Origin of the sequence: Micromonospora sp. NPDC049175 (assembly GCF_043197345.1) — a bacterium.
Taxonomy (GTDB): Bacteria; Actinomycetota; Actinomycetes; order Mycobacteriales; family Micromonosporaceae; genus Micromonospora.
This window is the reverse complement of sequence record NZ_JBICSY010000001.1, coordinates 916,985-973,597: the sequence shown is the minus strand read 5'-3', so window position 1 is coordinate 973,597 and position 56,613 is coordinate 916,985. Positions and strand designations below refer to the sequence as shown.

Sequence of the window (56,613 nt, the reverse complement as noted above, 5' to 3'; positions counted from 1 at the left end):
CCAGCAGGCCAGCACGATCTGAACCTGGGCCGGGCCGTCGACGTGCGCGACCCACAACCCGCCCCCCGTGCAGATCTACCTGATCCGGGCACCCGCGCCTGTGGTCGTGTGCGGTGTGCGTCTGTGGTCGTGTGCGGTGCGCGTCTGTGGTCGTGTGCGGTGTGCGTCTGTGGTCGTGCGCGGTGCGCGCCTGTGGTCGTGCGGTGCGCGTCTGTGGTCGTGCGCGGTCCGCGCCTGTGGTCGTGTGCGCTGCGCGTCTGTGGTCGTGCGTGGTCGTGCGTGGTCCACGCCCATGATCGTGCTCGATCCTGGTTGTAGTGGCCTCGTCGGCGCACGGAGGGGCCTATTTCCTGGATCGAGCACGATCATGGAAGGGGGTGCCTGTCCACGTGGCGTTTCGGCCCCCGGCACCCGGGTCGGGCCGGCGCGGGTGCCGAAACGGTGCACGCTGGCATGATCTACTCGGGTTCCATGATGTCGGGGTATCCCTGGCCCCCGGACAGCGCGTCTTCACGGAACCCGAGTGGATCACGCCCCCGCGGCCGCCGTGTCCGGTCGGCGGGGCTGGGTCGATTGTCGGGTTTGGGCCGGATTGTCGGGTGATCGGGGCCACCCCGGTGGCGGAATCGGCGGCCGGCCCGGGTCGTTATACCTGGCAGAGCACCGCAACAGTCCGGGTCATGGTGTGCCGGCCCCGGCGGGAACCACCGCCAGGTCCGCCCGCCAGAGTCAGCCGCCGGGAACACCCGGCCGGCCGCCCCGGTTACATCCCCCGCACGGCCGAGCACCACAACGGCCGAGCACCACAACGGGCCGGCACGGCAGCCGCCCGGTCCTCCCACCGGAGCCGGCCGCCGGGAACTCGCCGCCGGAGACAGCCGCCGGGAACACCCGCCGGCCCGCCCCGGTTACACCCCCCGCACGGCCGAGCACCACCACCGGCCGGCCCCTCGGGCAGGCGGAATGCGCCGACCCCGGGCAGGCGGAATGACCCGCCACCACGAACCGTTGCACCCTGTCCCGACGCCGACCCCCTCCCGGGTCACCGGGCAGAACCCCCTCGAACTACCCCCGCGCCACCACCCACCCCCCGGAGGCGGCGCGGGCACCCCCGATGCAGAGGAGCACGCCATCATGCGTACCGATCTGATCCGTAAGACCGCTCTGACCGCCGCCGGCCTCGCGTTCACCGGTGGTGCCATCGCCGGACCCGTCACCGCTGCCTACGCCGCGTCGGAGGCCACGCCGGCCACGCAGACCCAGACCGACCGCAAGACCCACGGTGAGCGGGAACTGGGTGTGCGCTACGAGGCGCAGCCGAACTTCTACTACTGCGGGCCCGCCGCGACCCGTAACGCCCTGAGCGTGCAGGGCAAGAACATCAACGTCGACGACATGGCCAAGGAAATGGGCACCACCGAGGCCGGCACCAACTCCATCAACGACATCACCCCGGTGCTGAACAAGGAGACCGGTAAGAACGACGCCTACCGGTCCGTGGAGATCAGCAGCCCCGACGCCGACGCTGGGCAGACCGACACCCTGCGCGCCGATGTCGTCAAGACCGTCGACGACGGCCGGGCCGTGGTCGCCAACATCGCCGGCACCAGCACCGACACCGACGGCGCCGTCCACTCCTACGAGGGCGGGCACTACATCAGCGTCGTCGGCTACCGCGACAACGGCAACACCGTCACCATCGCCGACTCCGCCGACCCCAACCAGGCCGCGTACCAGATCAGCGTCGAGCACCTCGCCGACTGGATCGCCACCCGCGGCTACGCCACCAGCTGACCCACACCACGGCAAGGACGCACCACGGCAAGGCCGCACCACGGCAAGGCCGCACCACCACCGCGGCACCGGACCACGGCAAGCCGCACCGCCGTAGGACCGCACCGCACCACCGCAAGGCCGCACCGCACCACCGCAAGGCCGCACCACCGGTAAGGCCGCGCCGCTGCAAGGGTCGGACCCCACACGGGGTCCGGCCCTTCGGCATTGGTCGACGTCAGTCGGCGGCGAGGACGCCGAGGAGTTGCTCGCCGTACTTGGCGAGTTTGTTCTCGCCGACGCCGCTGATCCGGGACAGGTCGGCCAGCGTGCCCGGCGCGTCGCTCGCGATCTGTCGCAGCGTCGCGTCGTGGAAGATCACGTACGCCGGGACGCCCTGCTCCTTGGCGGTGGCCGCCCGCCAGCTCCGCAGCCGCTCGAAGAGCGACGCGGCGGCGGGTGTCAACTCGGCCACCACGGTGGCCGCGCCGCGCGGTTTCGACGAGCGGCTGGAGGCTGGCTTCTCCGGCTCGCGGCGCATCGTGACAGTGCGACGGCGACCCAGGACGTCGGCGCTCGCCTCGGTCAGGGCCAGCGTGCCGTAGTCGCCCTCCACGGCGAGCAGCCCTTCGGCGAGCAGTTGTCGGACGACGCCCCGCCACTCCGCCTCGCTCAGTTCGGCGCCGATGCCGAAGACGGTGAGCGAGTCGTGACCGTACTGGCTGATCTTGTCGGTCTGTTTGCCGAGCAGGATGTCGATGCAGTGCCCGGCGCCGAACCGTTGGTTGCGTTCGCGGTCGAGACGGTAGACGGCGGAGAGCAACTTCTGGGCGGCGACGGTGCCGTCCCAGGTCTCTGGCGGGTTGAGGCAGGTGTCGCAGTTGCCGCAGGCGGACGGCGTCCGCTCGCCGAAGTATTCGAGCAGTTGGACCCGTCGGCAGCGCACCGTCTCGCAGAGGGCGAGCATCGCGTCCAGGTGCGCGGCGAGGTTGCGGCGGTGGGCGAGGTCGCCGTCGGAGGTCTCGATCATCTTGCGTTGCTGGACCACGTCCTGCAGCCCGTACGCCAGCCAGGCCGTGGAGGGCAGGCCGTCACGCCCGGCGCGGCCGGTCTCCTGGTAGTAGCCCTCGACGGACTTGGGCAGGTCGAGGTGGGCGACGAACCGGACGTCGGGCTTGTCGATGCCCATGCCGAAGGCGATGGTGGCCACCATGACGAGGCCGTCCTCGCGCAGGAAGCGCTGTTGGTTGCGAGCGCGGGTGCCCGCGTCCAGGCCGGCGTGGTACGGCAGGGCGGCGATGCCGTTGGCGACGAGGAACTCGGCGGTCTTGTCGACCGAGGCGCGGGACAGGCAGTAGACGATCCCGGCGTCGCCGGGGTGCTCGTCGCGCAGCAGGGCGAGCAGTTGCTTGCGCGGCTCCCGCTTGGGCACGATCCGGTATTGGATGTTGGGCCGGTCGAAGCTGGCCACGAAGTGCCGCGCGTCGTCGAGCTTGAGCCGGCTGGCGATCTCGGTGCGGGTGGCGCTCGTCGCGGTGGCGGTCAGCGCGATCCGGGGGACCTGGGGCCAGCGTTCGTGCAGCATCGACAGCGCGAGGTAGTCAGGGCGGAAGTCGTGCCCCCACTGGGACACGCAGTGCGCCTCGTCGATCGCGAACAGGGAGATGCGACCTCGGTCCAGCAGGGCGAGGGTGGACCGGACGCCGAGGGCCTCCGGGGCGAGGTAGAGCAGGTCCAGCTCGCCGGCCACGAAGGCGGCCTCGACCCGGCGTCGGGCGTCCAGGGTCTGGGTGGAGTTGAGGAAGCCGGCGCGGACGCCGACCGCGGTGAGGGCGTCCACCTGGTCCTGCATGAGCGCGATGAGCGGCGACACGACGACCGCGACGCCGTCGCGGACCAGGGCCGGGATCTGGTAGCACAGCGACTTGCCGCCACCCGTGGGCATCAACACCAGGGCGTCGCCACCGCCGACCACGTGGTCGATCACCTGCTGCTGGAAACCGCGGAAGGCGTCGTAGCCGAACACCCGGCGCAGCACCGGCAGAGCGTCCTCGGTGCGCAGGTCGGTGGGAGAAGCCATTCGCGGAGTCTACGAGCCAACCCCGACAGCGCCCGCCCGGCGCACCCGAGTCCGCCCGGCGCACCCGAGTGGCGGGCGCGCCGGGGGGACGGGGTCAGTCGGGCTGCTTGGAGCGGTTCGCCAGACCGCGCGGCGGGGCCTTCATCCCGACCACGATGTCCACGATCTCGATGTAGCGGGCCTTGCCACCCATCCGGAAGGCGGTGGCCGCCGCGTTGATCTCCTCGAGGGTGTCCCCCTCGACGATCGTGACCTGGTCGTACTTGCCGTTCACGCCGGTCGTCACGACGTGGGTGAGCTGCTTGGCGAAGCGGCCCAGGTCCCGCGCGTGTTCGGCGGAGACCTCGTGGATGCCCTCCCGGCCGAGCGCGAAGTACTCCGGGCTGATCCGCATGAACAGGAAGCCGATGTATTTGTTCTTGTCCGCAAGGTCGTGCATCGCACCCTCCCAGATGTCGGTCTGACCTGCGACGATCACGAAGAGTCTATTTATGATTACTGATCGTCATCAAGGGTGGAGTCTGTCGGGAGCGCGACCCGCGGCCGTCGTCCGCCGGGCGACCCGCGACGGGCGTCGGCCCTCCGGGGAGATGGCGGGATAGAGTCGCTGATTGACCAATCGCGGCCGAGGGGGCCGCGGCGCCACAGCTTGGGGGTACGGGTGAGCGAGGCGCGCGCAGCCGGTGACCGGATCGACGATCCGGTCGCCGTGGACGGGCAGCAGGCGGCCGAGTCGGAGACCACACTCGTGGTGGTGACCGGCGTCTCCGGGGGTGGCCGCAGCACCGTCGCCCGGGCGTTGGAGAACGTCGGCTACTACGTGGTCGACAACCTGCCGCAGGCACTGATGCTGGACATGGCCGAGTTGGCGTTCAAGGCCGGCGGCGCGGCCCGGCGTACCGCGATGGTGTTGGACGTGCGGTCGCGGGCCTTCTCCACCGACCTGGCCGGGGCGATCCGGGAGCTGAAGGAGCGCGGCTTCTCGCCCCGGGTGGTCTTCGTCGACGCCGACGACGAGGTGTTGATCCGGCGCTTCGAGAGCGTTCGCCGCTCGCACCCGTTGCAGGGCGACGGGCGGCTGGCCGACGGCATCGCCGTGGAGCGTGGCCTGCTGGAGGAGGCGCGCGACCAGGCCGACGTGATCATCGACACCAGCCACCTCAACGTCAACCAGCTCCGTCGGCGCATCGAGGAGCTGTTCGGCGGCGAGGACGCCCGCCGGCTGCGGGTCACCGTGCTGTCGTTCGGCTTCAAGTACGGCCTGCCGCCGGACGCCGATTTCGTGCTCGACGCCCGCTTTCTGCCGAACCCGTACTGGGTGCCGGAGCTGCGCGAGCACACCGGTCGGGAGGAGGCGGTCAGCGCGTACGTGCTGGGCCAGGAGGGCGCGGACGCCTTCGTCGCCTCGTACGCCGACCTGGTCAACGCCACCACCGCCGGCTTCGAGCGGGAGGGCAAGCGGTACCTGACGGTCGCCGTGGGCTGCACCGGCGGCAAGCACCGCAGCGTGGCCATCGCCGAGGAGTTGTCCAGCCGCCTGCGCCACTCCGGGCTGGCGGCGAACGCCCAGCACCGCGATCTGGGGCGCGAGTGACGGCCCGCCGGGTGGTGGCGTTCGGCGGTGGACACGGGCTCTCCGCCTCGCTGCGGGCACTGCGCCACTGCGCGCCCGAACTCGACCTCGACATCACCGCCGTGGTCACCGTCGGAGACGACGGTGGCTCCAGTGGCCGTCTGCGCGCCGAGCGGGGTGGTCTGCCTCCTGGCGATCTGCGGCAGGCGCTCGTGGCGCTTGCCGGCGACCACCCGGCCACCCGACGCAGCGCCGGGCTGTTCCAGCACCGCTTCGCCGCCGTACCGGTGGGCGTACCCCGATCGGGGGCGACCGACCCGGGTCCGGCGGCGGGCGACGACCCGGACCGGGTCGGTGCGGCCCCGAGCGGCACCGACGGGGCGTCGGCCGGCGCCGACGGGCTGGCCGGGCACGCGGTGGGCAACCTGGTGCTCTGCGGTCTCATGGAGTTGCTCGGTGACCCGGTGGCCGCGTTGGAGCACGCCGGCGCGATGCTCGGGACCGTCGGCCGGGTGTTGCCGATGTCCCGGCAGCCGGTCGGTATCGAGGCGCAGGTACGCGGTGTCGACCCGGCCGCCCCCGACGAGCTGCGGACCGTGCGTGGCCAGCACCAGGTGGCGGTCACCACCGGGCGGGTCGAGTCGCTGCGTCTCACGCCCGCCGCGCCGGCGGCCTGCGCCGAGGCCATCGAGGCGATCATGGCGGCGGACTGGTTGATCTTCGGGCCGGGCAGTTGGTACACGAGCGTGCTCCCGCACCTGCTGGTGCCGCAGTTGGCCGACGCGATCGTGTCCACCTCGGCCCGGCGGCTGGTCACGCTCAACCTCGCCGCGGAGAAGGAAACCCTCGGGCTCTCGGCCGCCGACCACCTCGCGGCCCTGCACTGGTACCTGGCCGAACTCAAGGTGGATCTCGTGCTCGCCGATGCCTTGGCGGTGGGTGACCCCGAACCGGTCGAACGTGCGGCAGAATCGCTTGGTGCCCGCCTGGTCCTCGCCCCCGTCGCCGTCACCGACGGCACTCCCCGCCATGATCCGGCTGCCCTGGGCGCCGCGCTGGTGCCTGTCCTGGGTGCCGATCGTTAGACACGTACGTAATCTCCGGCGACACGCCGGAACCGGTCCGTGAGGGGACGCACAATGGCGATGACGGCCGCGGTCAAGGACGAGCTGAGTCGGGTCGACGTGCCCAAGCCCTGCTGTCGGCGGGCGGAGATGGCCGCACTGCTGCGTTTCGCCGGCGGGCTGCACATCGTCTCCGGCCGCGTGGTGGTGGAGGCGGAACTGGACACGGGGGCGGTCGCCCGGCGGTTACGCCGGGAGATCGCCGAGGTCTACGGATATCCGAGCGAGATCCACGTGCTGGCCTCCGGTGGCCTGCGCAAGGGCAGCCACTTCATCGTGCGGGTGGTCAAGGACGGCGAGGCCCTCGCCCGGCAGACCGGCCTGCTCGACGTGCGGGGTCGCCCGGTGCGTGGGCTGCCCCCACACGTGGTGGCGGCGAACGTCTGCTGCGCGGTCTCCGCGTGGCGGGGCGCGTTCATGGCCCACGGCTCGCTCACCGAGCCCGGCCGCTCCAGCGCTCTGGAGATCACCTGCCCGGGCCCGGAGTCGGCGTTGGCGCTCGTCGGCGCGGCGCGGCGCATCGGCATCACCGCCAAGAACCGCGAGGTGCGCGGGGTGGACCGGGTGGTGGTCAAGGACGGCGACGCGATCGCCGCGCTGCTCACCCGCATCGGCGCGCACTCGAGCGTGCTGGCCTGGGAGGAACGCCGGGTACGCCGGGAGGTGCGGGCCACCGCCAACCGGCTGGCCAACTTCGACGACGCCAACCTGCGCCGCTCGGCGCGTGCCGCGGTCGCCGCCGCCGCCCGGGTCACCCGGGCGCTGGAGATCCTCGCCGAGGAGGCGCCCAACCACCTGACCGACGCCGGGCGGCTGCGCCTGGAGCACCGGCAGGCGTCGCTGGAGGAGTTGGGCGCGCTCGCGGACCCGCCGCTGACCAAGGACGCGATCGCCGGGCGGATCCGCCGGCTGCTCGCGCTTGCCGACAAGCGGGCCCGGGACCTCGGCATCCCGGATACGGAAGCGGCAGTCACGCCCGACATGCTCGTGGTCTGATAGGACGGTGGGGCCGCACGGTGTGCCCGGGAGCACGACCCGGCGCAGCGTGGTCTCGCACGCTCGGATAGGGTCGCTGCGTACGGCAAGGGGGCCGACACCGGCACTCCTCGCCGTGCCCACCGCCTCGGGCGGTCAGGTCCGCAGACCGCGCGGCGGGGTGGCCGAGATGAACCGTCACCGGCCGGCTCCAACGGTCGGCGCACACCATTCCCGCCGGCCCGTTGTCTGAAGCCGGCGGACCAGAACGCGAGGAGATGGGACCTGTGACCATCCGGGTTGGCATCAACGGCTTTGGCCGAATCGGCCGTAACTTCTTCCGGGCAGTGTTGGCGTCCGACGCCGACATCGAGGTCGTGGCGGTGAACGACCTGACCGACAACGGCACCCTCGCCCACCTGCTCAAGTACGACAGCATCCTGGGCCGCCTGCCGTACGAGGTCAAGGCCACCGCCGACGAGATCACCGTCGGTGGCAAGACCATCAAGGCGTACGCCGAGAAGGACCCGTCGAAGCTGCCGTGGAGTGAGGTGGGCGCCGACGTCGTCATCGAGTCGACCGGCTTCTTCACCGACGCCACCAAGGCGAAGGCGCACGTCGACGGCGGGGCCAAGAAGGTCATCATCTCCGCCCCGGCGAAGAACGAGGACGTCACCGTCGTCATGGGTGTCAATCACGACACCTACGACCCGGCGAAGCACACGATCATCTCCAACGCCTCGTGCACCACCAACTGCCTCGCCCCGATGGCGAAGGTTCTGCACGACACGTTCGGCATCCAGCACGGTCTGATGACGACGATCCACGCGTACACCCAGGACCAGAACCTCCAGGACGCGCCGCACTCGGATCTGCGTCGGGCCCGGGCCGCCGCGCTGAACATCGTCCCGACCTCGACCGGCGCCGCCAAGGCCATCGGTCTGGTCCTGCCGGACCTCAAGGGCAAGCTCGACGGTTACGCGCTGCGGGTGCCGATCCCGACCGGCTCGGTCACCGACCTCACCGTCAACGTGGGTCGGGAGACCACCGTGGACGAGGTCAACGCCGCGCTGAAGGCCGCCGCGGACGGCCCGCTCAAGGGCATCCTCGTCTACAACGAGGACCCGATCGTCTCCAGCGACATCGTGACCGACCCGGCGTCGTGCATCTTCGACGCGCCGCTGACCAAGGTCGTCGGCAACCAGGTCAAGGTCGTCGGCTGGTACGACAACGAGTGGGGCTACTCCAACCGCCTGGTCGACCTGGTCAAGCTGGTCGGTTCGTCGCTGTGAGCATCCGGACCCTCGACGACCTGCTCGCCGAGGGGGTGTCGGGTCGGCGCGTGCTGGTGCGCGCCGACCTGAACGTCCCGCTCGACAAGCAGTCCGGAGCCATCAGCGATGACGGCCGCATCCGCGCGGTGCTGCCGACCCTCGGCGCGCTGGTCGAAGCCGGCGCGAAGGTTGTCGTCTGCTCGCACCTGGGCCGCCCGAAGGGCGCACCGGACCCGCAGTTCAGCCTCCGCCCGGTCGCCGGGCGGCTCGGTGAGCTGCTCGGCGCGCCCGTGCACTTCGCCACCGACACCGTCGGCGAGTCCGCCCGCTCCACGGTCGCGGACCTGGCCGACGGCCAGGTCGCCCTCCTGGAGAACCTGCGGTTCAACGCGGGCGAGACCAGCAAGGACGAGGCCGAGCGGGGCGCTTTCGCCGACCAGCTCGCCGCGTTCGGCGACGCGTACGTGGACGACGCCTTCGGTGCCGTGCACCGCAAGCACGCGAGCGTCTTCGACGTGCCGGCCCGGTTGCCGCACGTCGCGGGCCGACTGGTGCTGCGGGAGGTCGAGGTGCTCTCCACGCTCACCGCCGACCCGGAGCGTCCGTACGTGGTGGTGCTCGGTGGGTCGAAGGTGTCCGACAAGCTCGCCGTGATCGAGGCACTGCTGCCCACTGTCGACCGGCTGCTCATCGGTGGCGGGATGTGCTTCACCTTCCTCAAGGCCCAGGGCCTGGAGGTGGGCACGTCGCTGCTGGAGAAGGACATGGTCGAGACCTGCCGCAACCTGCTGGAGCGGTCCAACGGCAAGATCATGCTCCCGGTCGACGTGGTGGTGGCGGACGCGTTCGCCCCGGATGCCGCGCACGACACGGTCCGGGTCGACGGCATCCCGAGCCACCGGCTCGGTCTGGACGTCGGTCCGGAGACGGTCGCCGGCTTCAGCGCCGCGCTGTCCTCGGCGAAGACGATCTTCTGGAACGGCCCGATGGGCGTGTTCGAGATGCCGGCCTTCGCGGCGGGCACCCGGGGCATCGCCGAGGCGATCACCAAGGCCGACGCGTTCAGCGTCGTCGGTGGCGGTGACTCGGCGGCGGCGGTCCGTGCCCTGGGGCTGGACGAGTCGTCCTTCGGGCACATCTCCACGGGCGGCGGCGCCTCCCTGGAATACCTCGAGGGCAAGACCCTCCCCGGCATCGCGGCCCTGGAGAACTGAATGTCGAGCACGACCCGTCGGCCGTTGATGGCCGGCAACTGGAAGATGAACCTCAACCACCTCGAGGCCAACCTGCTGGTGCAGAAGCTGGCGGCGAGCCTCACCGAGAAGCAGCTCACCGACGTCGAGACGGTCGTCCTGCCGCCCTTCACCGACCTGCGGACCGTGCAGACCGCTGTCGACGGCGACAAACTGCTCATCGGCTACGGCGGGCAGGACCTCTCCGCGCACACGTCCGGCGCGTACACCGGGGAGATCTCCGGTGCGATGCTGGCCAAGCTCGGCTGCACCTACGTGGTGGTCGGGCACTCGGAGCGGCGGGCCTACCACAACGAGGACGACGCGCTCGTCAACGCCAAGGTCAAGGCGGCGCTGACGCAAGGCCTCACGCCGATCCTCTGCGTCGGTGAGGGGCTGGACGTCCGCGAGCAGGGCACCCACGTGGCGCACTGCGCCGACCAGCTCGACGGGGGCCTGGCCGGGCTCACCGCCGAGCAGGTGCGGCAGGTCGTGATCGCGTACGAGCCGGTCTGGGCGATCGGCACGGGCAAGACCGCGACGCCGGAGGACGCCCAGGAGGTCTGCGGGGCGGTCCGTCAGCGACTCGCGGAACGCTTCGACCAGGAGACCGCCGACCAGGTGCGGGTCCTCTACGGCGGCTCGGTCAAGGCGTCGAACGCCGCCTCGATCATGGCCCAGCCGGACGTGGACGGGGGCCTGGTGGGGGGCGCCAGCCTGGACGCGGAGGAATTCGCGCAGATCTGCCGGTTCCCGGAGCACATCGCCCGCTGATCGCTCGGTATCCTTGACACCGCCCGTCCGCCGGTCGGTGCCACCGTGCCCGATCTGACCGGGCGAGGATCGCTACGAGAGGACTGACCCCTGCCATGCTGCCGATCTGGTTCGCATACACGTTGATCGTGTTGCTGATCGTCACGAGCATTCTGCTCACCATGCTCATCCTGCTGCATCGCGGCAAGGGCGGTGGCCTGTCGAGCATGTTCGGCGGTGGCGTCAGCTCCAGCCTCGCCGGCTCGTCCGTGGCGGAGAAGAACCTGGACCGCTACACCGTGCTGGTGAGCATCGTCTGGTTCGCCGCCATCGTCGGGCTCGGGCTCTGGCTGCGCCTCCAGATGAACAGCGGCACCTGAGCACGCTCATCAAGTCGTACAATCTGCGCGCGGTCCGTCACTCGACGGGCCGCGCGCAGGCTTTTCTCCGCTGCACCGCGTCGCCCGCCGTCCACCCCTGAAAGACGGCGGGTCCCCTCCGACGACAGGAGCGAGCAGCCGTGCCCAGTGGCAACGTCATCCGCGGCGCCCGAGTCGGTTCCGCGCCCATGCGCCCCGACGAGCGACACCAACCCGCCCCCCGACAGGACGTCACCTACTGGTGCCGCAACGACCACCGGACCAACATCCGGATCGCTGCGGACGCCGAGGCGCCGGCCCGGTGGGACTGCCCCCGCTGCGGCCTGCCCGCCGGCCGGGACGCCCAGAACCCGCCCGGCCGGACCCGCGCCGAACCGTACAAGAGCCACCTGGCGTACGTGAAGGAGCGGCGCACCGCCGAGGAGGGGGAGGCCCTGCTGAACGAGGCGCTGGCGGCGCTGCGCCGTCGCCGGGGCGAGTAAAGCGGTCCGCCTAGCGCAGGCTGCGCAGTCGTGCCGGCACGTCGGCTGCCGCCGCCCGGTCCAGCAGCCAGCGGGTGCGGCCCACCCCGTGCACCCCGGCGGCCGGCAACTGCACCGGCCCGGCGCCGGCCAACGCCATACCCACCGCGCGGGCCTTGTCGGCGCCGCCGGCCACGAGCCAGACCTCCTCGGCGGTGTTGATCGTCGGCAGGGTGAGGGTGGTCCGCATCGGCGGCGGCTTGGGGCTGCCCCGCACCGCGCTGACCGGCCGGGTCTCGTAGTGCACCGGGTGCTCGGGGAAGACCGAGGCGACGTGCCCGTCCTCGCCGACGCCCAGCATCAGCACGTCGAAGTGCGGCAGCGTGGCGTGCCCGGGCCGGGCCGCACGCGCCAACTCCTCCGCGTACGCGGCAGCCGCCGCCTCGGGGTCGTTGCCGGCCGGGCCGTCCGAGGCCGGCATCGGGTGCACCCGGGCCGGGTCCAGCGGCACCGCGTCCAGCAGAGCGGCTCGGGCCTGGGTCTCGTTGCGGTCCGGATCACCGGAGGGCAGGAACCGCTCGTCGCCCCACCACACGTCGACCCGGGACCAGTCCACCGCGTCGCGGGCGGGCAGCGTCGCCACCGCCCGGTACACGGCCGCGGCGATCCGGCCACCGGTGAGCACCACCGAGGCCTCACCCCGGTCGGCCTGGGCGTCGAGCAGCTTCACCAACAACCGGACCGCCACGGCCTGCGCCAGCAGGTCGGCGTCGGCGTGGACGGCGACACTCGCCTCACTCATGGGATGCGCCTTCGTTTCCCGACCGCCCGGCGGTCGCTGTCGCGTCGTGCCCGGACCGGTGTGCCCGAGATGGTGTGTCCCGGGGCAGGGGCCGGTCCACACCGGCCCCTGCCCCGGCAGGCCTTCAGCTCTCGCCGCTGGTGCCGGTGTGCGCCGTGACCCCGGCCTCGGCGCGCCGCGCGGTGGCCGGATCCTTCCACACGTGCACCCGCTGCGGGGGACGCTGCTCCAGCCCTCGCAGCCCGACCGTCGCGCCCAGCGCCTCCGCGTACACCTGGTCGGCGTCCAGACGCCGCAGCTCCTCCGCCAACTCGTCACCGAGCGGGCGGCGGACCAGTGGCAGGGCCCGGTCGTCCTGGCCGGTACGCCGGAACACCGCCATGCTGTCCTCGCGGGTCAACACCAACTGATCGCCGTTGGCGCAGCTCAACCGCACCTCCCGCATTCGGGGAAACTCGTCGGAGTCCACCCGGTGCGGGGTGATGCCGAGGCGGCTGGCCAGCCAACCGACCATCAGCGCCGCCGTCGGGTCGGTGGGCGGCGCGACCACTGTCGCCTCGACGACCCGCTCGCTGGCGGTGTCGAACGCCCCGGCGACAAGGGTCCGCCACGGGGTGATCCGGGTCCACGCCAGGTCCGTGTCGCCCGGGGCGTAGTCCCGGGCCCGCTGCCGCAGTGCCTCCACCGGATCGGCGGCCTGCGCCGAGTCGGTGATCCTGCGGTCGGCGACCACCCCGAGGAAGTCGGTGGCGATCTCCGCCGGCGGCTCGCCGTGCCACCAGGTGACCACCGGCACGTCCGGAACCAGCAGCGGCATGACCACCGACTCGGCGTGCAGGGCCAGCCGGCCGTACATCCGGGTGACCACCGCCTCGCACGGGCCGAGCCGGCCACCGACCACGATCTCCGCGTCCAACCGGTTGCGGTCCCGCTCGATCTCGGAGCGGACCACCACCACCAGCCGGCACGGGTGGGCGGCGGCGGCGATCGTCGCCGCCGCCTCCGCCTCGCGGACCCGCTTCTCGTCCACCACCACGATGAGCGTGAGCGCCATGCCACTGGCCACGCCGCCGGCGCTGCGTCGCTCGGCGGCGAGTGCCTTGACCACCTCGTTGCCGGTGGTGTCCCACAGCCCGATCATGCTCTTCTCCAAGCGCGGCCCTCGCGGGCCAGCATCTCGTCGGAGGCGCGCGGCCCCCACTCGCCGGCCCGGTACGGCTCCGGCTTGGTGCCCGCCCAGGCGTGCTCCAGGGGGTCGATCACCTGCCAGCTCTGCTCGACCTCGGCCGCGTCCGGGAACAGGGTGCGGTCGCCGATCAGCACGTCCAGCACCAGCCGCTCGTACGCCTCGGGGCTGGACTCGGTGAACGCCTCGCCGTACTGGAAGTCCATCGCGATGTCGCGGACCTCCATCGTGGTGCCCGGCACCTTCGAGCCGAACTTGAGCACCACACCCTCGTCCGGCTGCACCCGGATGACCAACTGGTTGTTGCCGAGCGACTCCATGTCGGCGTCGTTGAACGGCAGGTGCGGCGCCTTCTTGAACATGATGGCGACCTCGGTGACCCGCCGGGGCAGCCGCTTGCCGGCCCGGATGTAGAACGGCACCTCCGCCCACCGGCGGTTCTGGATGCCCAGCCGCACCGCCACGTACGTCTCCGTGGTGGAGTCGGTCGGAACGTCCCGCTCCTCCAGGTAGCCGACCGCGCGCTCGCCGCCCACCCAACCGGGCAGGTACTGCCCGCGCACCGTGTCCCGGGCCACGTCCTTGGGCAGGGTGATCGCCTTGAGCACCTTCAGCTTCTCGGCCCGGATCTCGTCGGCGTCGAAGCTGGTCGGCTCCTCCATCGCCACCAGGGCGAGGAGTTGCAGGAGGTGGTTCTGGAGCACGTCGCGGGCGGTGCCGACGGTGTCGTAGAAGCCGGCGCGGGTGCCGATGCCGACGTCCTCGGCCATGGTGATCTGCACCGAGTCGACGTACTTGGAGTTCCACAGCGGCTCGAACAGGTTGTTGGCGAACCGCAGGGCGAGGATGTTCTGAACTGTCTCCTTGCCCAGGTAGTGGTCGATCCGGAAGACGTCCTCCCGGGTGAACACGTCGTCGACGAGGTCGTTGAGCGACTTCGCCGAGGGCAGGTCGTTGCCGAACGGCTTCTCCACCACGACCCGACGCCAACCGCCGGACTTCTCGTTGTCGGCCATCCCGGTGCGGGCCAGTTGCTTCAGCACGACCGGGAACGCGGCCGGGGGGATGGAGAAGTAGAACGCCGCGTTGCCGGTGATGCCGTGGGTCTGACGCAGGTCGTCGAGCGTCGAGGCAAGCTGGTCGAAGGCGGCGTCGTCGTCGAACGACCCACCGACGAACTTGATGTTGCCGGCCAGCCGTGCCCACACCTCGTCCCGCCAGGGGGTACGAGCGTGCTTGCGGGCCGCCTCGCAGGCGAGCGTCTCGAAGTCGCCGTCACCCCAGTCGCGGCGCGCGAAGCCGAGCACCACGAAACCCGGTGGCAGCAGCCCCCGGTTGGCCAGGTCGTAGACGGCGGGGAGCAGCTTCTTGCGGGCCAGGTCGCCGGTCACCCCGAAGATCACCAGAGCGCACGGCTCCGGGATCCGGGGCAACCGGCGGTCCTGCGGGTCGCGCAGCGGGTTCGTCGAGCCACCTTCGGTTCGCGCTTGCGGGGCTTGCGACCCCGGCTCACTCCTCGCGCTCACGGTGCCCCCTCGCTTCCGCTTCAGTCACGTCGTCCATCCTCACGCCGGCAGGTCACCGGCGGCGTCGAGCAGTTGGGCGACACCGGCGGCACGGTCGGTCAGATGCAGCCGCAGCACCGGGCGGTCCCGTCCGGCGAGCGCCTGCCGGTCCCCGGCGGCCTGCGCCGCCTGCAACTCACCGAACGTGTACGGCTTGCCCGGCACCGCCAGGTCCTCGGCGACCGCGCCGGTCACCTGGAGGTAGCTGCCCACCTGTGGGCCGCCCTTGTGGTACTGGCCGGTGGAGTGCAGGAACCGCGGCCCCCAACCGAACGTGACCGGCCGCCCGCCCGCCCGCGCCAGCAGCGGCCGCAGCCGGGCCGCGTCGGCGTCGGCGAACCGGTCGAGGTACGCCATCACCGCGAGGTAGCCGTCGTCGCCCAGCCCGTCGAGCAGCCAGCGCAGCACGCCGGCCAGGTCCCCGGGAGCGCCCTGCGGGGCGTACACCTCGATCGCGCCCTCGGTGAACGACGGCGACTCCGCCGGCGGACCCGAGGCCAGGATCTTGTTGGTGTTCTCCTTGGACTCGGTGACGTTCGGCTGGTTGAACGGGTCGATGCCGAGCACCACGCCGGCCACCGCCGTCGCGTACTCCCAGGCCAGGAACTGCGCGCCCAGCGGGCCGTTGACGGCCACGTCCGGGGTGGCGCCGCCACCTGGCACGTCACCGGGGGCGAGCGAGCCGCCGTAGCTGACCGTCAGCACGTCCGCGCCGGTGGCGCCGGGGCTCTGCGGGGACTCCACGACCACCGGGAGGATGCCCACCCCGGCCTTGCCCGTCGACTCGGCGATCAACTGCTCGGCCCAGTCGCCGAGGCCGTCGATGCCGGTGCCGTCGGAGACCAGGGCGACCTTGTCCCGGGCCAACGTGGCCGCGGCGCCCAGGGCGGCGCCCAGCGCCAGCGCCGGATTGTCCCGGTCGGCGCCGAGCGACGCGGCAAGCGCGTCGGCCTGGTCGAGCAGTTCCGCGACCTCGACCCCGGCCAGCGCCGAGGGCACCAGGCCGAACGCGGTGAGCGCCGAGTATCGGCCGCCGACGTTCGGGTCGGCGAGCACGGTGAACGCGCCCATCTCGGCCGCGGTGGCCTCCAGCGGCGAACCCGGGTCGGTGACGACGACGAAGTGCCGGCCGGCCTCCGCCTCGGTCATCCCGGCGTCCAGGAACGCCTGCCAGTAGACGCGCCGGTGGCTGTCCGTCTCCACCGTCGACCCGGACTTGCTGGCCACCACCACCACCGTGCGTTCCAGCCGGTCACCGAGCGCCGCCCGGACCTGGCCCGGGTCGGTGGTGTCCAGCACGGTCAGCGGGCGACCCAGGGTGCGGGTGATCACCTCGGGGGCCAGCGACGAACCACCCATCCCGGCGAGCACCACGTGGTCCAGGTCGGCCAGTTCGGCTTTCAGCTCGGCGAGCTGCACCAGCAACTCCCGGCTGCGCCGGTGGGTGTCGACCCAGCCGAGCCGGACCTTCGCCTCGGCTTCGGCGTCCGGACCCCACAGGCTCGCGTCCTTGCCGGCCAGCTTGCCCGGGACGCCGGCCTTGACCAGCGCGTCCCGGGTCGAGGCCGGCGCGGACTTGTCGACGGCGTCCGCGCCGTACACGGCGAGCCCGGCAGCGGCCTCCACCGGCCCTGCGAGAAGGTCGCTCATGCCGTCACTCCGCTTCGCTGCGTGCCGTCATGAGGCATCTCCGCGCTGAGCTTGCTGATTCGCTCGCTGCGCTCGCTCATGCCGTCACTCCGCTTCGCCGCGTGCTGAGCTTGCTGATTCGCTCGCTCATGCGCCACCGGCCTTCTCGGCGCCCTTGGCGTTGCCCTTGGCGGCCTTGTTCGGCGCGCCGGTGCCCTGGGCCGCGGCCTGCAGCGACTTGCGGACGCCGTCGAGCAGCTCCTGCCAGCTGGCCTCGAACTTCTCCACGCCCTCGCGCTCCAGGGTGGCGATCACGTCGTCCATGTCCACCCCGACCGACTCCAGGTCCGCGAAGACCTTCCGGGCCGCGTCGTACGCGCCGGTGATGGTGTCGCCGCGGGTCTCGCCATGGTCGGCGTACGCGTGGATGACCGATTCCGGCATGGTGTTGACCGTACCGGGGGCGATCAGCTCCTCGACGTAGATGACGTCGCGGTAGTCCGGGTTCTTCGTCGAGGTGGACGCCCACAGCGGCCGCTGCGGGTGCGCGCCGGCACCGGCGAGCGCCTTCCACCGGTCGGAGGAGAACACCTCGGTGTAGCGCTCGTACGCCAGCTGCGCGTTGGCGACCGCGGCCTTGCCCTTCAGGGCCTTCGCCTGGTCGGAGCCGACCTTCTCCAGCCTCTTGTCGACCTCGGAGTCGACGCGGGAGACGAAGAACGACGCGACCGAACCGATCTTCGACAGGTCGTGGCCGTTGGCCTTGGCCTGCTCCAGACCGGCGAGGAACGCCTCCATGACCGCCGAGTAGCGGTCCAGGCCGAAGATCAGCGTCACGTTGACGCTGATGCCCTCGGCGAGGGTGTCGGTGATCGCCGACAGGCCCTCCTCGGTGGCCGGGATCTTGATGTAGAGGTTGGGGCGGTCGACCAACCACCACAGGGCCTTGGCCTCGGCGACCGTCTTGTCCGCGTCGTGCGCGCTGCGCGGGTCCACCTCGATCGAGACCCGGCCGTCGACGCCCTCGCTGCCGTCGTACGACGGGCGCATCACGTCGCAGGCCCACCGCACGTCGTACGTGGTGAGCATGCGTACGGCCTCTTCCACGTCCACGTCACGGGTGGCGAGGTCGCGCAGCTGCCAGTTGTACTCGTCGGCGTCGCTCAACGCCTTCGCGAAGATCGTCGGGTTGGTGGTGACACCGGCCACGTGCTTCTCGCGGCGGAGCTTGTCCAGCCCGCCGGAACTCAAACGCACCCGGGAAAGATCGTCGAGCCAGACCGCCACACCCGCGGCGGTGAGCTCATTCAGCTTGTCGGCCATGCTGTTCACGCTCCCTCAGTTTCCGGTCGTGAAACCGGTGATGTCGCCCACCCGGGCCAGCGAGGCGTGTGCCGCCGCCACGATCCGGTCGCCGGTGAACCCGAACTGCTCGAAGAGCACGGTGTGCGGGGCGCTCGCTCCGTAGTGCTCCAGGCTCACGCTCTCGCCCAGGTCACCGACGATTCCGCGCCAGGACATCGCGATGCCCGCCTCCACGCTCACCCGTGCCTTTACCCCGCGCGGGAGCACCGACTCCCGGTACGCCTCATCCTGCTCGTAGAACCATTCCTGGCAGGGCATCGAGACGACCCGGGTCGGGGTGCCGTCGGCCTCCAGCCGCTCCCGGGCGGTCAGGCAGAGCTGCACCTCGGAACCGGTGCCGACGATGATCACCTGCGGCTTGCCGTTGGACGCCTCGGCCAGCACGTAACCGCCCTTGGCCACGCCCTCCGCGCTGCCCAGGACGTCGCGGTCCAAGGTCGGCAGCGGCTGCCGGCTCAGCGCCAACGCGGTGGGCCGGTCGGTGTGCTCCAGCGCCTGCCGCCAGGCCCACGCCGTCTCGTTGGCGTCCGCCGGACGGACCACGTCCAGGCCCGGGATGGCGCGCAGCGCGGTCAGGTGCTCCACCGGCTGGTGGGTCGGGCCGTCCTCGCCGAGGCCGATCGAGTCGTGCGTCCACACGTAGGTGACCGGCAGCCCCATCAACGCGGCCAGCCGCACCGACGGGCGCATGTAGTCGCTGAACACCAGGAACGTGCCGCCGTACGGGCGGGTGCCGCCGTGCAGGGCGATGCCGTTGAGGATCGCGCCCATGGCGTGCTCACGGATGCCGAAGTGCAGCGTGCGGCCGTACTCGTGACCGGGGAAGTCCTTGGTGGCGTGCGCGGCCGGGATGAACGACGGCTCGCCCTTCATCGTGGTGTTGTTGCTCTCGGCCAGGTCGGCCGAACCGCCCCACAGCTCCGGCAGCACCGGCGCGAGCGCCTCCAGCACCTTGCCGGACGCGGCACGGGTGGCCACGCCCTTGGCGTCGGCGGGGAAGACCGGCAGCGCGTCGGTCCAGCCGTCCGGCAGTACGCGACCAGCCAGCCGCTCGTAGAGCGCGGTGCGCTCCGGGTTGGCCTTCTTCCAGGCGTCGAACGAGGTGGTCCACTCCTGCTGGGCGTCGGAGCCGCGGCCCATCACCGAGCGGGCGTGGGCGAGCACGTCCTCGTCGACCTGGAAGGTCTGCTCCGGGTCGAAGCCGAGGATCTGCTTGGTGGCCTTCACCTCGTCGGCGCCGAGAGCCGAGCCGTGGATCTTGCCGGTGTTCTGCTTGTTGGGGGCGGGCCAGCCGATGATGGTGCGCAGCGCGATGAAGGAGGGCCGGGCGGTCTCCGCCCTGGCGGCCACCAGCGCGGCGTACAGCGCCTCGGCGTCCTCGTGGTAGTCGCCCTGGTCGGCGTCACCACTGCGCCAGTCGACGGTCTGCACGTGCCAGCCGTACGCCTCGTAGCGGGCGGCGACGTCCTCGCTCTTGGCGATCCGGGTGTCGTCCTCGATGGAGATCTCGTTGTCGTCGTAGATCACCGTGAGGTTGCCCAGCTGCTGGTGCCCGGCGAGGGCGCTGGCCTCGTGGCTGATGCCCTCCTCGATGTCGCCGTCGGAGACGATGCACCAGATGTCGTGGTCGAAGACCGACGCGCCCGGCTCCGTCTCGGGGTCGAACAGGCCGCGCTCGCGGCGGGCCGCCATGGCCATGCCGACCGCGTTGCCCAGGCCCTGCCCCAGCGGGCCGGTGGTGGTCTCCACGCCCGGGGTGTGCCCGTGCTCGGGGTGACCCGGCGTCTGCGAGCCCCACTGCCGCAGCGACTTGAGGTCGTCCAGGCTCAACGGGTAACCGGACAGGAAGAGCTGGATGTAGAGCGTCAGGCTGGAGTGCCCGGCGGAGAGGACGAACCGGTCCCGGCCGGGCCAGTTCGGGTCGGCGGGGTTGTGTCGCATGACGCGGTTGAAGAGGAGGTACGCCGCGGGCGCGAGGCTCATCGCGGTGCCCGGGTGACCATTGCCGGATTTCTCAACGGCGTCCATGGCCAGCACGCGGACGGTATCGACGGCCCGGCGATCGAGGTCGGACCAGTTCAGTGCGGAGTGCTCGGGTCGTTTGGCAGCCACGATGGTTGTGCTCCTCGGCAGATGGGCGGAACCCTCACCGATGACCTTATCGAGCGTCCCTAAACGCGCGCCCGGGGATCTCCGCATGGTGTGCGCGAGGTGACGTTCCGGATGCTTGGTTCAACCCGGTGGTGTGACGGCAGGCACCGTTGTCGGGTCGGCCGGGCAGCCAAAACGACAACGCGTAGTGTGTGGGTCGGTGTGCGGGCCCGAGCGGTCCCGACCGATCCGATCTCCCCGTGCCCGATGCCGGAAGGTGGCAATCCGTGAGCATGATCACCGAGCGCCCCGCGAGCAACCCGGCCGGGCAGCACCCGGCGCGGGCGGCCGAGGGCCCGGTGGCCCGGCGGGACGTACGCGCGGTCCTGTCGGCGTACGTGGCGCTCACCAAGCCGCGCATCGTCGAACTTCTGCTGGTCACCACCGTCCCGGCGATGATGCTCGCCGACGGCGGGCTCCCGTCGCTGTGGCTGATGGCCGTCGTGCTGATCGGTGGCTCGCTCGCCGCGGGCGCGGCAAGCGTGCTCAACTGCTACATCGACCGGGACATCGACCAGTTGATGCGGCGTACCAAGCGCCGGCCGCTGCCGGCGCACACCGTGTCACCCCGTAACGCGCTGGTCTTCGGTCTGGTGCTGGCGGCGGTGTCGATCGCCCTGATGGCGGCGTTCACCAATCTGCTCGCCGCCGGCCTGACGCTTGCGGCGATCGTCTACTACGACGTCATCTACACGCTGTGGCTCAAGCGCTCCACTCCGACGAACACCTTCTGGGGTGGCGCCTGCGGTGCGGCTCCGGTGCTGATCGGGTGGGCGGCGGTGACCGGCTCGCTGGCGCCGGCCGCCTGGGGGCTCTTCGCGGTGGTCTTCTTCTGGCAGATGCCGCACTTCTACCCGCTCGCCATGAAATACAAGGACGACTACGCCCGCGCCGGGATCCCGATGCTGCCGGTGGTGGCCTCGGTCCGCCGGGTGAACGCCGAGATCCTGATCTTCGCGTGGCTCACCGTGCTCACCTCCCTGGCCGTCTGGCCGTTGGGGCTCAGCGCGATCTACGGGGTGCCGACCCTGGTGGTGGGCGCCATCTTCGTGGTCGAGGCGCACCGACTCTGCCGGCGCGCGACGCGTGGCGAGGCGGTCAAGCCGATGCGACTGTTCCACTGGTCCACGACGTACCTGACGATCGTGTTCGTCGCTGTCGCGCTCGACGCGTTGATCTGAGCCGTCCCGCCTCGCGGCGGCGAGCACGTGTCGCCGACTTCCCGACTAATCATGGACATCGATGAATTGTCCGCTTTTACGTCACATCGGGGTAACTTTCGGCATGAGTCGGATCGGCTCAACTGCGCGGCCTGCGGGTCGATTTGCTCGCTCGCTTTGCGGGTAAAAGTCCGGATATAACCGGACAGGCTCGCTGCGGTCCTGGTTAAACCCGTAGGTAATTGGCATCACAAAAGGTTCATGGTTCTCGCCCGGGCGGGTGCAAGTCTGCTTAGGCTTCGCGTCATGGCAGATGGTTCCGATACGACGCTGACGGCCGAGCAGACCGCCGACGAGCAGGCCCCCCGCGGCCTGGTCGCGGGCCTTCAGGCGTTCGCCGCCGGCCACGGCGGCGCGAAGGCGGTCATCGAGTACGTCGGCAAGCGTGGCGCGCGAATCGTCCTGGTGGGTTCCGACGGCGAGTGGGGCGACCAGTTCGCCGACGACACCGTCACCGCCCGGGAGGCGTGCGCCAAGGCGGGAGTCACCGTCGAGAACGCCTGGGAGCGTGAACTGATGGACCAGATGCGCCCGAGCAACGACCTCTGGCGGTCGATGGCCCGCCGCACCATGGCCCGCTGAACAGCCAGCTCAATTGACCACCCACCACCAGTCGACCCGGGGGAAACCCCGGGTCGCTCTCGTCACCTGTGCCGACCTCGTCGATCTCGACCCGGACGACCGGCTGGTCCTCGCCCCGCTCCAGGCCCGTGGCATCTCCGTCGCGACAGCGGTCTGGGACGACCCCGACGTCGACTGGTCCTCCTTCGACCTGGTCGTCCTCCGCTCACCCTGGGACTACGCGCTGCGCCGCGACGAGTTCGTGGCCTGGACGGCAACCGTCCCGACGCTTGTCAACCCCGCCGACGTGGTGCGCTGGAACACCGACAAGCGCTACCTCGCCGAGCTGAGCGCCGCCGGGGTGCCGACCGTGCCGACGTCGTGGGTCGAGCCGGGGGAGAGCTGGCAACCACCCGCCGAGACCGGCGAGTACGTGCTCAAGCCCGCGGTCAGCGCCGGCAGTCAGGACACCGGCCGGTACGACCTGGCCGACCCGGAACACCGGGACCTCGCCGCCGCCCACGTCCGCCGGCTCGCCGACGCCGGTCGGGTGACAATGGTCCAGCCGTACCTGCGTGCGGTCGACACCGAGGGTGAGACGGCGCTGCTCTTCCTGGCCGGCCCGGACGGGCTCGCCTTCAGTCACGCCATCCGCAAGGGGCCGATGCTGACCGGTCCCGACCTCGGCCCGGACGGGCTCTACAAGGCCGAGGAGATCACCGCCCGTACCGCCCGACCCGCGCAGCTGGCGGTGGCCGAGCGGACCCTCGCCGTGGTGCCCGGCGGCACGCGGCAACTGCTCTACGCCCGGGTCGACCTGATCCCCGGCCCGGACGGCGAGCCGGTCCTGGTCGAGTTGGAGCTGACCGAGCCGTCGCTGTTCATCGGGTACGCCGACGGGGCCCCCGACCGCCTCGCCACCGCGATAGCCACCCACCTGGCCCGCCGCGCCTGACCGGCGCGGCCGGGCGGCGATCGCACGCGCGCCGGGCGCCGTGGTCGACTCGGCCTTGCTGTGATCGACTCGGCTTTCTGAAAGTCGGCCCGTCAGATCGACCCGGACACCGCGACTTCCTGAAAACCGAGTCGATCACGCGACGCAGGGCGCGCGGGGGTCAGGCGGTGACCGGGACGGGGTCGGCGGCGTCGGTCGCCGCGACCTCGGCGGCCGGGGTGGCCGGGCGGCGCTCGCGGGTGGACCACTGGACCGACAGGGCGGCCAGCAGCACCAGGCAGGAGCCGAGCATGTGCGCGCCGACCAGGATCGCCGGCACGTGGGTGAAGTACTGCACGAAGCCGATCAGGCCCTGCCCCAACTCCACGGCGACCAGGACGATCGCGGCACGGGTGGCCCGCCGCGCGCCGACGGCGCGGAACGCGAAGATCAGCGCCACCGACAGCCCGATCAGCAGGAAGACGCCGTCCGCGTGCACCTGCGAGATCGTCTCCGGGTCGAGCCCGTTGCGGGCGGCGCCGTGGTCGCCGGCGTGCGGGCCGCTGCCGGTGACCCAGGTGCCGATGACAAGCACCGCGACCGCTACGCCGGTGGTGATCCGGGCCAGCGCGCGCAGCGGCGTGGGCACCACGGCCACGGTCGGGCCGTCCGGGTCGCCGATGCGCCGCCAGAGGGCGTACGCGGCGGCGATCACCGCCATCGAGGCGAGGAAGTGCAGGCCGACCACCCACGGGTTGAGGTTGGTGAGCACGGTGATGCCACCGACCACCGCCTGGGCGGGGATGCCCAGGAACACGGCGACCGCGAGGGCCAGGAGCCCGGGTCGCCGTCCCTTGAGCGTCAGGACGGCCAGCAGGGTGGCCAGCGCGATCAGGCCCACCGCGAAGGTCAGCATCCGGTTGCTGAACTCGATCACCCCGTACACACCCATCTCGGGGGTGGTGACGTACGAATCGTCGGTGCACCGGGGCCAGGTGGGGCAGCCGAGGCCCGAGGCGGTCAACCGGACGGCCCCGCCGGTCAGGACGATGCCCACGTTCGCGATGATCGAGGCGAGCGCGAGGCGGCGCAGCAGGATGCCGGGGACCGGACGGGCGATTCGGTTCACGGCGCAAATCCTACGCACCGTAGTGATCGCGGTTCGGCCGACTCCGTCGGCGCGGTGGTTCGGATCACCGGGGCCCGGGTTTGCGACCCTCCGGGTAATTACGTAACGTTGGCGTTGTGAAAAACGCGGCGGCGCTTCCTGAGCACCAGCCGACGGCTGTCCCGGCCGTCGGCGCGTCCGCGTCCGCGTCGGTCGCGACCACGTCGGCGACGCCAGGTGGCGTCGCGGCGACGGAGACCTCCACCCGCGACCGGGTCACCCAACTGCTGCTGGAGCAGGGTGCCACCACCGCCGCGCAGCTCGGTGTCGCCCTCGGGCTCAGCCCGGCGGCGATCCGCCGGCACCTCGACGCGATGCTCGCCGACGGTGATGTGTACTCCCGCGAGCAGGTCGTGCGGGGCAGCCGTGGTCGGGGACGTCCGGCCAAGGTGTTCATGCTGACCGAGGTCGGTCGGGTCCGCTGTGGCACCCATCACTACGACAACATGGCCACCGCCGCGCTGCGGTGGATCGCCCGCAGCGGCGGGTCGGACGCGGTCGAGGCGTTCGCCGCCGAGCAGGTGTCCGCCCTCGAGTCGCGCTGCCGGACGGCCATGGAGGACGCCGGCGACGACCCTCTCGCGCGAGCCGAGGCACTCGCCGCGGCGCTCACCGCCGAGGGTTACGCTGCAAACGCGACCACGATCGCCTCCGGCGGTCAGCTCTGCCAGCACCATTGCCCGGTGGCGCACGTGGCCGCCGAATTCCCTCAGCTGTGCGAGGCCGAGACCGCGGTGATCTCCCGTCTGGTCGGCAGCCACGTGCAGCGCCTTGCCACCATCGCGCACGGCGACGGGGTGTGCACCACGCACATTCCGACCCAGCCGGGGCGTGCTCAATCCGGTAATCCCGTCACCACTGTGAGGACAGCTAGATGACCGAGCAGATTGTCCAGCCCCTGACCCAGGAAGAGCAGCTCGCCGCACTGGGTCGGTACGAGTACGGCTGGTCCGACCCGGACGCCGCCGGGGCGGTCGCCCAGCGCGGCATCAACGAGGCGGTGGTGCGGGACATCTCGGCCAAGAAGAACGAGCCGGCGTGGATGCTCGACCTGCGGCTGAAGGGTCTGCGGCTGTTCGGCCGCAAGCCGATGCCGGCCTGGGGCGCGGACCTCACCGGCATCGACTTCGACAACATCAAGTACTTCGTGCGGTCCACCGAGAAGCAGGCCACCAGCTGGGAGGACCTGCCCGAGGACATCAAGAACACCTACGACCGGCTGGGCATCCCGGAGGCGGAGAAGCAGCGGCTGGTCGCCGGTGTCGCGGCGCAGTACGAGTCCGAGGTCGTCTACCACAAGATCCGTGAGGACCTTGAGGAGCAGGGCGTCCTCTTCCTGGACACCGACACCGCGCTGCGCGAGCACGAGGACGTCTTCAAGGAGTACTTCGGCACGGTGATCCCGGTCGGCGACAACAAGTTCGCCGCGCTGAACACCTCCGTGTGGTCCGGCGGCTCGTTCATCTACGTGCCGAAGGGCGTGCAGGTGGAGATCCCGCTGCAGGCCTACTTCCGGATCAACACCGAGAACATGGGCCAGTTCGAGCGGACGCTGATCATCGTCGACGAGGGTGCGTACGTGCACTACGTCGAGGGTTGCACCGCGCCGCTCTACTCCTCCGACTCGCTGCACAGCGCGGTCGTGGAGATCATCGTGAAGAAGAACGCGCGCTGCCGCTACACGACCATCCAGAACTGGTCGAACAACGTCTACAACCTGGTCACCAAGCGCGCCGTCTGCCACGAGGGCGCGACCATGGAGTGGGTCGACGGCAACATCGGCTCCAAGGTGACAATGAAGTACCCGGCGGTCTACATGACCGGCGAGCACGCCAAGGGCGAGGTGCTCTCGGTGGCGATGGCCGGCGAGGGTCAGCACCAGGACGCCGGCGCCAAGATGGTGCACGCCGCCCCGCACACCTCCTCGACCATCATCTCCAAGTCGATCGCCCGTGGCGGCGGCCGCACCTCGTACCGGGGTCTGGTGCAGGTCCTGGAGGGTTCGCACCACAGCCGGAGCACGGTCAAGTGCGACGCCCTGCTCGTCGACACCATCTCCCGGTCGGACACCTACCCGTACGTCGACATCCGTGAGGACGACGTGTCGATGGGGCACGAGGCGACCGTCTCCAAGATCAGCGACGACCAGCTCTTCTACCTGATGAGCCGGGGCCTGAGCGAGGACGAGGCGATGGCCATGATCGTGCGTGGCTTCATCGAGCCGATCGCCAAGGAGCTTCCGATGGAGTACGCCCTGGAGCTCAACCGCCTGATCGAGCTTCAGATGGAGGGCGCGGTCGGCTGACGCCGCCGCTCCCGAGTGGCGGGCCGGGCACCGGCCCGCCACACCTGGACCCAACCTCGTCGTCCCGGCACAGACAGACCAAGGAAGAAATGACTACCCAGGCTTCCGCGCCACCCAGCACCAAGTCGCAGGCGCTGCGCTCGTACGACGTCGCTGACTTCCCGGCCCTCACCGGCCTGGAGGAGGAGTGGCGTTTCACCCCGCTCAAGCGCCTGCGCGGTCTGGCCACGGCCGACACCTCGGCCGCCACCGGCCGTGGCGTCACGGTCGAGCACTCGGACCTGCCGGCCGGCGTGTCGGTGCGGCTCGTCGAGCCGACCGACGCCAGCGTCGCGCCCGCCTCGGTGCCGACCGACCGGGTCAGCGCGCTTGCCCACGGCGGTGCGGCCCGCGTGGCGCTGGTCGAGGTGGCCGCCGAGGCAGTGGTGTCCGACGCGGTGATCGTCCGGCTGCTGGGCGCGTACCCGGAGGAGTTGGCCTTCGCCCGGACCCAGGTCCAGGTGGGTCGGTTCGCGGAGGCCACCGTCGTCTTCTCCCAGGAGGGCTCGGCGACGCTCGCCGACAACGTCGAGGTGTTCGTCGCCGACGGCGCGAAGCTGACCCTGGTCACGGTCGCCGACTGGGCCGAGGACGCGGTGCAGGCGCAGCACGTCACCATCAAGCTGGGTCGGGATGCCCGGGTGGTGCACGTCCAGGTCACCCTCGGTGGCGACCTGGTCCGGCAGTTCACGAGCGTGGACTACACCGGCCGGGGTGGCGAGGCCGAGCTGTACGGCGTCTACTTCGCCGACTCCGGCCAGCACCTGGAGCACCGGCAGCTTGTCGACCACACCGTGCCGGACTGCCGCAGCTACGTCGGCTACCGGGGCGCTCTGCAGGGCGAGGACGCGCACACCGTCTGGGTCGGCGACGTGCTGATCCGGGCCGAGGCGACCGGCACCGACACGTACGAGATCAACCGGAACCTGCTGCTCACCGACGGCGCGCGGGCGGACTCCGTACCCAATCTGGAGATCGAGACCGGCGAGATCGCCGGCGCCGGCCACGCCAGCGCGACCGGCCGCTTCGACGACGAGCAGCTCTTCTACCTGATGGCCCGGGGTATCCCGGAGAGCGAGGCCCGCCGCCTGGTGGTCCGCGGCTTCTTCGCCGAGCTGATCAACAAGATCCCGGTGGAGTCGCTGCGCGAGCGCCTCGGCGACGCGATCGAGGCCCGGCTCACCAAGGCGGGCGCCTGATGATCCGCATCTGCTCCACCGAGGACGTGCCGAAGGGCACCGCGATCAGCGCGGACGTCGACGGCACCCCGATCGCGCTTGTGCACGGCGAGGACGGCGAGTTCTACGCCGCCTACGACGAGTGCTCGCACGCCTCGGTCGCCCTCTCCGAGGGCGAGGTCGACGGCTGCACCCTCGAGTGCTGGCTGCACGGCTCGCGCTTCGACCTGCGCACCGGCCAGCCCTCGGGTCTGCCGGCCACCGAACCCGTCCCCGTCTACCCCGTCGAAGTCCGCGACGGCGACATCTACCTCAGCCTGACGCCGAGTAATGGAGTGACCCGATAATGAGCACCCTGGAGATCCGCGACCTGAAGGTGTCGGTCAAGCTGCCCGAGGGTGAGCTCAAGCCGATCCTGGCCGGCGTCGACCTGACCGTGAAGTCCGGGGAGACCCACGCGATCATGGGTCCGAACGGTTCCGGCAAGTCCACCCTGGCGTACTCGATCGCCGGTCACCCCAAGTACGAGATCACCGGCGGCACGGTGACGCTCGACGGCGAGGACGTGCTCGCCATGACCGTCGACGAGCGGGCCCGCGCCGGCCTGTTCCTGGCCATGCAGTACCCGGTCGAGGTGCCCGGCGTCTCGGTGGCCAACTTCCTGCGCACCGCGAAGACCGCCATCGACGGTGAGGCGCCGAAGCTGCGCACCTGGGGTGGCGAGCTGCGCGGCGCGATGGAGCGCCTGCAGATGGACCCGGCGTTCGCCCAGCGCAACGTCAACGAGGGCTTCTCCGGCGGTGAGAAGAAGCGGCACGAGATCGTCCAGCTGGAGCTGCTCAAGCCGAAGATCGCCATCCTCGACGAGACCGACTCGGGCCTCGACGTGGACGCGCTGCGCGTGGTCAGCGAGGGCGTCAACCGGGTCCGCGACACCGGCGACACCGGCGTGCTGCTGATCACCCACTACACGCGGATCCTGCGCTACATCAAGCCGGACTTCGTGCACGTCTTCGTGGCCGGCCGGATCGTCGAGCAGGGCGGCCCGGAGCTGGCCGACAAGCTCGAGGCCGAGGGCTACGAGCGGTACGCCGCCGGGGCCGGCACGGCCAAGGCCTGAGCGGGAGAGGCGCTGCCGAGATGACCAGCATCGCGATCCCCGCGGGGATGCCGCAGTACGACGACGTGCCACGTTTCGACGTGGCCCAGGTGCGCGCCGACTTCCCGATCCTGGGTCGGGAGATCAACGGGCACCCGCTGGTCTACCTCGACAGCGCCAACACCTCGCACAAGCCCCGCCAGGTGCTCGACGTGCTCGACGAGCACTACGCGCGGCACAACGCCAACGTGTCGCGCTCGGTGCACACGTTGGGCACCGAGGCCACCGAGGCGTACGAGGGGGCGCGGGCCAAGATCGCCGCGTTCATCTCGGCGCCGAGCGTCGACGAGGTGGTGTTCACCAAGAACTCCACCGAGGCGATCAACATCGTGGCGTACGCCTTCTCGAACGCCTCGCTGCGCGCGGACGGCGACCCGCGCTTCCGCCTGGGCCCCGGCGACGAGGTGGTGATCTCCGAGATGGAGCACCACTCGAACATCGTCCCGTGGCAGCTGCTCTGCGAGCGCACCGGCGCGACCCTGCGCTGGTTCCCCGTCACCGAGCAGGGCCGACTGGACGAGTCGGGCCTGGACGACCTGGTCACCGAACGGACGAAGATCGTCTCGCTGGTGCACATGTCCAACATCCTCGGCACTGTCAACGCCACCTCGCGCATCACCGCGCGGGTGCGTGAGGTGGGTGCGCTGCTGCTGCTGGACTGCTCGCAGTCGGTGCCGCACCTGCCCATCGACGTGGTCGACCTGGACGCCGACTACATCGTCTTCACCGGCCACAAGATGCTCGGCCCGACAGGTATCGGCGTGCTCTGGGGCCGGGCCGAGCTGCTGGCGGCCATGCCGCCGGTGTTCGGCGGTGGTTCGATGATCGAGACGGTCACCATGGCCCGTTCGACGTTCGCCGCGCCGCCGGCCCGGTTCGAGGCGGGCACCCCGCCGATCGCCGAGGCCGTGGCGCTCGGCGCGGCGGTGGACTACCTCACCGGCATCGGCATGCCGGCCATCCAGTGGCACGAGAAGGAGCTGACGGCGTACGCGCTGGACGCCCTCGGCGCGGTGCCCGACCTGCGGATCTTCGGCCCGACCGTGCCGGTCGGCCGGGGCGGCACCATCTCGTTCGCCCTGGGTGACGTGCACCCGCACGACGTGGGTCAGGTGCTCGACTCGCTCGGCGTGCAGGTGCGGGTGGGCCACCACTGCGCCAAGCCGGTGTGCAGTCGGTTCGGTGTCCCGGCGATGACCCGGGCCTCGTTCTACCTCTACACCACCACCGAGGAGATCGACGCTCTGGTGGCCGGTCTGGAGCAGGTGCGGAAGGTGTTCGACTGATGCAGCTCGACCAGCTCTACCAGGAGATCATCCTGGACCATTACAAGCGCCCGCACGGGCGTGGTCTACGCGACGCCGACGACCCGGCCGACCAGGTCGCGGAGGCGCACCACGTCAACCCGACCTGCGGCGACGAGGTCACCGTCCGGGTGGCCACCGACGGCAACGTGCTGCACGACATCTCGTACGACGGGATGGGCTGCTCGATCAGCCAGGCGTCGGCGAGCGTGCTGCACGAGTTGCTGCGCGGCCGCGGCGCCGGGGAAGCTTTCGAGGTGCACGAGGCGTTCGTGGAGTTGATGTCCGGACGTGGCCAGGTCACGCCGGACGAGGACGTGCTCGGTGACGGGGTTGCTTTCGCGGGTGTGGCCCGCTATCCCGCCCGGGTCAAGTGCGCGCTGCTGCCGTGGATGGCGTTCAAGGACGCGGCGGCACGCGCCGGTGTGGGCGTGAGCCCGGAGGTGAAGGCATGAGCGAGCGTCAGCGAGCGAATCATTTGTGCAGCGCAGTGGTGCCTCGCGGCGTCACGGAGCGAAGCGGAGGGACGGCATGAGCAGCGAGAACACCGCTACCGCGGCGACGCCGGAGGCCGGTGACGCCGTCGCGGCGCCGCAGACCGACGCCGTGACGACCGATGGTGCCGTGCCGGCGTCCGCCAACGACGCTGTCGCTCCGGTGGAAGCGGTCACCCCGGTGGACGGCGACGCGGTCGCCTCGGCGGGCGGCGACGCGGTCGCGGGCGGCGTCAGCAAGGCCATGATCGCCGACATCGAGGAGGCGATGAAGGACGTCGTCGACCCGGAGTTGGGCATCAACGTGGTCGACCTGGGCCTCGTGTACGGCGTACACGTCGACGACGAGAACGTCGCCACCCTGGACATGACGCTCACCTCGGCGGCCTGCCCGCTCACCGACGTGATCGAGGACCAGACCCGGCAGGCGCTGACCACCGGCCCCGGCGGCGGCCTGGTCAACGACATCCGGATCAACTGGGTGTGGCTCCCGCCGTGGGGCCCGGACAAGATCACCGATGAGGGCCGGGACCAACTCCGGTCCCTCGGCTTCAACGTCTGAGCTGACCCCGGTCGGCTCTACCCGTCGAGCGCGACGCCCCGCCCGGGGCGTCGCGCTCGCTGCGTGTGACCCCCAGCGAGCCCTGCGCCCCGTGCCGCGCGAGTGCGACCCGCCCCACGCTGTGTCGCCCCGCAACTGCTCCATGCGTGCCGTACCGCCCGCAAGATCGCGCAGTGTCCTGGTTGTCAACGCCCTTGTGTTAGGGCGAGGGGTTGTTCGTCAATGGGCAGTGTCTCGCCTTTCATGCTGTTGTGCCGGGGTGGTCTTGTGCGTCGACCCAGGTTGATCGGCCAGGGGTGCGCGGGGTGCCGGTCGACGGGGCGGGCTCTGCGTGTCCGGGGGGTGGTCGGGGGTCCTTTGCTCTGCACCCGCGGGTGCGACGGCTACGGTCTGTGACCGGTGCTTATTGGGGTGCAGAGCAAAGGGGGGCGGCTCTCGCACCGTGCCTGACGGGGCGGTTGGTGATCGAGGTCGTGCCTGGCCGGCGCAGCGCCACCGTAACCACGTTGAGATCCAGGACAACACCGTTGCTGTTGGCGGAACCGCTGCTCGTCGAGCGCGCTGCCTCGCCGATCACGAAGTTGTGGCCTGCAACAGAGCGCCTATAAGCCCCCAAGCCCGGCACCAGGATGAGGTGATTGCCGGGTCCGGACTGCCTCCGCTCCGCGATCTTGCACTTTCTGTCCCGACACAGGGGGCATATCACCTATATGGACAACCGAAATTGCAAGATCGGCGCGAACTTCTCGCGAGACACACCCTGACCGCGTGGAAATGCGGTGGCGGGGACGCCGCCTCGGCGCGGAGGATGCGCGTGTGATTGAGGCGTACCCGATGCAGGTCCTTGTCCGTGCGGCGACTGCCGTGCGTCGACAGCGGCCGGTCCACGGGCGGGCCTCGATCCGGCACCGACGATCGTGAGCGGGGCGTTCCTGGCCGGTCTGGTGGCCGGCTACGGCGTCGCGATCCCCGTCGGTGCGATCGCGATCCTGATCCTGGGCCTGAGTGCGCGTACCTCGTTTCGGGTCGGTGCGGCCGCGGCGCTCGCGGTGGCGACGGCCGACGGGCTCTACGCGGCGGTCGCCGCGCTCGGCGGCGCGGGCCTGGCCGGGATCATCGGGCCGGTCGCCGGGCCGCTGCGGGTGGTCGCCGCCGTCGTCCTGCTGGGGCTTGCCGGGCACGGCCTGTGGCGGACCTGGTCCGCCCACCGCTCGCGGCAGACGCCGACGGCGGCCGTCGGGCGGGGGTTGAGCACTCCCGCGCGGGCCTACGCGGCGCTGCTCGGGTTGACCCTGCTGAACCCGGCGACGGTGCTGTACTTCACCGCGCTGGTGCTCGGCCGTCGGGACACCGCCGACGCGGACCCGGGCACCGCGGCGCTCTTCGTGGCGGGGGTGTTCCTGGCGTCGGCGAGTTGGCAACTGCTCATCGCCGGCGGTGGCACGGTGGTCGGTCGGGCGCTGAGCAGCCCGCGCGGGCGGCTGGCCACCGGCCTGGTTTCCAGCGCGCTGATCGCCGCGCTGGCGGTGGTCGCGCTGCTGCCGCGCTGAGCGGGTCCGCGGCCCGCCCCGATGTGTCGTGCGGCACCGCCCGGCGGCCCGAGCGGGCTCATCGTGCCGTACGGTCGGGCGGTGACCAGTCGACCAGCAGCCGGGGGCGGGCGGTGGGTCGAGGTCGACCCGGCCCGCGTCGGTCGCTGGGTCGAGGGCTTCGCCAACCGGCACGGCCCGCCCACCACCACCGCGCGGGAGTACGGTCTGCTGCTCGCCGCCCCGGACGGGTCCACCGCCGAGTTGTACGCCCCACCGGGGTCGCCGGCCAGCGTCGACGTCCCCGGGTTCGTGGCCCACGCCGTCGCGCCCCGGCGGATCGGTCTGCTGCTGGCCCGCAAGGGCGCGGTGGCCGTCGGCGTGGCCGAGGGCGCCGCTCTCGTCGTCTCCAAGGTGGACACCCGGTACGTGCAGGGGCGTACCGCGGCGGGGGGATGGTCACAGCACCGGTTCGCCCGGCGGCGCGACAACCAGGCCAAGGCGGCGCTCGGCGACGCGGCGGACCTGGCGGTACGGCTGCTGTTGCCGGAGGTGGCGGCGCTGGACGCGCTGGTCTGCGGCGGTGACCGGAAGGCTGTGGACACGGTGCTGGCCGACCGGCGGTTGGCCCCGCTCATGCCGGTGCGGGCCGAGCGGTTGCTCGACGTGCCGGAGCCGCGCCACGCCGTGCTGGTGGCGGCGGTGGGTGCGGCCCGGGCGGTGTGGATCCGGCTCCGCGACCCGGCTCCCGAGTGAGCCGGGTGACCTCGGGCGCTGCCAGCGCCGGCGCGCGATAGCGGATTCCCGCGCCACGCCCGCGCTGGCGACCGGAGGATGAGCAGGTGGCTCGCCCACCCGCGACAGCAGGGAGATCATCATGCCCGAGGCCCAGATCCTGCGTACCGTCCTCGACCGGTGGCGCGCCGCGGTCGACGCCCACGAGCCGGATCGCGTCGCATCCTGCTTCACCGATGACGCGATCTTCCAAGGGTTGCGTCCGTACACGGTCGGCCGCGACGGTGTTGCCGCGTACTACGCCGCACAGCCGCTCGGCCTGACCGCCAGCTACGACATCCGGGAGACCCGCCGACTGGCCGACGACGTGGTCCTCGGCTACCTGGAGGTCGAGTTCGGCTTCACCGACCGGCCACCCCTGCCGGTCCACCTCGGCGTGGTCCTGCGCCGCACCGACAAAGACTGGCAGATAAGCCACTACCAGGTCTCCCAGCTCCCCTAACCAGCGCGCGCCAGCCCGCGCGCGCCGACCCAGCTCGCGTCGATCATGGAGTTGTGGTGGTGGACGAAGGCCGCGTAGCCCCGTACACCGGGCACCACAACCCCATGATCGACGCGGATGGACGGGGCGGGTCAGAGCTGGTCGGTGCCGAAGGTGTCGCAGGTTTTCGGGTCGCCCCGGTCGAAGCCCTGGGTGAACCACCGCTTGCGCTGCTCGGCCGTGCCGTGGGTGAACTGGTCCGGGTTGACCCGTCCGCCGGAGCGTTCCTGGATGCTGTCGTCGCCGATCGCCTCGGCCGTGTTGACGGCCTCGCTGATGTCGGTCTCGGTAATGGACGTGAACAGCGGCTCCTGGCCGGTCCGGTCCTTGCTCTCCGTCGCGTGCTTGGCCCAGGCGCCGGCGTAGCAGTCGGCCTGCAGCTCCAGCCGTACGGAGGCGGAACGGGGGCCGCTCTGGTCGCCCTGGCCGGCCTTCGCGTTGGTGCCGAGCAGGTTCTGGATGTGGTGGCCGTACTCGTGGGCGAGCACGTACGGCTGGGCGAACTCACCCTTGGCGCCGAACCGCGACGCCAGCTCGTCGTAGAAGCTCAGGTCGATGTACACCTTGCGGTCGGCCGGACAGTAGAACGGGCCGACGCCCGAGTCGGCCTGACCGCAGCCGGTGTTCACGGCGGCCTGGAAGAAGTTCGTGATTGTCGGCTCGTACTTCCCGTTGCCCAGCTCCGGGTACGCCGTCTGCCAGTAGCCCTGGATGCTGTTGACGTAGAGCGCGTTGCGGCAGCGCAGGTCCTTGAGGTGCTCAGGGTTGCTGGTGGCGCACACCTCCTTGAGGTCGGTGCCGCCGGCCTGGCCCGTGTCGTCGCCGTTGGTCATGGCGTTGAGGCCGAAGCCACCGCCGAGCAGCGCGACGAGCACGGCCACCACGATGCCGATGATGCCGCCGCGGCCGCCACCTCCGGGGATCGGGATGCCGAAGCCGCCGCCGGATCCGCCACCGCGGCCCACGTCGTTGACCTGCGAGGTGTCGATTTCGGCCCGCTCGTTGAGTTCCATGCTGACCCCGATCGCCGTATACCGGTGAATGTCGTCTGTGTGTCGGTTCGTCCCTTGAAGTGCCGGACGGGGTCCGGACAGGCGTTCGGTACCCGATGATCTTGATCGGTAATCCGGGCGGGGCGCGGGGAAGCGCCCGGTACACTTGTCCCCGTGCTGCGCTGCGAAGGCTGAACCGCCCCGCGCCGTCGGGCCCCTTGAGCCCGCCGGCCGTTTCGCGTGCCCCGAGTCAGCCTTCCAGACCCCGAGAGCGAGCCCGAAAACATGATCACAGCCACCGGCCTGGAACTGCGTGCCGGTTCCCGGATCCTGCTGTCCGACACCACCCTGCGCGTGCAGCCGGGTGACCGGATCGGCCTGGTCGGCCGCAACGGCGCCGGCAAGACCACCACGCTGAAGGTGCTCGCCGGCGAGGGGCAGCCGTACGCCGGCCAGATCGACACGCGCAGCGCCATCGGCTACCTCCCGCAGGACCCGCGTACCGGCGACCTGGAGGTGACCGGCCGTGACCGGGTGCTCTCCGCGCGCGGCCTGGACGTGCTGATGTCCCAGATGCAGGAGATCGAGGCCCAGCTCGCCGAGGACGCCAGCGACAAGCTGGTCCGCCGCTACGGCGCGCTGGAGGACCAGTTCGCCGCGCTCGGCGGGTACGCCGCCGAGGCCGAGGCCGCCCGGATCTGCGCCAACCTCGGCCTGCCCGACCGGGCGCTCGCGCAGACCATCGGCACCCTCTCCGGCGGTCAGCGCCGGCGCATCGAGCTGGCCCGGATCCTGTTCCGCGACGCGGGCGAGAACGGCGGCGGCATCCTGCTGCTCGACGAGCCGACGAACCACCTCGACGCCGACTCGATCACCTGGTTGCGGGGCTTCCTCGCCAACCACAAGGGCGGCCTGATCGTGATCTCCCACGACGGGGCGCTGCTGGAGTCGGTGGTCAACAAGGTCTGGTTCCTCGACGCCACCCGCTCCGTGGTCGACGTCTACAACCTGGGCTGGAAGGCGTACCTGGAGGCACGCGAGACCGACGAGCGTCGTCGCCGTCGGGAGCGGGCCAACGCGGAGAAGAAGGCCGGCGCGTTGATGGCGCAGGCCGACAAGATGCGGGCCAAGGCCACCAAGACCGTGGCGGCGCAGAACATGGCCCGCCGCGCCGAGAAGCTGATCTCCGGCCTGGAGGACGTGCGGGTCGCCGACCGGGTGGCGAAGGTGCGTTTCCCCAACCCCGCGCCGTGCGGCAAGACCCCGCTCACGGCGACCGGCCTGTCCAAGTCGTACGGCTCGCTGGAGATCTTCACCGACGTGAACGTCGCGGTGGACCGGGGCTCCCGGGTGGCCATCCTCGGGCTCAACGGCGCCGGCAAGACCACCCTGCTGCGGATGCTCGGCGGGCTGCTCGGCCCGGACACCGGCGAGGTGCACGCGGGTCACGGCCTGCGGCTGGGCTACTACGCCCAGGAGCACGAGACGCTGGACGTGGAGCGGACCGTGTTGGAGAACATGCGCGCCGCCGCCGTCGAGCAGTCCGACACCGATCTGCGCAAGATCCTCGGCGCGTTCCTCTTCTCCGGTGACGACGTGAACAAGCCGGCCGGGGTGCTCTCCGGTGGTGAGAAGACCCGGCTGGCCCTGTCCACCCTGGTCTGTTCCGGTGCCAACGTGCTGCTGCTCGACGAGCCGACGAACAACCTCGACCCGGTCAGCCGGGAGCAGGTGCTCGACGCCATCGCCAACTATCCGGGCGCGATCGTCCTGGTCACCCACGACCCGGGCGCGGTGCTCGCGCTCAAGCCGGACCGCGCGATCCTGCTGCCCGACGGCGACGAGGACGCCTGGAGCGACGACCTGCTCGAACTGGTCGAGCTGGCCTGACCGGCGTCGTCAGCCGGCCGGCCCGCGGCCGAGCGGGGCGCGGCGCTCACCAGGCCGCGGTCCGCGGCCGAGTGGGGTGCGGCCGATCGGGGCCGGTGCTCAGCCGAGCAGGTCGACGAGCCGACCCAGCACACCGGAGCTGACCAGGATCACCACCCCGACGCCGACGAAGATCGCCGGCACCAGCCAGTGGCCCGCGCGCTCGACCAGCCGGACCACGCGGGGGTGCCCGCCCAGCCAGGCGGCGGCGGCGCACCACAGGGCGATCAGCAGCACGAACACCAGCAGGTAGATCGCGCTGCCGGCCACGCCGAGGGCCCGGAAGACGGGCACGTAGACGGCCACGTTGTCGGCGCCGTTGGCGATCGTCACCCCGGCCACCCCGAGCAGGCCGGTGACGACCGTGGGGGTCTCGTCGTCGTCGGAACCCCGTAGCGCGCGTACGCCGAGCGCGATCGGCAGCAACCCGAGCAGCCCCGTCCACGGGTCCGGCACCACCAGCAGGCCGGCCGCGACCACCGCGCTGGCCAGCGCGAGCGCGCCGATGCCGAGGTATTGGCCGGCGACGATCTGCCAGGGTCGGGGCCGGCCGGTGGTGCGGGCCGCGACGAAGAACAGCGTCAGGATGACGATGTCGTCGATGTCGGTGGCGGCGAAGACCGCTGCCGCCGCGGCCCCGGTGCCCAGGAGGTCGATCACGACCGAAGGCTACGGGTCGCCGCCGGCGACAACCACGCGACCGGTGTACGCCTGGAGAGCACGGTGGGTCGATTGTCAGGATCACTCTATCGGGAAGCTGACATTGCATAGCGTGTCGGTTGGCGAAGAGTTGATATCTGGCGCATGATCGTTCGAGGCGGTCTAATAGGTGGGACCGTATCCGAACCGCACAGTCTGGGACGTGAGGACACAGCATGGCAGCCACTGGCACAGCCACCAGCACTGAGAAGGGTCGCCGGATCGTCGGAGCCGAGCGTCAGACGCTCGCCAAGGACCTGGTAAAGCGGTACACGTCGGGGGAGAGCATCCGCGCGTTGGCGGCCTCGACCGGCCGTTCCTACGGGTTCATCCACCGAGTGCTCACCGAGTCAGGGGTGCAGCTGCGTCAGCGCGGCGGTGCCCGGCGCCGCAAGAAGGCGTGACCCGCCTCCTCGCGTCGTCGACAAGCGCCACGCCCCGGGCCGCCAGGTGACCACCGAAGCGACCGGGGTTCGGTTGACCTGCGACGGGCCGGTCGCCACGGTGACGTTGTGCCGGCCCGACGTGCTCAATGCCCAGACGCCTGCGATGTGGCGGGCGCTGAGCGACTTCTCCCGCGAGCTGCCCGGCGACGTGCGGGTGGTGGTGGTCCGGGGCGAGGGGCGTGCGTTCTCCGCCGGCCTCGACCTCGCGGTGGCTGGCGCTTCCGGCCCCGGCTCCTTCGCGGAGCTGGCCACGCTGCCCGAGCAGCAGTGCGCCGAGCGCATCGCGGAATTCCAGGCGGGCTTCACCTGGCTGCACCGGCCGGACATCATCTCCGTCGCGGCCGTGCAGGGCCACGCGATAGGTGCCGGCTTTCAGCTCGCGCTGGCCTGTGACCTGCGGGTGCTGGCCGCGGATGCGAAGCTGTCGATGGCTGAGGTGACCCTCGGCCTGGTGCCCGACCTGGCCGGCACGAAGCGTCTCGTGGAGCTGGTCGGCTACGCGCGGGCACTGGAGATCTGCGTGACCGGCCGTCGGCTGGACGCCGCCGAGGCGGACCGGATCGGGCTGGCGACCCTTGTGGTGCCACCGGCTGAGCTGGACGGCGCGGTCCAGGACCTGACCGCCGGGCTGCTCGCCGGGGCCCGCGACGCGGTGGTGGAGATCAAGGCGCTGCTGGCGGGCGCGGCCGGGCGCTCGCACGCCGACCAGCAGCGCGCCGAGCGGGAGGCGCAGACCCGCCGACTGCGCGATCTGGCTGGCCAGGGAGAATAGGTAAGGACCGGACGGGAAGATCCGGGTTACGACCGAGGTTGTCACACTCGTCGGGAGAATTGGCCTGACGGTGCAGTCCGCCCGACGACCCGGAGGTGAGCGATGTCCAACCCGATGTCCGGCGGTGGCATGGCCGGGTGGAGCATGCTCCGGTCGATGCGCAACAGCGACGAGGTCTCCACCCACCGGCTCAAGCGCGGGGTCGCCCGACGCATCGTGGCCTTCGCCCAGCCCTACCGGCGCGACATCATCGTCTTCCTGGTCACCGTGGTCCTGGCCGCCGTCATCGGCGTGGCCACACCGGTGCTCGCCGGCGACGTCATCAACGCCATCAACCGGGGCGGCACCGAGGCCGGCCGACTCGTGGTGAAGCTGGCCCTGTTCATCGCCGGGCTGGCCGTCGCCGACGCTCTGCTCTCGCTGGCCCAACGGTGGTACTCGGCCCGGATCGGCGAGGGCATCATCTTCAACCTGCGCACCCGGGTCTACGACCACGTGCAGCGGATGCCGTTGCAGTTCTTCACGCGTACCCAGACCGGCGCCCTGGTCAGCAGGCTCAACAACGACGTGCTGGGCGCCCAGCGGGCGTTCACCTCGACGTTGTCCGGGGTGGTCAGCAACGTCATCCAACTCGTGCTCACCGCCGCGGTGATGTTCACCCTCTCCTGGCAGATCACCGCGCTCTCGCTGGTGCTGTTGCCGATCTTCATCATCCCGGCCCGCCGGGTCGGTCGGCGGCTGGCCGACATCACGCGCGAGTCGTACAACCTCGACGCCAAGATGAACGCCACCATGACCGAGCGGTTCGGGGTGGCCGGCGCGCTGCTGGTGAAGCTCTTCGGTCAACCGGAGATCGAGGCCCGCCGGTTCGCCGACCGGGCCGAGCGGGTCCGCGACATCGGCATCCAGTCGGCGATGTACTCCCGCACCTTCTTCGTGGCGATGCTGCTCGTCGCGTCGCTGGCGCAGGCGCTCACCTACGGCCTCGGCGGGTGGCTCGCCGTCACCGGCGGCGTCAGCGCGGGCACCGTGGTGACCCTCGCGCTGCTGCTCACGCGGCTGTACGGGCCGCTCACCGCGCTCTCCAACGTCCGGGTGGACGTGATGAGCGCGCTTGTCTCGTTCGACCGGGTCTTCGAGGTGCTCGACCTCCAGCCGGGCATCGTGGAGAAGCCGGACGCGGTGGCGGTGCCCCGGGGCGCCGGCCGGGTCGACTTCCGGGATGTGCGGTTCCGCTACCCGAGCGCCGCCGAGATCTCCCTCGCCTCGCTGGAGGAGGTCGCCACCCTGGACCGGACCGTCAACGAGCCGGTGCTCAAGGGTGTCTCGTTCAGCGTCGAGCCGGGGCAGATGGTCGCGCTCGTCGGCCCGTCCGGCGCCGGCAAGTCGACGCTGTCCATGCTCATCTCCCGGATCTACGACGTCACCGACGGGCAGGTGCTTGTCGGTGGGGTGGACGTGCGGGACGCGACGCTCACCTCCCTGCGCGACGAGATCGGTGTGGTCACCCAGGATTCGCACCTGTTCCACGAGACGATCGCCGAGAACCTTCGGTACGCCAAGCCGGACGCCACCGACGACGAGATCTGGGCCGCCCTGGCCGGTGCGCAGGTGGCCGACCTGGTCCGAGCGCTGCCCGCCGGGCTGGACACCACGGTGGGGGAGCGGGGCTACCGGTTCTCCGGCGGCGAGAAGCAGCGCATCGCGATCGCGCGGCTGCTGCTCAAGGCCCCGTCGATCGTGATCCTCGACGAGGCGACCGCACACCTGGATTCGGAGAGCGAGGCGGCGGTGCAGCGGGCGCTGTCGGTGGCGCTGGCCGGGCGGACCGCGCTTGTCATCGCGCACCGGCTCTCCACCGTGCGCGACGCCGACCAGATCCTGGTCCTCGACGGTGGGCGGATCGTCGAGCGAGGGCGCCACGACGAGTTGGTCGCGGTCGGCGGGCTCTACGCCGAGCTGTACCGGACCCAGTTCGCGGTCGCCGACTCGCCCCGCCCGTTCGTCGACGCGACCGGCCCCGAGCCGGTGGTCATGCCACTGGGCACGTACCGCGCCGACGAGGTGCTGCCACCCGCCGCCGCCAACTGATCTCACACGCCCTGGCCGTCGACACCTGGTGTGCTCGGCTCAGTCCGCCACGAAGGCAGCGATGGTGCTGGCCAACGGCGTGCAGGCGAACAGGCCGTACGCGGCGACGAGAGCGGTGGAGACGACGCACCACCGGTACCGGGTCGCCGGGCAGCGGCGGCGCGTCGCCACCAGCGCACCGACCCCGACCACCGCGAGCAGGATGCCGGGCACCGGCCCGAGCAGGGTGAGGTCGAAGCCCGGCACGCCGAGCAGCCAGCCCGGCACGATGAAGGTCCAGGTCGGCGGGTACGGCCGGGGGGCCCACAGATAGGGCACGACGGCCGCGGCGAGGTAGGCGGCCACGGCGTACAACTGGATGCCGACTAGCGTGCGGATCGGCCCGGTGGACACCTCGGTGGGGGTCGCGACTGTCGAACCCGGGGCCGTGCCGGCGGACACATCCGTCATTGTCACTCCACTGTGGCGCGGTCGCGGTCTGCGCTGAGGGTAGGTGTGCCGGTGCCGCGCGACAAGCCCGTCGCTGACCGCTCGTCAGAACGCCGTCCTGCGCAGCTCGGCGAAGGCCAGAGGTTCGGGTTGATGCCGAGCCGACGAGGTGCCGCCACCCGCCGCCAACGACATCCGCTCAGCCCGATCCATGGCGATGTCTGGACGTAGGCTCACCGGGCATGACCCGGAGAGCATTGATCCTTACCCTCGCTGTCGTCGCAACCTGCCTGGTCGTCGGTCTGGTTGTCGGTGTCCGGTCCAGGGGTCCGGACGGCGCCGCCTCGCCCGAGGCGGTGGTCGCCGACTACGTGACGGCCCTTCGCGACAAGGACCGCGGCAGGCTGGCTGATATCGCGGATCCGGAGAACGATTCGGCGGTGGAGATCAACCGGCGGATCAGCGCACTTGGCGGCGATCGCCTTGTCCTGTCGGATTGGCGGTTCGACAGGACGGCGTCCGCCGCCGAGGTGCGGGTGACCCTGTCCGGGCAGTTGGACGCGTCACCGTACTCCGATGTCATCTGGCTTCGTCGCGTCGATGGCGCGTGGTTCGTCGCACTGGGAGCACCTCAGAACTCGAACCCGAAAGGCACGTCCTGAGACAGGCCTTTGCTCAGTGCGAACACCAACGCTGGCGAGGAGGAGCGAGGTACCCGTCGCCGGCGGTCCTCGCACCCGTCCGCCGGCACCCGGCCGGCTCCTACGGGGGCTGACGCAGCGCGGCCAGGTCCCGTTCGATCACCGAGGCGAGCAGGTCCGGGCGGGTGACGTTGAGGTGGTGGCCGCCGTGCTCGACGAGGACCAGGCGCCGCTGGGGCAGGAAGAGGTCCCAGTTGCCGACCGCCGCCGGTGATCGTCGCGGCGCGCCCGGCGTCGTGCAACAGCCGGCCGCTGTCGGCCGCCTCCTGCTTGCTGAGCAGTCGCATCCGCTGGTATTCCAGCAGCCGCGCCTCCTCCACGGCGATGTGCCACGGCAGCAGGTGCTGGCCGGCGAGGCGGGCCGCCGGTCGGTGGCCGAGCGGTGTCGTCGGGGTCATCGGCCCCTCCTCCCGTGTGTCAGCGGCCCGGATGACAGCGACCGGGCATCCGGTGGTTCATGCGAAGATTTCCGGCATGGCAGACACCGCGCCGGCACTGGCCGGCATCCGTACCGCGATCGACGACCTGGACGCCGAGATCGTCGGCCTTCTCGCCCGGCGCGCGGACCTGGTCCGGCAGGCCGCCCCGCTCAAGACCGACCGGCAGGCGGTGCGGGCGCCGGAGCGGGTGGCGCAGGTGGTGGCCCGGGTCCGGGCCCTGGCCGGCGCGGCCGGTGCGGACCCGGACCTGATCGAGCGGATCTACCGCGGCATGATCCAGGCGTTCATCGACATGGAGACCGTCGAGCATCATCGCGTCTCCGGCGACTGATCGCCGCGGCACGGCATCATGCCCGCATCGGTGCGGCCCGAACCGCGACGCGGCGGCTCGTCACCGTCTGCGGCGCGGCCACGCCGAGGGCGGCCACCGGCTGCGGCTGGGCGACGCCTACGCCGAGCTGGGCGACCCGGTGGCCGCCCGCGAACACCGGGAGCGGGCCGTGCACGAGTTCCGTGCCCTGAACCTGCCGGAGGCGGACCTGGTCCAGGGCGCCGTCGACCGGGCCGCGATCGGCGACGCCTCACCGGGGCGCGCCCGCCCGCGGCCGCTGACGGCAGTCGCCCACCCACGGAGGGACCTCCGTCACTGATCAGCCCGTGGGACGCCCGGACGCCGGGGAGGCACCGGACGCCGCCACGCGCAGCTCGGCGAAAGCCAGGCCCAGGGTGACCGGGGTGAAGTGTGCGTTCAGGCCGCTCGGGTTGGGCAGCACCCACAGTCGGGCGCCGGCCAGCGGCTCCGGTTGCGGCCCGAAGGTGGCCTTCGGTCGTCGGAAACCGATCCGGTACGCGGTCACCCCGACCACCGCCACCCAGCGCGGTCGGTACCGGGCGACCTTGTCGGTCAGGATCGCCGCGCCGTCGAGGAGTTCCTCGGTGCTCAGCTCGTCCGCGCGGGCGCTGGCCCGGGCGGCCATGTTGGTGATGCCGAGCCCGAGCGCGGGCAGCTCGTCCTGTTGGCTCGGATGCAGCAGGCGGGGGGTGAACCCGCCTCGGTACAGGGCGGGCCAGAACCGGTTGCCGGGTCGGGCGAAGTGCCAGCCCGTGGCGGCCGACCAGAGGCCCGGGTTGATGCCGACGAAGAGCACCGTCAGTCCCGGTGCGAGGACGTCGGGAATGGTCCGGTCGGCGGCCGCCGCCAGGTCCGCGCGACTCGGCCGGACCGAACCGGGCGTCACCGGCCGGGCAACTCGGGCCCGCTCGGCTGTCACAGCCCGCGCAGCGCGCCGCCGTCGACCGGCAGGGTGATCCCGGTGAGGTAGCTCGCGGCGGGGGAGAGCACGAATGCGGCCACCCGGCCGAACTCGGCGGGGTCGCCGAGGCGGCGCAGCGGGATGCTGGCCTCCGCGGTCGCCTGGGCCTGCTCCGGGTCGCCGGTCGCGGCGAAGAGTTCCCGGTTGCGGTCGGTCAGGATCCGGCCGGGCAACAGCCCGACCACCCGGACCCCGCGCGGGCCGTAGTCGTCGGAGATGTCCTTGGCCGCGCCGACCAGGCCGGGCCGTAGACCGTTGGAGATGCCCAGGCCGGGCACCGGCCCGCGCGCCGAGGTGGAGAGCACCAGCCCGATCGCGCCGCCCTCGGGCAGCGCGGCGGCGATGGTGCGGACCGCGCGGATGGTGCCCAGGAAGACCGTTTCGAAGGAGAGCCGCCACTGCTCGTCGGTGATCGCCGCGGCGTTGCCCGCCGGTGGGCCGCCGACCGAGATCAGCGCGCCGTCGAGCCGGCCGAAGTGCTCCTGGGCGGTGGCGACGAGCTGCCCCGGGGTCTCCGGGTCGGTCAGGTCCGCGGTCACCCCGACGGCGTGCTCCGGGCCACCCAACCGCTGCGCGGCGGCGGCCACCGCCTCCGGATCCCGGGCCGAGAGCACCACCCGCGCACCGTCGGCGACCAGGCTCTGCGCGGTCGCGTAACCCAGACCGCGGGAGGCGCCGGTGAGCACGTACACGCGGTCGGTCAGTCCGAGGTCCATGACTCCGATCTTGCCGCATCCGCTACGGCGTCGCCAGCGAGGTCGGATACCCGTGGGGCGGGGCGCAGCAGGCGTACCCGGCCGGCGATCTGCACCGCGACGGCGCCGCCGGCGCGGCCCACCGCCGGAGCCCGGCGCGGGCGCGGCGCCCGGAGCCCGTCGTAGCGCAGGCGCGCCTCCCGGACGGCCAACTCGTCGGCGGCCACCGGGGGGAGCGCCTGCTTGTCGTGCAGCTCGCGGGCCAAATCCCAACCGTCGCGCAGTGATCCGGCGGTGGGTCGCCGGGCGGCCCAGTCGGCGAATGTGGTCGACCATCCGGCGCCGAGGCCGGCGGCGAGCAGTGGCCAGTGCCGGGCCACCTCGCCGGCCCGCTTGCGCAGCAGGGCCGCGCGGGTGGCGGCCAGCGGGCCCGGCGCGAACCCCGCCGGTGGCTTACCCCCGGCGACAAGCGCCGCGACCAGTTCGGCCTGCCGCTCGGCGAGCCCCGCGCGGGGCGTGGGCGCGGCGTCGCCGTCGGGTGGGCCCGTCATGTCACGGCCGGGAAGCCCGCCGCGGCGGCCAGGGCGTCCAGTTCGGCGCGCAGCTCGGTGGCGGGCGGGTAGTGCCCGTCGCGCTCCAGCAGCAGCGCCGGCGGTCGCCGTCGGGCGCAGAGCGCCTCGACCAGCTCCAGCACCACCGCCGGCACCGCGTCGGTGTGGGTGTCGTGGTAGAACCCGCCGTGCTCCGCGCCGCCGGCCACGTGGGCGTACGCGACCCGCTCCAGCGGCAGCCGGTCCAGCAACGCCAGCGGGTCGGTGCCCCGGTTGCGGGCGTTGGCGTGCACGTTCGCCACGTCCAGCAGCAACAGCGCCCCGGTGCGGTCGAGGATCTCGGTGAGGAAGTCCGCCTCGTCCAACTCGTCGTCGGGCCAGTCGACAAGCGCGGCGATCGGTTCCAGCGCGATCGGCACCGGCAGCTCGGCCTGTGCCCGTGCCACGTTGGCGCAGACCGCGGCGACCGCCTCCCGGCTACGCGGCAGCGGCAGTAGGTGCCCGGCCTCCAGACCGCCCGCCCGGACGAACGCGATGTGCTCGCTGACCAGCGGCGCGTCCAGCCGGTGCGCCACCGCGGCCAGGTGCGCGACCCGGGCCGGGTCGACCGGCTCCGCGCCGCCGAGGGAGAGCCGCACCCCGTGCGGTACGACTGTCACCGCGCGTTCCCGCAGCTGCGTCAGGCCGGGCGGGAGCGGCCCGGTGGCGGACACCGCCTCGGCCACCACCTCGACGAAGCGCAGCCCCGGCAGCTCGGCCACGAAGCCGGCGATCTCCGGCCGCCAGCCGATGCCCACCCCGGACGGCCCGGTCATCCGCCGCACCCGCCGCCACCGCCGCAGCCGCCACCTCCACCACCGCAGGAGCTGCCGCCATCGGAGCCACCGCCGGAGCTGTCGCCTCCGCCGCCCCAGCCGTCGGAGCCGCCCGTCGAACCGCCGCTGCTGGAGATGGCCTGGCGCTGGATCTCGGCCTGCTCGGCGAAGCCGGGGTCGAGCGCCCAGAGCGAGGCGGTGCCGTAGAGGGCCACGCCCATCGCCGCGCCGGCCGCTCCGTAGGTGGCGTAGGCAGGCGCGGAGGCGGGTTCGAGGTGGGTGTGCTGGCGGCGGACGTCGCGCAGCGCGGCGCGTCCGGCCCTTGTCTGCAGGGGTGCCCGGCGCAGCACCAGCACGATGGCGAGGAGCGGGACCAGGGTCAGCAGCAGGTAACCGACCGGGTGACCGTTGACCAGTCCAGCGATCAACCGGAACACACCGAGGACCAGCAGGATGGCCAGGAACGCGATCCAGAAGCCGTAACCTTCCCGCTGCCTGTGGCTCGTCAGCAACCCGCGCTGCTCCAGGTCTTTGCGGATCTGGTCCAGCGCGGAGCGTACGTGGCGGTGCTGCCGCAGGTCCCGGACCCGCGAGTGGTGGTGGGCGGCCCAGTGGATGCCTTGCTCCAGCGGCGTCAGCCCGGTCGGCGTGGCGCCGACGGTGGTCAGCCGGCGGTCCGGTCGCACGGCGATCGCACCGCCGCCGCGCAGCCCGCCCAGCGCGGCGTTCATGGCGAGTTGGGGGCCGCCGTTGAGGTACGCGACCTGCTGCGGCCCGAGCGGATCGTGGGCGGTCCGCCCCGGGGCGGTCAGCGGGCGGATCCGGTAGTAGGCCACGACCGCCACCGCCACGGCGGCCGCCAGGAGGTAGTACCGGAGGAAGGTCGGGCCGGGGATGCCCCAGGTGTCGCTCGACGCGGCGTTGACGATCACTGACTGCTCCTGTCGCCGGAGGGATCGGCGGCCCCATTGTGGAGCAGCGTCGCCACGGTCGGCGGACCGGTGCCCACCCGGTCAGGGACGGCGAACGGCCTCCTCGACGAGATCGAGGACCGGCCCCAGGTCACCGGCCGGTCGGCCCATCGCCAGGTGCAGCACCAGGCCGTCGTAGGCCAGCTCCAGGAACTGGGCCAGCACGTCGATCGGGACGTCCTCGCGCAGCACCCCGGCGTCGCGCTGGCGCGCCAACCGGTCCCGGGTCGCCTCGGCGATCGCGGCGGACCGCTCGGCCCAGCGCTTGGCGAACGCCGGGTCGGTGCGCAGCCGGCGGGAGACCTCCAGTTGGCTGCCCAGCCAGCCGGTGGTGTCCGGCGACATGGCGCGGGCGAGCAGGTCGCGCATCACCTGCACCAGACCGTTGCGGGCCACCGTCTCGACCATGGCGGCGGCATCGTCCTCGGCGACGGCCAGGAAGAGCGAGTCCTTGTCGCGGAAGTGGTGGAAGATGGCGCCGCGGGACAGGCCGGTGGCCTCCTCGAGGCGGCGTACTGTCGCTCCCTCGTAGCCGAGCCGGGCGAAACACGCCCGCGCGGCGGTGAGGATCTCCTGCCGGCGCGCGTCGAGCTGGTCCTGGCTTACTCTGGGCACGCGTCGATCGTCGCAGGTCACCCCGGGGCATGCAAACCGTACGTACGGCTTGGAGCGTCGCCGTCTACCATCGCCCGGTGACCCCGCCCCGCACCGTGCCCACCGCCCCGCTGACCGTGGCCGCCATCCAGGCCACGCCCACGCCGGGAGACGTCGCCGGAAACGCGGTCGCCGCCGCCGACCTGGTGCGCCGAGCCGCCGACCGGGGTGCCAGGGTGGCCGTCCTGCCGGAGCTGTTCCTCTGCGCGTACCACCCGCCGACCCTCGCCGCCGACCCGGCCGGCACGGACGTCGCGGCCGATCCGGCCGGCGGCGTCGCGGATCCCCGGCTCGACCCGCTGCGCGTCGCGGCGCGCGAGGCCGGCGTCAGCGTGCTCGTCGGCGCCGCCGCCCGGCACCCGGACCGACGGCGGACCATCGCCGCGCTCGTGGTCGACCGGGCCGGCACGGTCCGGGTCGGGTACGACAAGCAGCACCTGTGGGGCGACGAGCGCGAATTGTTCAGCGCCGGCGATCGGGGCGCCACGCTGCTCGTCGACGACTGGCGGCTCGGCCTCGGCATCTGCTACGACGGCTGTTTCCCGGAGCACGGCCGGGCCGCCGCCCTCGACGGCGCGCACGCCTACCTGTGCCCCAGCGGATACCTGGCCGGCTCCGAGCACCGCCGGGACCTCTACTACGCCGCGCGAGCCCTGGACAACACGATGTTCGTGGTCTTCGCCAACGCGGTCGGCGGCGTCGACCCGTGGCGGTTCAACGGCGGCGCGGCGATCTACGACCCGCAGGGACGGGTGCTCGACCGGGGCGCCGACGACGGCACGGCGGTGCTGGTGGCGACGCTGGACCCGACCGTGCTCGCGGCCACCCGGTCGGCCCATTCGATGCTCGCCGATCGGCTCGCGGACCAGGGCGGCCCTCGGTCGTCGATGTCCGGCTGAGCACATCGTCAGGTCGGTACCCGCAGGATCTGTTGGCGGACACGTCGGTCCCGTAGGGTGCCCGAGTGCCACTGCTCCTGCTGGACCTGGACAACACCCTGCTGGACCGGGCCGGGCCGTTCCGCCGCTGGGGTGAGCGCTTCCTGGACGGCATCGGAGCGCCCCCCGCCGACATCGACTGGCTGATCTCGATCGACGCCGACGGGTTGACCGACCGCTGGGATCTCGCCGACGCCATCCGGGACCGCTACGAGCTGCGCATCCCCTCGATCGACCTGGTGGAGGACCTGCACGACGGGGTGGTGGCGCAGACCCGGCTCGACCCGCTGACCGCCTGTGCGCTGCGGATCGCCGACGACGCCGGCTGGGTGCCGGTGGTGGTCTGCAACGGCACGGTACGCGTCGACGACGCCAAGATTCGCCAGACCGGCCTGGACCGCTACGTCGCCGACTGGGTGATCTCCGAGGAGTGCGGGGTCAGCAAGCCCAACCCGCGGATCTTCGCGCTCGCCGCCCAGCGGGTCCGGATGCCGCTGCGCGGCGCCTGGGTGGTCGGCGACAGCCCGGAGGCCGACATCGGTGGCGCCGCCGCGGTCGGGCTGCCCAGCGTCTGGCTGCACCGGGGGCGCAGTTGGTCGGACGTCCGGTTCGCGCCCAGCCGCACCGCGGACGGGCTGATCGCCGCGGTCGCCACGATCCTGGCCCGCTGACGCCGCGCGGGCGCGGCCGGTATTGCTGATGCCGCGCGGACGCGGCCGGGTAATGCTGACGCCGCGCGGACGCGGCCGGTAATTCGGTTGACCGGCCGACGCGCCGCGGTGAGCATTGTCGGCGCATGGTGCATCCCGGGCAGGTGTCCGGTCGAGAGAAGAGGAGGTCGGCCATGGCCGTCTTCGCAGGTCACCTCCAGCTGCCTTTCTCAGCCTCGACCAAGGGAACCTCACCACAGTGCGCGATCACGACCTTCCGGCGCTGGAGCGCCGGAGCCGCGGCAAGAGCCGCTTCGACGACGACGAACCACAGTTTCTGAAACGCGGGCGGCACGCCGAGCCGCCCGCGGACCCGGACAGCGACCCTGACCCGGACACCGGCGAACGCTGGTCGTCCTGGGACGACGCCGTCCACGGGCCCCAGCCGCACCCGGGCTGGCTGGTCACCGAGTTGGCCGCCAAGGACACCGAGTTGGGTGTGCTGAAGACCGGCAAGGAGGCGGACGTCCACCTGGTCCGCCGGGCCGTGCCCGACACCGACAGGTCCTGTCTGCTGGCGGTCAAGCGCTACCGCGACCCCGAGCACCGCCTGTTCCACCGCGATGCCGGCTATCTGGAGGGCCGCCGGGTGCGCCGCTCCCGGGAGAACCGGGCCATGGCCAGCCGGACGGCGTTCGGCCGGCAGATGATCGCCGGGCAGTGGGCCGCCGCCGAGTTCGCCGCCCTGGCCCGGCTCTGGGAGATCAGCGCCGGGCACGACCGGATCGCCGTGCCGTACCCGGTGCAACTGCGGGGCACCGAGCTGATGCTGGAGTTCGTCGGTGACGCCGAGTCGGGGGAGGCGGCACCCCGTCTGGCCCAGCTGCGACCCGGTCCGGCCGAGCTGCGCGACCTGTGGGCGCAGTTGGTGGAGGCGCTGCGGGTGCTGGCCCGGGCCGGCTACGCGCACGGCGACCTGTCGCCGTACAACCTGCTCGTGCACCAGGGGCGCCTGGTGGTGATCGACCTGCCGCAGGTGGTCGACGTGGTGGCGAACCCGCAGGGGCCCGAGTTCCTGGCCCGTGACGTGCGGGTGGTCGGCGCCTGGTTCGCGGCCCGCGGTCTGCCCGCCGAGCAGGTCGACCCCGGCACGTTGACAGGTGAGCTGCTGGGCGAGGCGGGCCTGCGCTGATCGGAGCGGGTCGGGCGGCCCGGCCGCCCGACCCGCCGGGGGTTACTGGAGGTAGCGCTCCACCTCGGGCTTGGGTCGCTCGCCCTGCGCGTCCGGGTCGCCGTGGGTGTCTCGGGCAGCCCGCCTGCGGCGCAGGAGGTCCCAACACTGGTCGAGGGACTCCTCCAGGGCGCGCAGCCGCTCGCTGGTCTCGCCCTCGGTGCCCGACTCGTGGGCCTGGGCGTCCGCCCGCAGCTTGTGTTCCTCGTCGACCAGCTCGGTGATCCGGTTCAGGATGGTCTTGTCGTCCATGCTCCTGAGCCTGGCACAGCCCCTCCCGACGCGCCTGGATTCGTACCCCTGCGGGGTGCCGCGCCACGATCGGTGATCCCCACCACACCAAGAGCTACACGTCAATGTGGCAATTTTCACGCTCAGTTCTGGCGAGTTCACACATTGGTCGTGTGGGAGGTGCTACCTGCGGGATCGGCCGAGGCGGCCCCGGTCGGGGGCGGGCAACCACCCGACCGGGGCGAGAACCTCCCCGGTCAGCGTGCTGGTGAAGCCGTTTCGTGAATGCGATGCTCTCTCGCATGGTCACGCGCCTTTGCCGAGGCAGCACTCAGCGCAACCCGCAGTGCCACCGACAGGACGGATCCGCGCAGGTGAAAGATGACTGACCCGACCATCCCGGCACGCCGCGCTCCCCACGTCGCCACCCTGCGACGCACGCTGCCCGGGTTGCTCCGTGACCCCCTGGGCACGCTGGTCGGGCTCGCCGACGCGTCACCCGGGCAGATCGTCCAGCTCAACCTGGGCACCATCCGCCCGTACCTGGTCGCCGAGCCCGCACACGTCCAGCATGTGCTGCGCGACAACGCCGCCAACTACACCCGGGCCGGCGACAGCATGATGTGGAAGTCGGTCAAGAAGCTCGCCGGTGACGGGATCCTCTCCGAGGGCCCGCACTGGGAGGCGAGTCGCCGCCGTCTCCAGCCACACTTCACCGCCAAGCGGATCGACGCGGCGGTCGACGACCTGAGCCGGGCGATCAGCGACGCGGTCGACGAGCTGGCCGTCCCGGCGCGCGACGGCGTACCTGTCGACGCGGCCAGCGAGATCTCCAGGATCATCTGCAAGGCGGTCATCCGGGTCTTCTTCGGCGACAAGATTCCCGTCGCCGACGGTGTGCGGGTCGTCGCCGAACAGGACACCGTGGCGACCGCGCTGCGCTTCCGGCTGCTCACCCCGTTCATGCCGGACGCCGTGCCGATGCCCGGTGACCGCGCCTTCCGGCGGGCCGTGCAGAACATCGACGACATCCTGCTGCCCCTGGTCCGCGCCGAGCGGGCCCACGACGACGGGGGCGACGACATCGTCGCCTCGCTCGCCCGGGCCCGGGACGCCCAGGGCGACAAGCTCGACGAGCAGCGGGTGCGCGACGATCTGGTGTCGATGTTCGCCACCACCACCGAGACCACCTACGTCGTGCTCACCTGGCTCTTCCCGCTGCTGGAGCAACTGCCGGACGTCGCCGCGCGCCTCTACGAGGAGATCGATCGGGTGGTCGGCCCCGGCGAGGTGATCAGTCGCGAGCAGCTCGGCGAGCTGCGCTACACGCGGATGGTGCTCGACGAACTGGTGCGCGCCTACCCGTCCGGCTGGCTGGTGCCCCGGACCGCGATCGCCGACGACGTCATCGGCGGCACCCAGATCAAGGCCGGCGGCACCATCGTCCTGAGCCCGTACGTGACCCAACGGTTGGCCCGGTTCTGGGACCGGCCGGCGGTCTTCGACCCGGAACGCTTCGCCCCCGGTGCCCCCAAGCGCGCGCACCGGTACGCGTACTACCCGTTCGGCGGCGGCGCCCACCAGTGCATCGGCCAGTACCTCTTCCAACTCGAGGCGCCGCTGATCGTGGCGACCCTGCTCAGCCGATTCCGGTACCGGCTCTGCACGCCCGGGATGCCGACGCCCCAGCTCGCCGCGTCGCTGCGACCCAAGGAGCGGGTGCCGCTGCTGCTCACCCCACACCGGCAACCGGCCCTGGCGTAGCGGGGTGGCACAACTCGTAACGGTCGCCGACGAACTGCGGCAGGCCGCCGACCACGGGCGCGTCTGCGCCCTCGCCGCGCAGGGTCACCGTGACCTGCAGCGCGGCCTGGCGGCCCACCCTGCCCTCTTCGCCGAGGGGCCCTTCGACGCCACCCTGACCAGCAGCATCGCGCTGGCCATCGCGTTCAGCGCACCCTGGTGTGACGCCGCCGAGCTGCGACTGACCAACCGGGCGGTGCTCTGGGGTTTCGCACTGGACTGGCAGGTGGACCGGCTGGCCACCTCCGCCGCCGAACTCGACCGGCTGGTCCAGGGGCAGCTCCTCGTCGCCGACGGCGCGCCCGCGGCGACGACCGACCCGCTGGGCCAGTTCCTCGCCGGTCTCCGCGCCGACCTGGCCGCCGTGCCGGCGTTCGCCACGCTGGGCGGGGCCTGGCTGGCGGCGGTCGAGCGGACCCTGGCGGCGATGCGGCGGGAGTGGCACTGGAAAGCGGGGATACGCGACCATCTCCGGCCGTCGCCCACCCTCGCCGAATACCTGGGCAACGCCGACAACCTGGCCTGCACCGTCGTCAACGTCGCGCACTGGATTCGGACCGGTGGGGCGGACACGCCCGCACGGCTGGACCGGCTGGTGGTCGCCAGTGACGCGGTGCAACGCGCCCTTCGGCTGGTCAACGACCTGAGCACGTACGAGCGGGACCTCCGCTGGGGCGATCTGAACGCGATAATGCTCGTGGACGACCGGTCCATGGTGGAGCAGGACCTGACGCGCCTGGTCGGGCAGGCGACCGACCTGATCGACGAGTTGCGTGCCGACTGCCCACGGGAGGCCGCGTACCTGGCCCGACAGCTCGGCTACACCACCGGCTTCTATCGGAGCACCGACTTCTGGGGCGTCTCGTGAGCGCTGAGGCGCTGGCCCGGGACGCCGGTGTGGCGCCCGCCCCCGGGTCGACGTCCGTCGTCGACGAGCTGGTCGCGGAGTTGTGGCGGCACCCGTCCGGCCGCACCTCCGCTTCGCCGTACGAGACCGCCCGGCTGGTCTCCCTGGCCCCGTGGCTGCCGAGACACGCCGACCGGATCCGGTACCTGCTGGCCGCACAGAACCCGGACGGCGGCTGGGGCGGGCCGGACGGCTACGCCCTGGTGCCCACCCTGAGCGCGGTGGAGGGACTGCTCGCCGTGTCGCCGCGCGACGAGCCGGCGGGTTGGTCCCCGGATGCCGTGGACGACGCCGTCGACCGTGCGTTACGGCTGTTGTTCGATCCGGTGGCCGGTCCGGCCACCTGTCCCGTGCCGGACCTGCCGGCCGTGGACCTGATCGTGCCGGCACTCGTCGAGCGGATCGCCGACCACCTCGTCGACCCGCCCCCGCGGTTGGCCGGATGGCGCGGCGTCGGCCCGCCGCCGATGCCCGTCGGCATGGATCGGCGACGGCTCGACCGGATACGCGCGCTCGCCGCGTCGGGTCGGCCGATGCCGCCCAAGCTTCTGCACGCGTTGGAGGTCCTCGGCCCGGCGGCGCGGCGTCTGACAGGTGTCACCGCCACCACCGCGGGAGCGGTCGGCGCGTCCCCGGCCGCCACCGCCGCGTGGCTCGGCGGCCCGGACGAGACGCAACCCGCCGCGCTGGGTTACCTGACCCGGGCGCTCACCGAGTACGGCGGCGCGGTGCCCTGTGCCACCCCGATCACCGTGTTCGAACGCGCGTGGGTGCTGAGCACGCTGGCGCGCGCTGGCGTGCTCCCGGTGGTGCCCCCCGAACTGGCCGACGGGCTGCACGACGCGCTCGGGCCGGAGGGCGCGGCCACGGGGCCGGGTCTGCCCAAGGACGCCGACACGACCGCGGTGACCCTGTACGCGTTGGCCCTGCTGGGCCGCCCGACCGACCCGGCCTGCCTGAGCCGGTACGACACGGGGGAGCACTTCTGCACCTGGCAGGGTGAGGACGGCTCGTCGGTGACCACGAACGCCCACGTGCTGGAGGCCATCGGCCGGTGCCTCGGCGACGACGACCCCTGGGCGGCGGCGGTGTCGCGGCGGCTCACCGGCTGGCTGATCGACAGGCAACAGGCCGACGGTCACTGGTGGGACCGGTGGCACGCCTCGCCGTACTACGCCACCTACTGCGTGGTGCTCGCGCTGCGGGAGCACGGCGGTCCGGCGGCCCGTCCGGCCGTCCAGCGCGCCGTCGCCTGGGTGCTCGACAGCCAACGGGCGGATGGTGCCTGGGGGCGATGGCGAGGCACTGCGGAGGAGACGGCCTACGCCCTGCTCGTGGTGCTGGCGGGGTCACCGTCGCCCCGGGTCGACGCCGCGGTGGCGGTCGCGGCCCGTCAACTGTCCACAATGCAGGATGCAGGCGGGGTCCCTCCACTGTGGCATGACAAGGATCTATACCATCCGACACTGATCGTACGAGCGGCAGTGGCTGCCGCCCAGGCGTCGGCCACAGCACGGCTGAACGGCTCCGCCCAGACGGCGGCGAGCCGCTGGTCTGCGGCGCTTGAGTCAAATTCCGGACACTGCTAGCGTGCGCCGGGCCGGGGGCTGGGCTCATTCAGCCAAACGAAACGGGCGAGGGACGGGTGGGATGGCTTCCCGCAGTGCAAGTTTGCGCACCAAGGTTGTGGCCCTGCTGCTCTCGCTCGCCGCGCTATGGGCGTTCGCGGCCTGGGTGACCCTGCGCGACGGTCTCAACGTGCTCGGTGTGCAGACGCTCGACGCGCAGGTCGCCGAGCCCAGTGAGGCGCTGCGCAGCGAGCTCCAGCAGGAGCGTCGGATGTCGGTGGCCTATCTCGGGCGGCCCAACCCGGAGCTGGCGCAGCAGTTGAAGGGTCAGCAGCAGCGCACCGACGAGGAGGCCGCCGCCTTCACCAAGGCGGCCCGCAACTGGCGCGCGGAACTCGCCTCGAGCGACGAACTGGTCTCGCGGATCGACCAGGTGGCCACCCGGTTGGACGCGCTCGGCCCGATGCGTGCGGCAGTCGCGGCCGGATCGGTGGACCGCGCCGGCGCGGCGGCCGCGTACACCGGGGTTCTCGACTCGCTCTTCCGGGTGTACGCGGCCCTGGGTCAGCTCGACGACCCGGAGATCGCCAAGGACACCCTCACCCTCACCCAGTTGGTGCGGGTGCGGGAGTTGATGTCGCAGGAGGACGCCCTCTTCGCCGGCATGGCGGCCGCCGGTCGGATCAATGCGCAGGAGTACGCCCAGTTCGCGCACCTGGTTGGCGCGCAACGGTTCCTCGTCGCCGAGGCCGTGGCCGAGTTGCCCGACGCCGACCGGCAACGGTACGTCACGATGACCGAGGGCCAGGCCTTCACCCAGCTGCGCGCCATCGAGGACAGGATGGTCGTCAGCGGGCGCCCGAACGCGCCGCTGCCGGTCGAGGCCGAAGCCTGGCAGGCCGCGATGGCCCCCGCCCTGGAGGAGCAGGAGTCCGCAGTTCTCGCCAGTGGTGACGCGCTGGTGAAGCGGGCCACCCCGGTGGCGATCTGGGTCGTCGTCCGGCTGGTGCTCGCCGCCGGTCTGGGTCTGCTCGCCGTCATCGCCTCCATCGTCGTCTCGATCACCACGGCACGGACCCTGCTGCGCCAGTTGGGCCGACTGCGCGACGCCGCCTGGCAGCTCGCCGACGAGCGGCTGCCGCGCGTCGTGGAGCGGCTCGGGCGTGGCGAGGAGGTCGACGTGGCCACCGAGGCACCTCCGCTGGAGTTCGGCACCGACGAGATCGGCCAGGTCGGCAAGGCGTTCAACGCCGTCCAGGAGACCGCCCTGCGCACCGCGGTCCAGCAGGCCGACCTGCGTCGCAACGTCCGCGAGGTCTTCCTCAGCCTGGCCCGCCGCACCCAGGCACTCGTACACCGCCAGCTCACCCTGCTGGACGCGATGGAGCGCCGCGAACACGACGCGGACGAGTTGGAGGACCTCTTCCGGGTCGACCACCTCGCCACCCGGATGCGCCGCAACGCGGAGAACCTGATCGTGCTCTCCGGCTCCACCCCCGGTCGGGCCTGGCGGCGCAACGTCCCGATGGTCGACGTGGTGCGCGGCGCCGTGGCCGAGGTCGAGGACTACACCCGCGTCAACGTGCTGCCGCTCGGCCGGGTCTCGCTCGCGGGCCGCGCCGTCGGCGACATGATCCACCTGCTCGCCGAGCTGATCGAGAACGGCCTCTCGTTCTCCCCACCGCACACCACTGTCGAGCTTCGCGGCCAGGTGGTGTCCAACGGGTTCGCCATC

At 71.7% G+C, this 56,613-nt stretch carries 57 protein-coding genes (1 of these 57 running past the window's edge); 36 read left to right on the top strand and 21 right to left on the bottom strand.

Going from position 1 to position 56,613, the window contains the following annotated elements; genetic code table 11:
- Positions 1–1,134: 1,134 nt before the first annotated feature.
- Complete coding sequence (locus ACGFH8_RS04020) at positions 1,135–1,794, top strand: C39 family peptidase (RefSeq protein ID WP_393363012.1); 660 nt, start codon at positions 1,135–1,137, stop codon at positions 1,792–1,794.
- A 217-nt stretch (positions 1,795–2,011) separates the two neighbouring features.
- Here ACGFH8_RS04020 and recQ read toward each other — a convergent pair whose 3' ends face one another.
- Both recQ and ACGFH8_RS04010 read right to left on the bottom strand, forming a co-directional pair.
- A complete protein-coding gene (recQ, locus tag ACGFH8_RS04015; protein ID WP_393363009.1) occupies positions 2,012–3,853 on the bottom strand; it encodes a DNA helicase RecQ in 1,842 nt (613 codons plus the stop codon).
- Positions 3,854–3,947: 94 nt separating this feature from the next.
- Entirely contained in the window at positions 3,948–4,292 is a 345-nt protein-coding gene (locus ACGFH8_RS04010) for a hypothetical protein (RefSeq protein WP_393363006.1), read from the bottom strand.
- Between the two features lie 270 nt (positions 4,293–4,562).
- Here ACGFH8_RS04010 and rapZ point away from each other — a divergent pair, with 270 nt between their 5' ends.
- From rapZ to ACGFH8_RS03970, 8 genes are all read left to right on the top strand, one after another.
- Positions 4,563–5,447 (top strand): RNase adapter RapZ, encoded by an 885-nt coding sequence (gene rapZ, locus ACGFH8_RS04005; protein ID WP_393364489.1) that lies wholly within the window; start codon positions 4,563–4,565, stop codon positions 5,445–5,447.
- Positions 5,444–6,511, top strand: a complete 1,068-nt coding sequence (locus ACGFH8_RS04000; RefSeq protein ID WP_393363003.1) for a 2-phospho-L-lactate transferase CofD family protein — start codon at positions 5,444–5,446, stop codon at positions 6,509–6,511. Before rapZ ends, ACGFH8_RS04000 begins: the two co-directional genes overlap by 4 nt.
- Before the next feature lie 54 nt (positions 6,512–6,565).
- Complete coding sequence (gene whiA, locus ACGFH8_RS03995; protein ID WP_030491583.1) at positions 6,566–7,546, top strand: DNA-binding protein WhiA; 981 nt, start codon at positions 6,566–6,568, stop codon at positions 7,544–7,546.
- Between the two features lie 266 nt (positions 7,547–7,812).
- Positions 7,813–8,817, top strand: coding sequence for a type I glyceraldehyde-3-phosphate dehydrogenase (gene gap / locus ACGFH8_RS03990; RefSeq protein ID WP_393363000.1), 1,005 nt, complete (start codon positions 7,813–7,815; stop codon positions 8,815–8,817).
- Positions 8,814–10,013, top strand: coding sequence for a phosphoglycerate kinase (locus tag ACGFH8_RS03985; protein WP_393362997.1), 1,200 nt, complete (start codon positions 8,814–8,816; stop codon positions 10,011–10,013). The genes gap and ACGFH8_RS03985 overlap by 4 nt, the downstream gene beginning before the upstream one ends.
- Positions 10,014–10,805 (top strand): triose-phosphate isomerase, encoded by a 792-nt coding sequence (gene tpiA, locus ACGFH8_RS03980; RefSeq protein WP_393362994.1) that lies wholly within the window; start codon positions 10,014–10,016, stop codon positions 10,803–10,805.
- 98 nt (positions 10,806–10,903) lie between these two features.
- Positions 10,904–11,164: a preprotein translocase subunit SecG gene (gene secG, locus ACGFH8_RS03975; protein ID WP_393364486.1), complete on the top strand. Its 261-nt coding sequence runs from the start codon at positions 10,904–10,906 to the stop codon at positions 11,162–11,164.
- A gap of 140 nt (positions 11,165–11,304) precedes the next feature.
- Positions 11,305–11,646 carry an RNA polymerase-binding protein RbpA gene (locus ACGFH8_RS03970; RefSeq protein ID WP_393362991.1) on the top strand — a complete coding sequence of 114 codons (342 nt, stop codon included), beginning with the start codon at positions 11,305–11,307 and terminating at the stop codon, positions 11,644–11,646.
- A gap of 10 nt (positions 11,647–11,656) precedes the next feature.
- Here the strand turns inward: ACGFH8_RS03970 and pgl are convergent, their stop codons facing one another.
- From pgl to tkt, 6 genes are all read right to left on the bottom strand, one after another.
- Positions 11,657–12,427, bottom strand: a complete 771-nt coding sequence (gene pgl, locus ACGFH8_RS03965) for a 6-phosphogluconolactonase (RefSeq protein WP_393362988.1) — start codon at positions 12,425–12,427, stop codon at positions 11,657–11,659.
- 124 nt (positions 12,428–12,551) lie between these two features.
- Positions 12,552–13,568 (bottom strand): glucose-6-phosphate dehydrogenase assembly protein OpcA, encoded by a 1,017-nt coding sequence (locus tag ACGFH8_RS03960; protein ID WP_393362985.1) that lies wholly within the window; start codon positions 13,566–13,568, stop codon positions 12,552–12,554.
- Positions 13,565–15,070: a glucose-6-phosphate dehydrogenase gene (gene zwf, locus ACGFH8_RS03955; RefSeq protein ID WP_393364483.1), complete on the bottom strand. Its 1,506-nt coding sequence runs from the start codon at positions 15,068–15,070 to the stop codon at positions 13,565–13,567. The genes ACGFH8_RS03960 and zwf overlap by 4 nt, the downstream gene beginning before the upstream one ends.
- 108 nt (positions 15,071–15,178) lie before the next feature.
- On the bottom strand, positions 15,179–16,828 hold the full coding sequence (locus ACGFH8_RS03950) for a glucose-6-phosphate isomerase (protein ID WP_393362983.1): 1,650 nt from the start codon (positions 16,826–16,828) through the stop codon (positions 15,179–15,181).
- Positions 16,829–16,954: 126 nt separating this feature from the next.
- On the bottom strand, positions 16,955–18,130 hold the full coding sequence (gene tal / locus ACGFH8_RS03945; protein WP_393362980.1) for a transaldolase: 1,176 nt from the start codon (positions 18,128–18,130) through the stop codon (positions 16,955–16,957).
- A gap of 15 nt (positions 18,131–18,145) precedes the next feature.
- A complete protein-coding gene (tkt, locus tag ACGFH8_RS03940) occupies positions 18,146–20,284 on the bottom strand; it encodes a transketolase (protein ID WP_393362977.1) in 2,139 nt (712 codons plus the stop codon).
- Between the two features lie 266 nt (positions 20,285–20,550).
- Between tkt and ACGFH8_RS03935 the strand changes: the two genes are divergently transcribed.
- The 3 genes from ACGFH8_RS03935 to ACGFH8_RS03925 all read left to right on the top strand — a co-directional run bounded on the left by ACGFH8_RS03935 (position 20,551) and on the right by ACGFH8_RS03925 (position 23,059).
- On the top strand, positions 20,551–21,504 hold the full coding sequence (locus tag ACGFH8_RS03935) for a heme o synthase (RefSeq protein WP_393362974.1): 954 nt from the start codon (positions 20,551–20,553) through the stop codon (positions 21,502–21,504).
- A 285-nt stretch (positions 21,505–21,789) separates the two neighbouring features.
- Positions 21,790–22,125, top strand: a complete 336-nt coding sequence (locus tag ACGFH8_RS03930) for a hypothetical protein (RefSeq protein WP_393362972.1) — start codon at positions 21,790–21,792, stop codon at positions 22,123–22,125.
- 13 nt (positions 22,126–22,138) lie between these two features.
- On the top strand, positions 22,139–23,059 hold the full coding sequence (locus ACGFH8_RS03925) for a RimK family alpha-L-glutamate ligase (protein ID WP_393362969.1): 921 nt from the start codon (positions 22,139–22,141) through the stop codon (positions 23,057–23,059).
- Between the two features lie 160 nt (positions 23,060–23,219).
- Here the strand turns inward: ACGFH8_RS03925 and ACGFH8_RS03920 are convergent, their stop codons facing one another.
- Positions 23,220–24,185, bottom strand: a complete 966-nt coding sequence (locus ACGFH8_RS03920) for a heme A synthase (RefSeq protein WP_393362966.1) — start codon at positions 24,183–24,185, stop codon at positions 23,220–23,222.
- 98 nt (positions 24,186–24,283) lie between these two features.
- On the opposite strand from ACGFH8_RS03920, the gene ACGFH8_RS03915 reads away from it, so the two are divergent.
- From ACGFH8_RS03915 to ACGFH8_RS03865, 11 genes are all read left to right on the top strand, one after another.
- On the top strand, positions 24,284–25,084 hold the full coding sequence (locus ACGFH8_RS03915) for a helix-turn-helix transcriptional regulator (protein WP_393362963.1): 801 nt from the start codon (positions 24,284–24,286) through the stop codon (positions 25,082–25,084).
- Positions 25,081–26,511, top strand: a complete 1,431-nt coding sequence (gene sufB, locus ACGFH8_RS03910) for a Fe-S cluster assembly protein SufB (RefSeq protein WP_266244341.1) — start codon at positions 25,081–25,083, stop codon at positions 26,509–26,511. Before ACGFH8_RS03915 ends, sufB begins: the two co-directional genes overlap by 4 nt.
- Positions 26,512–26,600: 89 nt before the next feature.
- Complete coding sequence (gene sufD, locus ACGFH8_RS03905) at positions 26,601–27,749, top strand: Fe-S cluster assembly protein SufD (RefSeq protein WP_393362960.1); 1,149 nt, start codon at positions 26,601–26,603, stop codon at positions 27,747–27,749.
- Positions 27,749–28,075 (top strand): non-heme iron oxygenase ferredoxin subunit, encoded by a 327-nt coding sequence (locus ACGFH8_RS03900; RefSeq protein ID WP_109820754.1) that lies wholly within the window; start codon positions 27,749–27,751, stop codon positions 28,073–28,075. The genes sufD and ACGFH8_RS03900 overlap by 1 nt, the downstream gene beginning before the upstream one ends.
- The gene (sufC, locus tag ACGFH8_RS03895; RefSeq protein ID WP_007462702.1) at positions 28,075–28,848 is read left to right on the top strand and encodes a Fe-S cluster assembly ATPase SufC; all 774 of its coding nucleotides are present in this window, start codon (positions 28,075–28,077) and stop codon (positions 28,846–28,848) included. Before ACGFH8_RS03900 ends, sufC begins: the two co-directional genes overlap by 1 nt.
- Before the next feature lie 20 nt (positions 28,849–28,868).
- Positions 28,869–30,173, top strand: a complete 1,305-nt coding sequence (locus ACGFH8_RS03890; protein WP_393362958.1) for a cysteine desulfurase — start codon at positions 28,869–28,871, stop codon at positions 30,171–30,173.
- Positions 30,173–30,646: a Fe-S cluster assembly sulfur transfer protein SufU gene (gene sufU, locus ACGFH8_RS03885; RefSeq protein ID WP_393362955.1), complete on the top strand. Its 474-nt coding sequence runs from the start codon at positions 30,173–30,175 to the stop codon at positions 30,644–30,646. The genes ACGFH8_RS03890 and sufU overlap by 1 nt, the downstream gene beginning before the upstream one ends.
- Positions 30,647–30,722: 76 nt before the next feature.
- Positions 30,723–31,247 (top strand): iron-sulfur cluster assembly protein, encoded by a 525-nt coding sequence (locus ACGFH8_RS03880; protein WP_393362952.1) that lies wholly within the window; start codon positions 30,723–30,725, stop codon positions 31,245–31,247.
- Between the two features lie 917 nt (positions 31,248–32,164).
- Positions 32,165–32,797, top strand: coding sequence for a LysE family transporter (locus tag ACGFH8_RS03875; protein ID WP_393362949.1), 633 nt, complete (start codon positions 32,165–32,167; stop codon positions 32,795–32,797).
- Between the two features lie 81 nt (positions 32,798–32,878).
- Positions 32,879–33,532 (top strand): acVLRF1 family peptidyl-tRNA hydrolase, encoded by a 654-nt coding sequence (locus tag ACGFH8_RS03870; protein ID WP_393362946.1) that lies wholly within the window; start codon positions 32,879–32,881, stop codon positions 33,530–33,532.
- 121 nt (positions 33,533–33,653) lie between these two features.
- A complete protein-coding gene (locus tag ACGFH8_RS03865; RefSeq protein ID WP_393362943.1) occupies positions 33,654–34,013 on the top strand; it encodes a YybH family protein in 360 nt (119 codons plus the stop codon).
- Positions 34,014–34,144: 131 nt separating this feature from the next.
- On the opposite strand, the gene ACGFH8_RS03860 is transcribed toward ACGFH8_RS03865, so the two are convergent.
- The gene (locus ACGFH8_RS03860; RefSeq protein WP_393362940.1) at positions 34,145–35,065 is read right to left on the bottom strand and encodes a neutral zinc metallopeptidase; all 921 of its coding nucleotides are present in this window, start codon (positions 35,063–35,065) and stop codon (positions 34,145–34,147) included.
- Between the two features lie 264 nt (positions 35,066–35,329).
- On the opposite strand from ACGFH8_RS03860, the gene ACGFH8_RS03855 reads away from it, so the two are divergent.
- On the top strand, positions 35,330–36,934 hold the full coding sequence (locus ACGFH8_RS03855; RefSeq protein WP_393362937.1) for an ABC-F family ATP-binding cassette domain-containing protein: 1,605 nt from the start codon (positions 35,330–35,332) through the stop codon (positions 36,932–36,934).
- Between the two features lie 99 nt (positions 36,935–37,033).
- On the opposite strand, the gene ACGFH8_RS03850 is transcribed toward ACGFH8_RS03855, so the two are convergent.
- A complete protein-coding gene (locus ACGFH8_RS03850) occupies positions 37,034–37,633 on the bottom strand; it encodes a cadmium resistance transporter (RefSeq protein WP_393362934.1) in 600 nt (199 codons plus the stop codon).
- A 215-nt stretch (positions 37,634–37,848) separates the two neighbouring features.
- Between ACGFH8_RS03850 and ACGFH8_RS03845 the strand changes: the two genes are divergently transcribed.
- The 3 genes from ACGFH8_RS03845 to ACGFH8_RS03835 all read left to right on the top strand — a co-directional run bounded on the left by ACGFH8_RS03845 (position 37,849) and on the right by ACGFH8_RS03835 (position 40,981).
- Positions 37,849–38,076 carry a helix-turn-helix domain-containing protein gene (locus ACGFH8_RS03845; protein WP_007462679.1) on the top strand — a complete coding sequence of 76 codons (228 nt, stop codon included), beginning with the start codon at positions 37,849–37,851 and terminating at the stop codon, positions 38,074–38,076.
- Positions 38,077–38,122: 46 nt separating this feature from the next.
- Complete coding sequence (locus tag ACGFH8_RS03840) at positions 38,123–38,890, top strand: enoyl-CoA hydratase/isomerase family protein (RefSeq protein ID WP_393362931.1); 768 nt, start codon at positions 38,123–38,125, stop codon at positions 38,888–38,890.
- Positions 38,891–39,004: 114 nt separating this feature from the next.
- Complete coding sequence (locus ACGFH8_RS03835; RefSeq protein WP_393364481.1) at positions 39,005–40,981, top strand: ABC transporter ATP-binding protein; 1,977 nt, start codon at positions 39,005–39,007, stop codon at positions 40,979–40,981.
- A gap of 39 nt (positions 40,982–41,020) precedes the next feature.
- Here the strand turns inward: ACGFH8_RS03835 and ACGFH8_RS03830 are convergent, their stop codons facing one another.
- Together ACGFH8_RS03830 and ACGFH8_RS03825 are read right to left on the bottom strand one after the other, a co-directional pair.
- Positions 41,021–41,431, bottom strand: a complete 411-nt coding sequence (locus tag ACGFH8_RS03830; protein WP_393362928.1) for a hypothetical protein — start codon at positions 41,429–41,431, stop codon at positions 41,021–41,023.
- Positions 41,432–41,515: 84 nt separating this feature from the next.
- Positions 41,516–41,647 (bottom strand): hypothetical protein, encoded by a 132-nt coding sequence (locus ACGFH8_RS03825; RefSeq protein ID WP_393362925.1) that lies wholly within the window; start codon positions 41,645–41,647, stop codon positions 41,516–41,518.
- Between the two features lie 5 nt (positions 41,648–41,652).
- On the opposite strand from ACGFH8_RS03825, the gene ACGFH8_RS03820 reads away from it, so the two are divergent.
- Both ACGFH8_RS03820 and ACGFH8_RS03815 read left to right on the top strand, forming a co-directional pair.
- A complete protein-coding gene (locus tag ACGFH8_RS03820) occupies positions 41,653–42,072 on the top strand; it encodes a hypothetical protein (protein ID WP_393362923.1) in 420 nt (139 codons plus the stop codon).
- Positions 42,073–42,585: 513 nt separating this feature from the next.
- Positions 42,586–42,882: a chorismate mutase gene (locus ACGFH8_RS03815; RefSeq protein ID WP_393362920.1), complete on the top strand. Its 297-nt coding sequence runs from the start codon at positions 42,586–42,588 to the stop codon at positions 42,880–42,882.
- Positions 42,883–42,898: 16 nt separating this feature from the next.
- Here the strand turns inward: ACGFH8_RS03815 and ACGFH8_RS03810 are convergent, their stop codons facing one another.
- From ACGFH8_RS03810 to ACGFH8_RS03780, 7 genes are all read right to left on the bottom strand, one after another.
- Entirely contained in the window at positions 42,899–43,057 is a 159-nt protein-coding gene (locus tag ACGFH8_RS03810) for a hypothetical protein (protein ID WP_393362918.1), read from the bottom strand.
- A 144-nt stretch (positions 43,058–43,201) separates the two neighbouring features.
- Positions 43,202–43,822: a G/U mismatch-specific DNA glycosylase gene (gene mug, locus ACGFH8_RS03805; protein ID WP_393362916.1), complete on the bottom strand. Its 621-nt coding sequence runs from the start codon at positions 43,820–43,822 to the stop codon at positions 43,202–43,204.
- Entirely contained in the window at positions 43,819–44,580 is a 762-nt protein-coding gene (locus ACGFH8_RS03800; RefSeq protein WP_393362913.1) for an SDR family oxidoreductase, read from the bottom strand. The genes mug and ACGFH8_RS03800 overlap by 4 nt, the downstream gene beginning before the upstream one ends.
- Positions 44,565–45,110, bottom strand: a complete 546-nt coding sequence (locus ACGFH8_RS03795) for a hypothetical protein (RefSeq protein WP_393362910.1) — start codon at positions 45,108–45,110, stop codon at positions 44,565–44,567. Before ACGFH8_RS03795 ends, ACGFH8_RS03800 begins: the two co-directional genes overlap by 16 nt.
- Positions 45,107–45,925 carry a DUF692 domain-containing protein gene (locus ACGFH8_RS03790; RefSeq protein ID WP_393362907.1) on the bottom strand — a complete coding sequence of 273 codons (819 nt, stop codon included), beginning with the start codon at positions 45,923–45,925 and terminating at the stop codon, positions 45,107–45,109. The genes ACGFH8_RS03795 and ACGFH8_RS03790 overlap by 4 nt, the downstream gene beginning before the upstream one ends.
- Positions 45,922–46,857, bottom strand: coding sequence for a TIGR04222 domain-containing membrane protein (locus ACGFH8_RS03785; RefSeq protein WP_393362904.1), 936 nt, complete (start codon positions 46,855–46,857; stop codon positions 45,922–45,924). Before ACGFH8_RS03785 ends, ACGFH8_RS03790 begins: the two co-directional genes overlap by 4 nt.
- 81 nt (positions 46,858–46,938) lie before the next feature.
- Positions 46,939–47,511 (bottom strand): helix-turn-helix domain-containing protein, encoded by a 573-nt coding sequence (locus ACGFH8_RS03780; RefSeq protein WP_357069874.1) that lies wholly within the window; start codon positions 47,509–47,511, stop codon positions 46,939–46,941.
- A 77-nt stretch (positions 47,512–47,588) separates the two neighbouring features.
- On the opposite strand from ACGFH8_RS03780, the gene ACGFH8_RS03775 reads away from it, so the two are divergent.
- The 3 genes from ACGFH8_RS03775 to ACGFH8_RS03765 all read left to right on the top strand — a co-directional run bounded on the left by ACGFH8_RS03775 (position 47,589) and on the right by ACGFH8_RS03765 (position 50,330).
- The gene (locus ACGFH8_RS03775) at positions 47,589–48,449 is read left to right on the top strand and encodes a carbon-nitrogen hydrolase family protein (RefSeq protein WP_393362901.1); all 861 of its coding nucleotides are present in this window, start codon (positions 47,589–47,591) and stop codon (positions 48,447–48,449) included.
- 65 nt (positions 48,450–48,514) lie between these two features.
- On the top strand, positions 48,515–49,159 hold the full coding sequence (locus ACGFH8_RS03770; RefSeq protein WP_393362898.1) for an HAD family hydrolase: 645 nt from the start codon (positions 48,515–48,517) through the stop codon (positions 49,157–49,159).
- A gap of 238 nt (positions 49,160–49,397) precedes the next feature.
- Complete coding sequence (locus ACGFH8_RS03765; protein ID WP_393362895.1) at positions 49,398–50,330, top strand: RIO1 family regulatory kinase/ATPase; 933 nt, start codon at positions 49,398–49,400, stop codon at positions 50,328–50,330.
- A 42-nt stretch (positions 50,331–50,372) separates the two neighbouring features.
- Here ACGFH8_RS03765 and ACGFH8_RS03760 read toward each other — a convergent pair whose 3' ends face one another.
- Positions 50,373–50,621, bottom strand: a complete 249-nt coding sequence (locus ACGFH8_RS03760; RefSeq protein ID WP_357069883.1) for a DUF2630 family protein — start codon at positions 50,619–50,621, stop codon at positions 50,373–50,375.
- Positions 50,622–50,981: 360 nt separating this feature from the next.
- Between ACGFH8_RS03760 and ACGFH8_RS03755 the strand changes: the two genes are divergently transcribed.
- The 4 genes from ACGFH8_RS03755 to ACGFH8_RS03740 form a co-directional block, all read left to right on the top strand.
- Complete coding sequence (locus tag ACGFH8_RS03755; RefSeq protein WP_393362892.1) at positions 50,982–52,364, top strand: cytochrome P450; 1,383 nt, start codon at positions 50,982–50,984, stop codon at positions 52,362–52,364.
- A gap of 4 nt (positions 52,365–52,368) precedes the next feature.
- Positions 52,369–53,271 carry a terpene synthase family protein gene (locus ACGFH8_RS03750; protein ID WP_393362889.1) on the top strand — a complete coding sequence of 301 codons (903 nt, stop codon included), beginning with the start codon at positions 52,369–52,371 and terminating at the stop codon, positions 53,269–53,271.
- Positions 53,268–54,899 carry a prenyltransferase/squalene oxidase repeat-containing protein gene (locus ACGFH8_RS03745; RefSeq protein ID WP_393362886.1) on the top strand — a complete coding sequence of 544 codons (1,632 nt, stop codon included), beginning with the start codon at positions 53,268–53,270 and terminating at the stop codon, positions 54,897–54,899. The genes ACGFH8_RS03750 and ACGFH8_RS03745 overlap by 4 nt, the downstream gene beginning before the upstream one ends.
- A gap of 61 nt (positions 54,900–54,960) precedes the next feature.
- Positions 54,961–56,613: the 5' portion of a nitrate- and nitrite sensing domain-containing protein gene (locus tag ACGFH8_RS03740; protein WP_393362883.1), read on the top strand. 906 nt of this gene lie beyond the right edge of the window; the window shows 1,653 of its 2,559 coding nt (coding positions 1–1,653); the start codon lies at positions 54,961–54,963; the stop codon falls past the right edge of the window.

Coding starts and splice junctions, on each gene's coding strand:
- ACGFH8_RS03865 (WP_393362943.1), top strand. CDS start 33,654: ATGCCCGAGGCCCAGATCCTGCGTACCGTCCTCGACCGGTGGCGCGCC.
- ACGFH8_RS04010 (WP_393363006.1), bottom strand. CDS start 4,292: ATGCACGACCTTGCGGACAAGAACAAATACATCGGCTTCCTGTTCATG.
- ACGFH8_RS03890 (WP_393362958.1), top strand. CDS start 28,869: ATGACCAGCATCGCGATCCCCGCGGGGATGCCGCAGTACGACGACGTG.
- sufB (WP_266244341.1), top strand. CDS start 25,081: ATGACCGAGCAGATTGTCCAGCCCCTGACCCAGGAAGAGCAGCTCGCC.
- ACGFH8_RS03960 (WP_393362985.1), bottom strand. CDS start 13,568: ATGATCGGGCTGTGGGACACCACCGGCAACGAGGTGGTCAAGGCACTC.
- tal (WP_393362980.1), bottom strand. CDS start 18,130: ATGGCCGACAAGCTGAATGAGCTCACCGCCGCGGGTGTGGCGGTCTGG.
- sufC (WP_007462702.1), top strand. CDS start 28,075: ATGAGCACCCTGGAGATCCGCGACCTGAAGGTGTCGGTCAAGCTGCCC.
- ACGFH8_RS03950 (WP_393362983.1), bottom strand. CDS start 16,828: ATGAGCGACCTTCTCGCAGGGCCGGTGGAGGCCGCTGCCGGGCTCGCC.
- ACGFH8_RS03755 (WP_393362892.1), top strand. CDS start 50,982: ATGACTGACCCGACCATCCCGGCACGCCGCGCTCCCCACGTCGCCACC.
- recQ (WP_393363009.1), bottom strand. CDS start 3,853: ATGGCTTCTCCCACCGACCTGCGCACCGAGGACGCTCTGCCGGTGCTG.
- ACGFH8_RS03855 (WP_393362937.1), top strand. CDS start 35,330: ATGATCACAGCCACCGGCCTGGAACTGCGTGCCGGTTCCCGGATCCTG.
- ACGFH8_RS04020 (WP_393363012.1), top strand. CDS start 1,135: ATGCGTACCGATCTGATCCGTAAGACCGCTCTGACCGCCGCCGGCCTC.
- ACGFH8_RS03800 (WP_393362913.1), bottom strand. CDS start 44,580: ATGGACCTCGGACTGACCGACCGCGTGTACGTGCTCACCGGCGCCTCC.
- ACGFH8_RS03820 (WP_393362923.1), top strand. CDS start 41,653: ATGACCCGGAGAGCATTGATCCTTACCCTCGCTGTCGTCGCAACCTGC.
- ACGFH8_RS03900 (WP_109820754.1), top strand. CDS start 27,749: ATGATCCGCATCTGCTCCACCGAGGACGTGCCGAAGGGCACCGCGATC.
- sufD (WP_393362960.1), top strand. CDS start 26,601: ATGACTACCCAGGCTTCCGCGCCACCCAGCACCAAGTCGCAGGCGCTG.
- ACGFH8_RS03880 (WP_393362952.1), top strand. CDS start 30,723: ATGAGCAGCGAGAACACCGCTACCGCGGCGACGCCGGAGGCCGGTGAC.
- whiA (WP_030491583.1), top strand. CDS start 6,566: ATGGCGATGACGGCCGCGGTCAAGGACGAGCTGAGTCGGGTCGACGTG.
- pgl (WP_393362988.1), bottom strand. CDS start 12,427: ATGAGTGAGGCGAGTGTCGCCGTCCACGCCGACGCCGACCTGCTGGCG.
- ACGFH8_RS03815 (WP_393362920.1), top strand. CDS start 42,586: ATGGCAGACACCGCGCCGGCACTGGCCGGCATCCGTACCGCGATCGAC.
- sufU (WP_393362955.1), top strand. CDS start 30,173: ATGCAGCTCGACCAGCTCTACCAGGAGATCATCCTGGACCATTACAAG.
- ACGFH8_RS03760 (WP_357069883.1), bottom strand. CDS start 50,621: ATGGACGACAAGACCATCCTGAACCGGATCACCGAGCTGGTCGACGAG.
- ACGFH8_RS03790 (WP_393362907.1), bottom strand. CDS start 45,925: ATGACCGGGCCGTCCGGGGTGGGCATCGGCTGGCGGCCGGAGATCGCC.
- tpiA (WP_393362994.1), top strand. CDS start 10,014: ATGTCGAGCACGACCCGTCGGCCGTTGATGGCCGGCAACTGGAAGATG.
- ACGFH8_RS03835 (WP_393364481.1), top strand. CDS start 39,005: ATGTCCGGCGGTGGCATGGCCGGGTGGAGCATGCTCCGGTCGATGCGC.
- ACGFH8_RS03860 (WP_393362940.1), bottom strand. CDS start 35,065: ATGGAACTCAACGAGCGGGCCGAAATCGACACCTCGCAGGTCAACGAC.
- ACGFH8_RS03930 (WP_393362972.1), top strand. CDS start 21,790: ATGGCAGATGGTTCCGATACGACGCTGACGGCCGAGCAGACCGCCGAC.
- ACGFH8_RS03845 (WP_007462679.1), top strand. CDS start 37,849: ATGGCAGCCACTGGCACAGCCACCAGCACTGAGAAGGGTCGCCGGATC.
- ACGFH8_RS03830 (WP_393362928.1), bottom strand. CDS start 41,431: ATGACGGATGTGTCCGCCGGCACGGCCCCGGGTTCGACAGTCGCGACC.
- ACGFH8_RS03795 (WP_393362910.1), bottom strand. CDS start 45,110: ATGACGGGCCCACCCGACGGCGACGCCGCGCCCACGCCCCGCGCGGGG.